General features: G+C 68.9%; 50 protein-coding genes (2 of these 50 running past the window's edge). 32 read left to right on the top strand and 18 right to left on the bottom strand.

The window, feature by feature from the left end; translation table 11 throughout:
• The 3 genes from aroB to QSK17_RS05200 all read left to right on the top strand — a co-directional run.
• Window positions 1-206: the 3' end of a 3-dehydroquinate synthase gene (aroB, locus tag QSK17_RS05210; RefSeq protein WP_285703263.1), read on the top strand. Its footprint begins 871 nt before the window's first position; 206 of the gene's 1,077 nt are visible here — the last part of the coding sequence; the start codon falls outside the window, past its left edge; its stop codon occupies window positions 204-206.
• A 109-nt stretch (window positions 207-315) separates the two neighbouring features.
• On the top strand, window positions 316-750 hold the full coding sequence (gene aroQ, locus QSK17_RS05205) for a type II 3-dehydroquinate dehydratase (protein ID WP_285703232.1): 435 nt from the start codon (window positions 316-318) through the stop codon (window positions 748-750).
• A 95-nt stretch (window positions 751-845) separates the two neighbouring features.
• A complete protein-coding gene (locus QSK17_RS05200) occupies window positions 846-1,676 on the top strand; it encodes an SGNH/GDSL hydrolase family protein (RefSeq protein ID WP_285703231.1) in 831 nt (276 codons plus the stop codon).
• A gap of 221 nt (window positions 1,677-1,897) precedes the next feature.
• Here QSK17_RS05200 and QSK17_RS05195 read toward each other — a convergent pair whose 3' ends face one another.
• Complete coding sequence (locus QSK17_RS05195; protein WP_285703230.1) at window positions 1,898-3,871, bottom strand: ATP-dependent DNA helicase; 1,974 nt, start codon at window positions 3,869-3,871, stop codon at window positions 1,898-1,900.
• Between the two features lie 395 nt (window positions 3,872-4,266).
• On the opposite strand from QSK17_RS05195, the gene QSK17_RS05190 reads away from it, so the two are divergent.
• A complete protein-coding gene (locus QSK17_RS05190; RefSeq protein ID WP_285703229.1) occupies window positions 4,267-5,550 on the top strand; it encodes a hypothetical protein in 1,284 nt (427 codons plus the stop codon).
• A gap of 53 nt (window positions 5,551-5,603) precedes the next feature.
• Window positions 5,604-7,193, top strand: a complete 1,590-nt coding sequence (locus tag QSK17_RS05185) for a Na+/H+ antiporter (protein ID WP_285703262.1) — start codon at window positions 5,604-5,606, stop codon at window positions 7,191-7,193.
• Between the two features lie 157 nt (window positions 7,194-7,350).
• Here the strand turns inward: QSK17_RS05185 and QSK17_RS05180 are convergent, their stop codons facing one another.
• Window positions 7,351-7,608 carry a UBP-type zinc finger domain-containing protein gene (locus QSK17_RS05180; RefSeq protein ID WP_285703228.1) on the bottom strand — a complete coding sequence of 86 codons (258 nt, stop codon included), beginning with the start codon at window positions 7,606-7,608 and terminating at the stop codon, window positions 7,351-7,353.
• Between the two features lie 229 nt (window positions 7,609-7,837).
• Here QSK17_RS05180 and QSK17_RS05175 point away from each other — a divergent pair, with 229 nt between their 5' ends.
• Both QSK17_RS05175 and QSK17_RS05170 read left to right on the top strand, forming a co-directional pair.
• Window positions 7,838-8,170, top strand: coding sequence for a YidH family protein (locus tag QSK17_RS05175; protein ID WP_285703227.1), 333 nt, complete (start codon window positions 7,838-7,840; stop codon window positions 8,168-8,170).
• A gap of 38 nt (window positions 8,171-8,208) precedes the next feature.
• Window positions 8,209-8,535 carry a DUF202 domain-containing protein gene (locus QSK17_RS05170; RefSeq protein WP_285703226.1) on the top strand — a complete coding sequence of 109 codons (327 nt, stop codon included), beginning with the start codon at window positions 8,209-8,211 and terminating at the stop codon, window positions 8,533-8,535.
• Between the two features lie 63 nt (window positions 8,536-8,598).
• Here the strand turns inward: QSK17_RS05170 and QSK17_RS05165 are convergent, their stop codons facing one another.
• Complete coding sequence (locus QSK17_RS05165; protein ID WP_285703225.1) at window positions 8,599-9,711, bottom strand: ferritin-like domain-containing protein; 1,113 nt, start codon at window positions 9,709-9,711, stop codon at window positions 8,599-8,601.
• Window positions 9,712-9,799: 88 nt separating this feature from the next.
• Here QSK17_RS05165 and QSK17_RS05160 point away from each other — a divergent pair, with 88 nt between their 5' ends.
• Entirely contained in the window at window positions 9,800-10,459 is a 660-nt protein-coding gene (locus QSK17_RS05160) for a TetR/AcrR family transcriptional regulator C-terminal domain-containing protein (RefSeq protein WP_285703224.1), read from the top strand.
• Between the two features lie 172 nt (window positions 10,460-10,631).
• Here QSK17_RS05160 and QSK17_RS05155 read toward each other — a convergent pair whose 3' ends face one another.
• Entirely contained in the window at window positions 10,632-11,252 is a 621-nt protein-coding gene (locus QSK17_RS05155; protein WP_285703223.1) for an aggregation-promoting factor C-terminal-like domain-containing protein, read from the bottom strand.
• 448 nt (window positions 11,253-11,700) lie between these two features.
• On the opposite strand from QSK17_RS05155, the gene QSK17_RS05150 reads away from it, so the two are divergent.
• Window positions 11,701-12,192 carry a glutathione peroxidase gene (locus tag QSK17_RS05150; protein ID WP_285703222.1) on the top strand — a complete coding sequence of 164 codons (492 nt, stop codon included), beginning with the start codon at window positions 11,701-11,703 and terminating at the stop codon, window positions 12,190-12,192.
• Window positions 12,193-12,245: 53 nt separating this feature from the next.
• Here QSK17_RS05150 and QSK17_RS05145 read toward each other — a convergent pair whose 3' ends face one another.
• Window positions 12,246-13,259 carry a LacI family DNA-binding transcriptional regulator gene (locus tag QSK17_RS05145; RefSeq protein WP_285703221.1) on the bottom strand — a complete coding sequence of 338 codons (1,014 nt, stop codon included), beginning with the start codon at window positions 13,257-13,259 and terminating at the stop codon, window positions 12,246-12,248.
• 222 nt (window positions 13,260-13,481) lie between these two features.
• Here QSK17_RS05145 and QSK17_RS05140 point away from each other — a divergent pair, with 222 nt between their 5' ends.
• Entirely contained in the window at window positions 13,482-14,705 is a 1,224-nt protein-coding gene (locus QSK17_RS05140) for an ABC transporter ATP-binding protein (RefSeq protein WP_285703220.1), read from the top strand.
• A 243-nt stretch (window positions 14,706-14,948) separates the two neighbouring features.
• On the opposite strand, the gene QSK17_RS05135 is transcribed toward QSK17_RS05140, so the two are convergent.
• The gene (locus tag QSK17_RS05135) at window positions 14,949-15,098 is read right to left on the bottom strand and encodes a hypothetical protein (RefSeq protein ID WP_285703219.1); all 150 of its coding nucleotides are present in this window, start codon (window positions 15,096-15,098) and stop codon (window positions 14,949-14,951) included.
• A 17-nt stretch (window positions 15,099-15,115) separates the two neighbouring features.
• On the bottom strand, window positions 15,116-15,751 hold the full coding sequence (locus QSK17_RS05130; protein WP_285703218.1) for a class E sortase: 636 nt from the start codon (window positions 15,749-15,751) through the stop codon (window positions 15,116-15,118).
• A 454-nt stretch (window positions 15,752-16,205) separates the two neighbouring features.
• Here QSK17_RS05130 and QSK17_RS05125 point away from each other — a divergent pair, with 454 nt between their 5' ends.
• The 5 genes from QSK17_RS05125 to QSK17_RS05105 all read left to right on the top strand — a co-directional run bounded on the left by QSK17_RS05125 (window position 16,206) and on the right by QSK17_RS05105 (window position 19,551).
• On the top strand, window positions 16,206-16,628 hold the full coding sequence (locus tag QSK17_RS05125; RefSeq protein WP_285703217.1) for an LPXTG cell wall anchor domain-containing protein: 423 nt from the start codon (window positions 16,206-16,208) through the stop codon (window positions 16,626-16,628).
• A 10-nt stretch (window positions 16,629-16,638) separates the two neighbouring features.
• Window positions 16,639-18,375, top strand: coding sequence for a DUF4012 domain-containing protein (locus tag QSK17_RS05120; protein ID WP_285703216.1), 1,737 nt, complete (start codon window positions 16,639-16,641; stop codon window positions 18,373-18,375).
• A 147-nt stretch (window positions 18,376-18,522) separates the two neighbouring features.
• Window positions 18,523-18,816, top strand: coding sequence for a hypothetical protein (locus tag QSK17_RS05115; RefSeq protein WP_285703215.1), 294 nt, complete (start codon window positions 18,523-18,525; stop codon window positions 18,814-18,816).
• Window positions 18,813-18,971, top strand: coding sequence for a hypothetical protein (locus QSK17_RS05110; protein WP_285703214.1), 159 nt, complete (start codon window positions 18,813-18,815; stop codon window positions 18,969-18,971). The genes QSK17_RS05115 and QSK17_RS05110 overlap by 4 nt, the downstream gene beginning before the upstream one ends.
• On the top strand, window positions 18,955-19,551 hold the full coding sequence (locus QSK17_RS05105; RefSeq protein WP_285703213.1) for an arsenate reductase/protein-tyrosine-phosphatase family protein: 597 nt from the start codon (window positions 18,955-18,957) through the stop codon (window positions 19,549-19,551). Before QSK17_RS05110 ends, QSK17_RS05105 begins: the two co-directional genes overlap by 17 nt.
• Here QSK17_RS05105 and QSK17_RS05100 read toward each other — a convergent pair.
• From QSK17_RS05100 to QSK17_RS05080, 5 genes are all read right to left on the bottom strand, one after another.
• Window positions 19,529-20,917 (bottom strand): tyrosine-protein kinase domain-containing protein, encoded by a 1,389-nt coding sequence (locus QSK17_RS05100; RefSeq protein ID WP_285703211.1) that lies wholly within the window; start codon window positions 20,915-20,917, stop codon window positions 19,529-19,531. The genes QSK17_RS05105 and QSK17_RS05100 overlap by 23 nt on opposite strands.
• On the bottom strand, window positions 20,901-21,938 hold the full coding sequence (locus QSK17_RS05095; protein ID WP_285703210.1) for an MraY family glycosyltransferase: 1,038 nt from the start codon (window positions 21,936-21,938) through the stop codon (window positions 20,901-20,903). The genes QSK17_RS05100 and QSK17_RS05095 overlap by 17 nt, the downstream gene beginning before the upstream one ends.
• Window positions 21,935-22,924: an NAD-dependent epimerase/dehydratase family protein gene (locus QSK17_RS05090; RefSeq protein WP_285703209.1), complete on the bottom strand. Its 990-nt coding sequence runs from the start codon at window positions 22,922-22,924 to the stop codon at window positions 21,935-21,937. The genes QSK17_RS05095 and QSK17_RS05090 overlap by 4 nt, the downstream gene beginning before the upstream one ends.
• 66 nt (window positions 22,925-22,990) lie before the next feature.
• Window positions 22,991-23,932 (bottom strand): NAD-dependent epimerase/dehydratase family protein, encoded by a 942-nt coding sequence (locus QSK17_RS05085; protein WP_285703208.1) that lies wholly within the window; start codon window positions 23,930-23,932, stop codon window positions 22,991-22,993.
• Entirely contained in the window at window positions 23,929-25,083 is a 1,155-nt protein-coding gene (locus tag QSK17_RS05080) for a glycosyltransferase (RefSeq protein WP_285703207.1), read from the bottom strand. The genes QSK17_RS05085 and QSK17_RS05080 overlap by 4 nt, the downstream gene beginning before the upstream one ends.
• A 467-nt stretch (window positions 25,084-25,550) precedes the next feature.
• Here QSK17_RS05080 and QSK17_RS05075 point away from each other — a divergent pair, with 467 nt between their 5' ends.
• Together QSK17_RS05075 and asnB are read left to right on the top strand one after the other, a co-directional pair.
• Window positions 25,551-26,663, top strand: a complete 1,113-nt coding sequence (locus QSK17_RS05075) for a glycosyltransferase (protein ID WP_285703206.1) — start codon at window positions 25,551-25,553, stop codon at window positions 26,661-26,663.
• Entirely contained in the window at window positions 26,615-28,552 is a 1,938-nt protein-coding gene (gene asnB, locus QSK17_RS05070) for an asparagine synthase (glutamine-hydrolyzing) (RefSeq protein WP_352231762.1), read from the top strand. The genes QSK17_RS05075 and asnB overlap by 49 nt, the downstream gene beginning before the upstream one ends.
• A gap of 11 nt (window positions 28,553-28,563) precedes the next feature.
• Here the strand turns inward: asnB and QSK17_RS05065 are convergent, their stop codons facing one another.
• Window positions 28,564-30,003, bottom strand: a complete 1,440-nt coding sequence (locus QSK17_RS05065) for a hypothetical protein (RefSeq protein WP_285703204.1) — start codon at window positions 30,001-30,003, stop codon at window positions 28,564-28,566.
• Between the two features lie 305 nt (window positions 30,004-30,308).
• On the opposite strand from QSK17_RS05065, the gene QSK17_RS05060 reads away from it, so the two are divergent.
• The 11 genes from QSK17_RS05060 to rfbB all read left to right on the top strand — a co-directional run bounded on the left by QSK17_RS05060 (window position 30,309) and on the right by rfbB (window position 44,485).
• On the top strand, window positions 30,309-31,478 hold the full coding sequence (locus QSK17_RS05060; RefSeq protein WP_285703203.1) for a hypothetical protein: 1,170 nt from the start codon (window positions 30,309-30,311) through the stop codon (window positions 31,476-31,478).
• 21 nt (window positions 31,479-31,499) lie between these two features.
• The gene (locus tag QSK17_RS05055; protein WP_285703202.1) at window positions 31,500-32,606 is read left to right on the top strand and encodes a glycosyltransferase family 4 protein; all 1,107 of its coding nucleotides are present in this window, start codon (window positions 31,500-31,502) and stop codon (window positions 32,604-32,606) included.
• Window positions 32,603-33,967 carry a lipopolysaccharide biosynthesis protein gene (locus QSK17_RS05050; protein ID WP_285703201.1) on the top strand — a complete coding sequence of 455 codons (1,365 nt, stop codon included), beginning with the start codon at window positions 32,603-32,605 and terminating at the stop codon, window positions 33,965-33,967. Before QSK17_RS05055 ends, QSK17_RS05050 begins: the two co-directional genes overlap by 4 nt.
• An 82-nt stretch (window positions 33,968-34,049) precedes the next feature.
• A complete protein-coding gene (locus tag QSK17_RS05045; RefSeq protein WP_285703200.1) occupies window positions 34,050-36,347 on the top strand; it encodes a hypothetical protein in 2,298 nt (765 codons plus the stop codon).
• Between the two features lie 87 nt (window positions 36,348-36,434).
• The gene (locus QSK17_RS05040; protein ID WP_285703199.1) at window positions 36,435-38,756 is read left to right on the top strand and encodes a hypothetical protein; all 2,322 of its coding nucleotides are present in this window, start codon (window positions 36,435-36,437) and stop codon (window positions 38,754-38,756) included.
• Between the two features lie 187 nt (window positions 38,757-38,943).
• Window positions 38,944-40,047, top strand: a complete 1,104-nt coding sequence (locus QSK17_RS05035) for a DegT/DnrJ/EryC1/StrS family aminotransferase (protein ID WP_285703198.1) — start codon at window positions 38,944-38,946, stop codon at window positions 40,045-40,047.
• Between the two features lie 4 nt (window positions 40,048-40,051).
• A complete protein-coding gene (locus QSK17_RS05030; protein ID WP_285703197.1) occupies window positions 40,052-41,038 on the top strand; it encodes a glycosyltransferase family 2 protein in 987 nt (328 codons plus the stop codon).
• On the top strand, window positions 41,035-41,973 hold the full coding sequence (locus QSK17_RS05025) for a WxcM-like domain-containing protein (RefSeq protein ID WP_285703196.1): 939 nt from the start codon (window positions 41,035-41,037) through the stop codon (window positions 41,971-41,973). Before QSK17_RS05030 ends, QSK17_RS05025 begins: the two co-directional genes overlap by 4 nt.
• Complete coding sequence (locus tag QSK17_RS05020; protein WP_285703195.1) at window positions 41,970-42,395, top strand: GtrA family protein; 426 nt, start codon at window positions 41,970-41,972, stop codon at window positions 42,393-42,395. The genes QSK17_RS05025 and QSK17_RS05020 overlap by 4 nt, the downstream gene beginning before the upstream one ends.
• A gap of 48 nt (window positions 42,396-42,443) precedes the next feature.
• Window positions 42,444-43,511: a glucose-1-phosphate thymidylyltransferase gene (locus QSK17_RS05015; protein WP_285703194.1), complete on the top strand. Its 1,068-nt coding sequence runs from the start codon at window positions 42,444-42,446 to the stop codon at window positions 43,509-43,511.
• Window positions 43,508-44,485 (top strand): dTDP-glucose 4,6-dehydratase, encoded by a 978-nt coding sequence (rfbB, locus tag QSK17_RS05010; RefSeq protein ID WP_285703193.1) that lies wholly within the window; start codon window positions 43,508-43,510, stop codon window positions 44,483-44,485. Before QSK17_RS05015 ends, rfbB begins: the two co-directional genes overlap by 4 nt.
• A gap of 354 nt (window positions 44,486-44,839) precedes the next feature.
• Here the strand turns inward: rfbB and QSK17_RS05005 are convergent, their stop codons facing one another.
• Window positions 44,840-46,333, bottom strand: coding sequence for an MBL fold metallo-hydrolase (locus QSK17_RS05005; RefSeq protein ID WP_285703192.1), 1,494 nt, complete (start codon window positions 46,331-46,333; stop codon window positions 44,840-44,842).
• 456 nt (window positions 46,334-46,789) lie between these two features.
• Between QSK17_RS05005 and QSK17_RS05000 the strand changes: the two genes are divergently transcribed.
• Together QSK17_RS05000 and QSK17_RS04995 are read left to right on the top strand one after the other, a co-directional pair.
• Window positions 46,790-48,049: a nucleotide sugar dehydrogenase gene (locus QSK17_RS05000; protein WP_285703191.1), complete on the top strand. Its 1,260-nt coding sequence runs from the start codon at window positions 46,790-46,792 to the stop codon at window positions 48,047-48,049.
• A gap of 121 nt (window positions 48,050-48,170) precedes the next feature.
• A complete protein-coding gene (locus tag QSK17_RS04995) occupies window positions 48,171-50,483 on the top strand; it encodes a hypothetical protein (RefSeq protein ID WP_285703190.1) in 2,313 nt (770 codons plus the stop codon).
• Window positions 50,484-50,559: 76 nt separating this feature from the next.
• Here the strand turns inward: QSK17_RS04995 and QSK17_RS04990 are convergent, their stop codons facing one another.
• Window positions 50,560-51,312, bottom strand: a complete 753-nt coding sequence (locus QSK17_RS04990; RefSeq protein WP_285703189.1) for an SDR family NAD(P)-dependent oxidoreductase — start codon at window positions 51,310-51,312, stop codon at window positions 50,560-50,562.
• 69 nt (window positions 51,313-51,381) lie between these two features.
• Complete coding sequence (locus QSK17_RS04985; RefSeq protein ID WP_285703188.1) at window positions 51,382-51,759, bottom strand: carboxymuconolactone decarboxylase family protein; 378 nt, start codon at window positions 51,757-51,759, stop codon at window positions 51,382-51,384.
• Window positions 51,760-52,088: 329 nt separating this feature from the next.
• Between QSK17_RS04985 and QSK17_RS04980 the strand changes: the two genes are divergently transcribed.
• Window positions 52,089-52,805: a hypothetical protein gene (locus QSK17_RS04980; protein ID WP_285703187.1), complete on the top strand. Its 717-nt coding sequence runs from the start codon at window positions 52,089-52,091 to the stop codon at window positions 52,803-52,805.
• A gap of 13 nt (window positions 52,806-52,818) precedes the next feature.
• Entirely contained in the window at window positions 52,819-55,770 is a 2,952-nt protein-coding gene (locus tag QSK17_RS04975) for an AAA family ATPase (RefSeq protein ID WP_285703186.1), read from the top strand.
• A gap of 31 nt (window positions 55,771-55,801) precedes the next feature.
• Here QSK17_RS04975 and QSK17_RS04970 read toward each other — a convergent pair whose 3' ends face one another.
• Both QSK17_RS04970 and QSK17_RS04965 read right to left on the bottom strand, forming a co-directional pair.
• Window positions 55,802-57,307 (bottom strand): aldehyde dehydrogenase family protein, encoded by a 1,506-nt coding sequence (locus QSK17_RS04970; protein ID WP_285703185.1) that lies wholly within the window; start codon window positions 57,305-57,307, stop codon window positions 55,802-55,804.
• Between the two features lie 146 nt (window positions 57,308-57,453).
• Window positions 57,454-57,671 carry the 3' end of a helix-turn-helix transcriptional regulator gene (locus QSK17_RS04965; RefSeq protein WP_285703184.1) on the bottom strand. 2,704 nt of this gene lie beyond the right edge of the window, so 218 of the gene's 2,922 nt are visible here — the last part of the coding sequence; the start codon falls outside the window, past its right edge; it ends in the stop codon at window positions 57,454-57,456.

Below are 57,671 nucleotides of genomic sequence, written 5' to 3'. Positions count from 1 at the left end.
CCCGGTCCATCCTCACCTCCGTCGGCCTTCCCACGGCGTACCGGCGGGAGGCGTGGCCCGCGCTCCGCGACCACATGCGGGTCGACAAGAAGAGCCGGGGGGCGAAGCTGCGCTTCGTGGTCCTGGACGGGCTCGCGCAGCCCGCCCGCCTGGAGGATCCGGGGGAGGAGCTGCTGGAGGCCGCGTACCACGAGGTCGCGCGGTGACCTCCGGATCTCCCGCCCGCCACGGGCTTCCTGAGTCCGGGCTCGCTGACCGCGGTCTCCCCGACTGCGGCTTCCCAGATCGCGGCTACTACGAGAAGGCGGTGCGCCGATGCGGCCCGTGCTGGTTCTGAACGGCCCCAACCTGGGGCGCCTGGGCAGCCGCGAGCCGGACGTGTACGGCGCGCAGACCCTGGAGGACCTGGCCGCGCTCTGCCGGGAGAGCGGCCGTGAGCTGGGACTGTCCGTCGAGGTCAGGCAGACCGACGACGAGGCCGAGCTCATCGGGTGGATCCACGAGGCGGCGGACGGCAAGATCCCGGTCGTGCTGAATCCCGCCGCGTTCACGCACTACTCGTACGCGCTGCGCGACGCGATCGCCCAGCGGACCGCGCCGCTCGTGGAGGTGCACATCTCCAACCCGAACGCCCGGGAGGAGTTCCGCCACACCTCGGTCGTCGCCGCCGTCGCCACCGGCACGATCGCCGGTTTCGGCATGCGGTCGTACGTTCTCGCGCTGCACGCGATCGCCGATCTGCCGGAGTGACACCCCCGCGTTTCCCTCTCTGGACCCGCATGCGGAAAGCTAGACGAAAGCTCGGTTGATTCGTGTCGTGACGCGAACGGCAGGAGCCGGTCGGCATGGGGTTGGCAAAGAGGGGGTTGGGCGTGGCCTACACGTCGTTCGTGGCCGTCGGGGACAGCTTCACCGAGGGGCTCAACGATCCCCCGATCGGCGCGCCGGGCGCGAGTCCGGGGCAGGGGGAGCGTTTCCGCGGCTGGGCGGACCGCGTCGCCGAGCGGCTCGGGCAGCTGGAGCCCGGCTTCCGCTACGCCAACCTCGCGGTCCGGGGAAAGCTCCTCGACCAGATCGTCGAGCACCAGGTTCCCCTGGCCGTGGAGAAGAAGCCTGATCTCATCAGCTTCTGCGCGGGAGGCAACGACCTGCTCCGGCCCGGCAGCGATCCGGACCGGATGGCCAAGAAGCTGGCGGGAGCGGTACGCGATCTGCGGAGCACCGGCGCCGACGTGCTGCTCTTCACCGGCGTGGACCCGCGCGACACGCCGATCATGCGGCGGGCGCGCGGCAAGTTCGCCACGTTCTACCTGCACATCCGCTCGATCTCCGACCTGTACGGCTGCCGCCTCGTGGACCAGTGGTCCATGCAGGGGCTGCGGGACTGGCGGGCCTGGAGCGACGACCGCCTGCACATGAACGAGCACGGCCATCGCATGGTCGCCGCGAAGGTCCTCGACGTGCTCGGCGTCCCGTCCGAGGACACGTGGCGTACGGCGTGGCCGCCGCGTGAGGACGTCGATCCGCGGCTGAAGCGCCGTGAAGACGCCCAGTGGGTGCGGGAGCACCTCGTCCCGTGGATCGGCCGACGTCTCCGTGGACGATCCTCAGGTGATGACCTTGACCCCAAGCGTCCCGATCTGACCCCGTTTACGACAGATCCTTCTTCTATGTAGAGAATTGTCGCCGCTTCGACGGCTCGACGAGTGGCTCGCCGCCGGAGCGGTCGAGCGTGGGGAGGATCCTCCCGGCCCGCTGGACATGGCACGGTTTCGGCCCAACGTGGTCGTCGAGGGAGCCGAGCCGTACGAGGAGGACCGGGGGAGATCGCGGTCGGCGACCCGATCACCGTGTCGTCACGGACGTCCTGAACGCCGGACGAGGAGCTCGGGCCGGCTCAGGAGGCGGTGAGGCGGCGCAACGCATCCCGCACCTTCGCCGGGTCACTGGTGCGCCAGAACGGGGGCAGCGAGCCCAGCAGGAAGCCGCCGTACCGAGCGGTGGCCAGTCGCGGATCGAGGACGGCGACGACGCCCCGGTCGCTGATCGACCGCAGCAACCGGCCCGCGCCCTGGGCGAGAAGCAGCGCGGCGTGCGTGGCGGCGACGGTCATGAAGCCGTTTCCGCCCTTGGCCGCGATGTGCCGCTGCCGGGCGGACGCGAGCGGGTCGTCCGGACGCGGGAACGGAATCCGGTCGATGATCACCAATGTGAGCGAGGGCCCAGGGACGTCCACGCCCTGCCACAGTGACAGCGTGCCGAACAGGCAGGTGGCCGGATCCGCGGCGAACTGCTTGACCAGCTGCGATGTGGAGTCGTCACCCTGGCAGAGCAGCGGCACGTCGAGCCGCTCGCGCAACGCCTCGGAGGCGGCCTTCGCGGCCCGCATCGAGGAGAACAGCCCCAGCGTGCGCCCGCCCGCCGCCTCGATCAGCTCGGAGATCTCGTCGAGGTACGCCTCGGGAAGGCCGTCGCGGCCCGGCTGCGGCAGGTGCTTGGCGACGTACAGGATGCCGCTGCGCGGGTGGTCGAACGGCGAGCCGACGTCGAGGCCGGTCCAGTCGTCGCCGAGGCCCCACTGGCGGGCCATGCCGTCGAAGGAGCCGCCGAGGGCGAGCGTGGCGCTGGTGAGGATCACCGTGCGGTCGCCGAACAGCTTGTCGCGAAGCATGCCGCCTACGGACAGCGGGGCCACCCGGAGTGTCGGCGGCACCCGGCCGTGCCCGGCGTCCAGCCAGACCACCTCAGCCCGATCCGCCTCGGACTCGGCGCCGAACGCGTCGAGCATGCGCTGCGCGGTGTCATGGACCTCGTCGAGCGCGGTGAACGCCGCCTTGCGCGCCCCCGCGTTCTCGGGATCGTCCTTGTCCTTGTTACGCGGGCCGAGGGCGGTGATACAGGCGAACGCGGCGTCCCTGACCAACGCGAGGGTGAGCCCGAGGGACTGGGGGAGATCGTCCACCCGCCCGGCGGGCGCCGCCGCCAGGAGGGCGCCGAGATCCTCTCCCGCCTCCTTCAGCCGGTCGGCCACGCCCTGCTCGAGCAGCCTGCCCACGCGGCGGACCGCCAGGGAGACACTGGCCTCCGACAGCTCGTCGGTGACCACCGAGGTCACCCGGTCGACCAGCTCGTGCGCCTCGTCGACCACGACGACGTCGTGCTCGGGCAGGACGGGGAAGTCCTCCATCGCGTCGATCGCCAGCAGCGCGTGGTTGGTGACCACGACGTCCGCCTCTCCCGCCCGCTGCCTGGCCAGCTCGGCGAAGCACTCGGCGCCGCTCGGGCAGCGCTGCGCGCCCAGGCACTCCTTGGCGTGCACCGAGAACTGCCGCCAGGCCAGGTCGCTGACGCCGGGGACCAGCTCGTCGCGGTCGCCGGTCTCGGTCTCGTTGGCCCACTCCTGGATCCGCTGGACCATCCGCCCGGTGGCGCTCACCTCGCGCGGGTCGAAGAGCTGGTCGTCCTCGTCGTCGGGCATGCCGGCGGCCGTCTTGTAACGGCAGAGGTAGTTGCGCCGGCCCTTGAGGATCGCGAACTCGGGCTTGTGCGGCAGATGCGGCTCCAGCGCCTCCGCCAGCCGGGGAAGGTCGCGATCGACGAGCTGGCGTTGCAGCGCGATCGTCGCGGTCGAGACGACGATCGCGTCGCCGCTCTCCATGGCGTGCCTGATCGCGGGAATGAGATAGGCCAGTGACTTTCCGGTGCCGGTGCCCGCCTGGACGGCGAGGTGCCGCTCGGTCTCCACGGCCTCCTGAACGGCCTGCGCCATCGTGACCTGACCAGGCCGCTCGGTGCCCCCGAGGCCGGTCACCGCCACGGTAAGCAGCTCGTCGACAGGGGGCAGCGCGATCTTGGAGTCACTGGATGGCACGGGAGAACGCTACCCGCTGTCGCCGACATTCGGTGCTCGACGTCCTCCCCGCCGCCCCATTACCGGGGACCCCAGCACGCCGCCTCAGCGCGCGCCCGACGGTACACGACAGCCCAGTCGCGGAGGGCCCGAACCGACGCCACGAAGGACGGGATTCCGGTCCTGGATGCGTCCCGGATGCGTCCCGGATGCTCTGTGACCGCGCCGGCACATCCCGACGTTCGTGGTTCGGCGGAGCGAGGCGCGTGGCACACTGGCGAGCACGCCCCACATGGTCAAAGGTGATCTACCCGGTGGGATCCGGGGCGTCCGGGATGGCACCGGAACAGGCGTTACTGTAGGGATTCCCGTGGTCGAGTGGACGGATAAGGGCAGGTAAAGGCACTATGTCTGCCATGTCGGAAGTTGTCCCACTGCCATCATTCGGTGAGGTGTTCTTTGACGCCCGGGGCCAGGACCGCGTGCTCCGGGTCACCTGGCATGAGGGAACGCTCGTCCTGAGCCTCTGGCGGGGCGAGATGTGCACCGCGAGTTTTCGCATGCCGATGGACGATGTCGGTCGCCTCATCGATACCCTCGACGACGGCTTCACGGAGGCGGGCGGCCAGTACGCCGACGAGCCGGGGACCGGCCCGCTGAACCAGGTCGAGGTGGGCGAATACCCGGGGACCGGTCAGTACACCCGCCCGCAGCTCAGCGAGCCACCCGCCCAGGGCTACCCGGCCCAGCCGGGCCAGGGAGGGTACGGGGCTCCCGGCCAGGGCGCCGTGCCGTACCAGCAGGAGCAGCAGGCGCCCGCCTACGCGCAGGCCGGACCGGACGCCGGCTACGGCCAGCCCGATGGGGACTACAGGACCCCGGACGGCGGCTACGGTCACCCGGACGCCGCTTACCCGGACACCGCTTACCCGGACGCGGGCTATCCGGACGCGGGCTACGGCCAGCAGGACGGCGGTTACCCGCAGGCCGGGCCGGACTACGGACGGACGGCTTCCGACTACGGCCAGCCGGACCCCGACTACGGCCAGCCGGTGCCGTACCAGCAGGAGCCGGCGCCGGCGGCGCTCGGCCCGAACGACGTGCTGGTGGCCAGGGGCACCCCAGGCAGGGAGCGGCGCGGCGCCTCCTCGGGCGACAGCGTCCCGAGGGAGAACCTGATCGTGGCCGACTCCCTGCCGTACGAGCCGGCCCCCGGTTCGTACGGCCAGTACGAGACCGGCCAGTACGAGACCGGCCCCTACGACAGGGACCGGTACGAGAGAGATCAGTACGACCGGGACCAGCAGTACGACCAGGGGGCACGTTCCTACGACGCGCCGTCCGGGCCGGGAGACTCCTCCGGAGGCTCGTACGACCCGGGGGAGCCCGTCTACCAGTTCCCCTCGCCGGTGCCGGGACGGCCCGCGTACCGGTTCGACCCCGAGCCCCAGCCCCAGCAGGGACAGCACCCGAGCCCGCAGCAGGGACAGCAAGGACAGCAGGGTCACCCGCATCCGCAGTCGCCGCAACAGTCCGCGCAGTCCCCGCACGCGGGGGTGGACCCGAACGACCCGCTCGGCCTCGGGACGGCGCAGTCGCGCCAGACCGACCCCTCGCTGACCCGGCCTTACATCCACGATCCGGTCTTCAGCACCGGCGAGCGGCTGCGTCCGGAACAGCGGGACGAGCGCGACTGGTGATCGGGGGACAGCCCAAGGCCGCATGACCGCCGCGCGGGTACGCTCGACGGTTGATGGACATCTCCGCGGGGGCCGGACTGGTCCTGCTGGCCGCCGGCGCGCTTGTGATCGCCGCGATCGCCAGGAGACGGGACCTTTCGGCCCCTCTGCTGCTGGTGATCGCCGGACTTGTGCTGTCCTACGTGCCGGGCGTGCCCGAGTACCGGCTCGACCCTGAGATCGTCCTGGTGGTCTTCCTGCCGCCGCTGCTCTACTCGGCGGCGCTGGACAGCTCGTACCTGCGCCTGCGCGACACCAAGCGGGCGGTGATCCTGCTCTCCGTGGGCCTGGTGCTGTTCAGCACCCTCGTGATCGGCATGGTCGCCCACGCGATGATCCCGGAACTGCCGCTCGCCGCGGCCTTCGCGCTCGGCGCGATCGTGGCGCCGCCGGACGCGGTCGCGGCGGTGGCCATCGGCCGCAGGCTCGGCCTCCCGCGCAGGCCGCTCACCATCCTGATCGGGGAGAGCCTGTTCAACGACGCGACCGCGCTCACCGCGTTCCGTGTCGCGGTCGGCGCGGTGGTCGGGACGGGCGTCGGGCTCGCCCAGGCGGGCGGGGAGTTCCTCTACGCCGCCGGGGTCGGCGTGGTCATCGGTCTCGCCATCGCGTACGCCGCCGGGCTGCTGCTGCGGAGGCTCACCGACGCGCTCGTCACGAACGGCATGTCCCTGCTGCTGCCGTACGGCGCGTTCCTGGCGGCGGAGTCCGCGCACGCCTCCGGCGTGATCGCCGTAGTGATCGTGGGGCTCTACCTCGGCCACCGGCTGAGCCACACGTCGTACGGCACGCGCCTGATCTCCGACGCGGTCTGGCAGGTGGCCGACTTCATCCTGGAGTCGATCGTCTTCATCCTCATCGGCCTCCAGCTCCGCCCGATCGTGCTCGGGTTGTCGGGCGAGCCCCCGGGCCGGGTCCTGATATACGCGCTGGTCCTGCTGCTGGTGACGGTGCTGGCACGGGTCGTCTGGATGGTCCCCTCGACGTATCTGCCCCGGATCCTTTCCAAGGAGATCAGGCGGCGTGAGCCCGTTCGGCCCCCGTGGCGGCATGTGGTCGTCCTGAGCTGGGCGGGGATGCGCGGCGTGGTCTCGCTCGCCGCCGCGTTCGCCCTGCCGCAGAACTTCCCCCAGCGCAACCTGCTGCTGTTCGTGACGTTCGTCATCGTGATCGGCACCCTGGTCGTGCAGGGATTGTCCTTCCCCTGGCTGATCAGGAAGCTGGGCGTGTCGAACGAACGTGAGCGCTACCAGGACGACCTCCAGGAGGCCGCCGCGCAGCAGGCCGCCGCCGACGCGGCGCTGGCCAGGCTGGACGAGATGGTCGCCGGCGGCGTGCTCGACGTCCACGAGGAGGTCATCGAGGTGCTGCGCGAACGTACCGAGCGCAATGCGCTGCACGCGTGGGAGCGGCTGGGCGGTGGCACCGGGCCGCAGGGGGAGGAGACACCCGCGTCGCTCTACCGCCGACTGCGCAGGGAGATGATCGACACAGAGCGGGGAGTGATCATCCGGCTCCGTGACGAGCGCCGCATCGACGACGAGGTGCTGCGCCGGATGATGCAGGAACTCGACTTCGAGGAGGCCACCCTGGTCCGCGACTGAGCGACCGCGTCCGGTCGGGCCCGCCAAGCCGGTCGATCGGATCCGGCCGGCGGATCAGGCGATCACATCACACGACCAGGCCACACGACCAGGCCACACGACCAGGCCACACGACCAGGTCAGCCGGTCACGTCAGGTGATCGACCGGTCCGGCGGATCAGGCCATCTCGTTGTCCAGGTAGCACCAGCGCCAGCTCTCGCCGGGCTGGAACGAGATGATGACCGGGTGCCCGGTCTCCCGGAAATGCGCGGTGGCGTGCCGCCCGGGGGAGGAGTCACAGCATCCGATGTGCCCGCACTCCAGGCACTTGCGCAGGTGGACCCAGTGGATCCCGAGAGCGAGGCACTCCGCGCACCCCTCCGGGGTCACCGCCGCCGGGTTGCCCGCGGCCTCCAGATGTTCACACATCATCATGGGATCGCCTGCCCTTCTCCCGATCTCTCCGGATCTCTCCGGGACGCCTCCGGGGCCGGAGGAGAACCCCGATCTCCGGGAATTCGCTGTCGACCCTGATGCCCGAGCCGCGCGAAAAACGCGCGTCCGCGCTCTTCAGCGTAGGCGCTGGGGTTCGCTGGAACAGGCTTGTCCGTTTCCGGCATTCCACCATAACTAAGGGGAAATATCGCAAAATATCCTGTGTTTCATGGATGGGCATGAACCGGACCCCCGTTTCACTCTGGCGAACGAACGGACGTTTCTCACCTGGCTCAGCACCTCCCTCGCGATGAGCGCGGGCGGGATCGCGATGGCGGCGGTGCCGGCGAACGTCTTCGTGGACTGGATCAAAACGCTGCTCGCCGTCGTGCTCGTGGTGCTGTCCGCGTTGACCGCGATCATGGCGTATCCCCGGTGGCGGCGCGTCCAGCAGGCGTTGCGCCGCCAGGACCCGCTTCCGCCGCCCGCGCTCGCCCCCTTGTTCGGGTACGGCGTGGCCGCGGTGGCGGTCATCGCCCTCGTGCTGATCCTGCTGGCGTGACACCTTCTGAGAGGGGCGTTCCTGAGATGGGTTCCGATATGCCCTTCGCGAGCTGGGACCCGGGGCTGCAGAGCGAGCGGACCCACCTGGCGTGGATCCGCACCGGCGCCGCCCTCTCCACACTCGCCCTCGTCGGAGCGGGCGTCACCGCACGGCACGGCATAGGCGGCGTCGCGCTGGCCGCCTTCGCCTTCGGCGCACTGTGCGGCGCGGTGCTCCTGGCCCGCGTCGGCCTCCGCTTCGAACGGCTCCAGCGAGCGCTGCACCTGGGGCTCCCGCTGAACGACATGACCGACGCGCTGCTCGCCTGGTGGGGCGTCATGGCCGTCGTGGCCGGTGCGGTGATCTTCGTCATCTCCGCTTGAACCGGCCCTGCGCCGCTCCGTGACGACGGCACACCGCCGGAATGAAGGGGGTCGTCGGAGGCGTCAGTCGGCTGCCATGGCGATGGTCGCGGCGACCTCCTCGTGGCGTTCGCCCGCCTCCTGGGCGAACCGCTCGGCGTCGATCTTGTCGGCGATCTCCTCGTCCTGTCTCATCAGTGCCTCAAGGCTCTGCCCCGCCATGTCGAGGACGCCCATGTCGGCGTAGGCCTGCTGCAGGCGCGGGCTCCACAGGCCGATGTCCTTGACGCAGGGCACGATCCGGCTGAACAGCAGCGAGCGGAACAGCTTCAGGTACTCCGACTGGTCGACGCACCGCATCGCCTCTTCGACGTCCTGCTTGGACAGGTCGAGGGCCTCCCACGTCTCGCGCCCGCGCAGGCGGTCGCGCATGAGGTAGCAGCCCTCGATGACGAAGTCCTCGCGCTCGCGCCGCTCGGCCTCCGACAGGTTCTTGTAGTAGTCGCGCAGCGCCATCCGGCCGAACGCCACGTGCCTGGCCTCGTCCTGCATCACGTACGCGAGGATCTGCTTGGGCAGCGGCTTGGTCGTGATGTCACGCATCACGCCGAACGCGGCCAGCGCCAGGCCCTCGATCAGCACCTGCATGCCGAGGTAGGGCATGTCCCAGCGGGAGTCGGTCAGCGTGCTGTCCAGCAGCGCCTTGAGGTGCTCGTTGATCGGGTACGCCAGCCCCACCTTCTCCTTGAGGAACCGGGCGTAGGTCTCGGCGTGCCGGGCCTCGTCCATCGTCTGGGTGGCGGCGTAGAACTTCGAGTCCAGGTCGGGCACCGACTCGACGATGCGGGCGGAGCAGATCATCGCTCCCTGCTCGCCGTGCAGGAACTGAGAGAACTGCCAGGCCGCACCGTGCAGGCGCACGTCCTGGCGCTGCTTTTCGTCCATCCGCTCCCACAAGGGCGTCCCGTAGATGGCGATCGTCTCGTCGGGAACGCCGAGAACGTTGTACGGGTCGACCTCGAGGTCCCAGTCGATGCGCTTGACCGAGTCCCACTGCTTGTCCTTGCCCTTCTGGTAAAGGGCGATCACCCGATCCCGGCCGTCGTCGTATTCCCAGGTAAAACGGGCGGAACCGGTCATCTCCACGTCCCATGTGGAGAGCTCGGCGGGGATGGTGTAAAGCTCGTGGGTCGACACGTTGACCTCCCGTCTACGTACACCGTACGTACGGTCACCGTGTCACGTACGCTGTACGTCGTCAATGGGGTGGAGGAGAATCGGTTCCATGTCGACCCTGAACCGGGCGAAGATCGTCGCCGCCGCAGTGGATCTCATCGAGCGCGAGGGCGCCGACGCGATCTCCATGCGCCGGATCGCCGCCGAGCTGGGTGTCGGGGTCATGTCGCTCTACAACCACGTGCCGAACAAGTCCGCCCTGCTGGACGGCGTGGCCGAGGCGGTGCTCTCGGGGATCGAGTTCACCGACGACCCGTCCGCCCACTGGACCGAGCGGGTCCGCATCCAGGCCCGGGCGTTCCGGCAGATCGCCCATGACTACCCGCGTTCCACGATGGTCGTGGTGAGCCGCCAGCTCCACTCCACCGCAGGGATGATCCCCGCCGAGCGCGCCCTGGCAACCCTGCGCGAGGCGGGCTTCAAGGGCGAGGAGGCGGTGCGGATGCTGCGCATGTTCATCGCCTACATCGTCGGCTCGCTGCTCCGCGAAGTCGGCGTGACGCCGACGTTCGCCCCTGTACGCCCCGACGTCCCGATGCCCGACGTCGATCCCGCACTGTTCCCCGAGCTCTGCGCGGGCGCTCCGGACCTCGCCGTCTGCGATCACGAGGCGGAGTTCGAGTTCGGGCTGGAGCTGCTCGTGCAGGCCATGGCCGTACGGCTCGGCGAGCGTGGGCTCACCGGCCACGAGCGGGGCCTGGAAACGTGACGGGAAACGTGACGGGAAACGTGACGGTGCAGGGGCCGGACGTAGGGGGAAGCGCCCGAGCCGCGGCCCCGGGCGCTTCCCAAGGAGTGGTCCCTTCCCCTGGTCACTCCTCGGTCTCAGAGGTTCCACCACGTTTCATGAGCTTCATGACGCGTCATGACGTTCGGAACGCTCAGTACCAGTTGTAGGACTGGAAATGGCCCCATGCCCCGCATGGCGAGCCGTACCGGGTCCTGATGTATCTCAGCCCCCATCTGATCTGGGTCAGCGGGTTGAACCGCCAGTCGAGGCCGGTCCCGCTCATCTTGTCGCCAGGCAACGCCTGCGGGATCCCGTAGGCTCCCGAACTCGGGTTCTCCGCCCGATGGTTCCAGCCGCTCTCCCTCGTCCACAGGCTGTCCAGGCACTGGAACTGGGTGCCCGGCCATGATCGCCGGGCCACGAGGCGGAAGGCGTACGCCTTGTTGAGAATCGCCGGTGCCGCCACGCTCACCTTGGGCTTGACGGCCTTGGCACGGGTCGTCCAGACGACGTCGTGCACTTTCGTTATCCCGCCGGCGGACGCCGCGTCCGCCTGCGTGGAGGCTGCTTCGGCGGTCTCCAACGCGGCCCTGTCGGCTGTCTGCCCGGTCTGCTCGGCGGTCTGCTCGGCGGTCTGCTCCGTGGCTCGCCCGGAGGTCTGCCCGGAGGTCTGTGCGGTGCTCGCGGCCGCGCCGCTTCCCGCGCTTCCGACCACCGAGACGGCGATGACCACGGCCGCGGCGTTGAGTATGAGAACTCTGTTGCTGTCCAATTCGGTCCTTGTCGTCGGGTCGCGTGCGGAGAGGGGGCGCACACGGGTGCGCCCGCCAGGCGGTCCAGCGCCCATGGCGTGGGCACGGCCGTCCGCTCGGCCTCACCGGATTCAACGTGCACTCCCGGGCAGGCGCCGCGACGGGTCCTTCAGCCGGATTGAAGTACGCCGCACCCGTCCGACCCGGTGAACTGCGACACGCTGAAGGGAGTTGTTTGCCGCTCGCCCGACGACTTCTGGAGCTCCCGAGAGGACCCGCTGGCCCGGCGCCGTCGCGGGCGGGGACGCCGGTTCCGAAGAGTTGGACGTGGCTTGGGGTTTGCCGCCCGTACCCCCTCTGACCAGCGCGTCCGCCACCCGTTCGACCTCGGCGTGACGTGTTGCGGACGGAATCATTACCGGCATCCGCCGCGTCTCGCCGAATGGTGTTCTGGGTAAAGTCGGCGCCATGAGCATTCTCGAGATTCCGGTGCGGACCCTGGACGGGACGGCGACTACCCTCGGAGACCTCCTCGGCGGCCGGGCGGCGCTGGTGGTCAACGTGGCGTCGAAGTGCGGGCTCACCCCGCAGTACGGCGGCCTCGTCCGCCTGCAGGACACCTACGGCGAGCGCGGCTTCACGGTCGTCGGCGTGCCGTGCAACCAGTTCATGGGCCAGGAGCCCGGCTCCGCGGAGGAGATCCAGGAGTTCTGCTCCACGACGTACGGCGTGGACTTCCCCCTCCTGGGGAAGACCGAGGTCAACGGCGACGGCAGGCACCCGCTCTATGCGTCGCTGACCGAGGCCCCCGACGCGGAGGGAGCCGCGGGCGACATCCAGTGGAACTTCGAGAAGTTCCTGGTGGACGGCGCGGGCGAGGTGGTCGCGCGGTTCCGCCCGCGCACCGAGCCCGAGGCGCCCGAGGTCGTCGCGGCGATCGAGAAGGTCGCCACCGGCTGAGCGGGATCCCCCGCCGGGCCGTCACCGGGGTTCTCAGGACTCCGGGCGGCCTGTCAGCGGGGCCTCCTGGGCCCGCAGCTGGCCCGGACGATGAGCTCGGACGGCAGCGTGACCGTGCGCGGCCTGCGCCCCTGTCGCAGGACCAGTTCCGCGGCGCGGTACCCGATGTCCTGCGCGGGCTGTGCGATCACCGTGAGCGGGGGAGAGCACAGCTCGGCCCAGGGCACGTCGTCGAACATGATCAGCGAGACGTCGCGGGGGACCCGTACGTCCAGCTCGCGGGCGGCCAGTACCGCCGCCTCGCCCAGGATGTTGCCGCCGGTGAGCACGGCGGTGACGTCCGGTCGGCGCTGCAGCAGGCCCGCCGCGGCGGCGTAGGCCGAGTCCCGGCTCGCCCGCGCGTGGGCGATGAGCTCGTCGTCCGCCGGCACGCCGAGCGCCTCGAGCGCGTCGATGAAGGCCGCCACGCGCTGTGACTGGCCGCGCCGGGCCAGGAAGGCGATCTTCCGGTGACCGAGGCCCGTCAGGTACTCCACCGCGGTGCGCACCCCGCCGCGGTCGTCGGCCAGCACGACGGGCACGTCCGCCACGTCCGCCACCTCCGGCTCGGCCCGCCGGCTCGCGAAGACGACGTTCACCCCGGAGCGCAGCACCGGCTCCCACGCGTCGCCGTCGCCGGACGGCACCGCGATGACCCGGTCCATGCTCTGCTCGATGAGCATGCCGATCAGCTCGCTCTCCCGCTCGGGGTCGTCGCCGGTCACGCCGATCGTGACCGGTTCGCCGTACGAGCGGGCGCAGGACAGCACGCCGTCGGCCAGCCGCGCGTAGAAGCTGTCGGTGATGTCGGGAACGAGCAGGCCGACGCCGCCGCTGCGCCGCCGGCGCAGGTTCCGGCCGAGCGCACTCGGGTGGTAGTCGAGCCGCGCGGCCGCCGCGAGCACCTTCTCCCTGGTCTCGGCGCTTGCCGAGCCGCCTGACAGCACGCGGGACACGGTTGCGACACCCACACCCGCCGCCTCCGCCACATCCTTGATCGTCGTACGACGCTGCCCCGCACCGTGCATGGAAACGATTCCAGCATTTTTCCACCGTAGCCGCCAGTCTCGGAACGATAACGAGCCCCGTGCGACAAGGGAAAAATGTTGACAGGTCCTGATCTGTCCGCTGTGATTCTTGAAAACGTATCCACTTCCGTGGTCATCCCCGGGAGAGGAAGCCCAGCCCGCATCGGGGGCACCCGGACTGCAGGACGGGGCGGAATCGTCAGGAAGCGATGAAGGACTGAGATGGCTTCTATCGTTCTGAACGGCGTCGACAAGATCTATGCGGGCGGCGTCAAGGCGGTGAACGGCCTGAACCTGGAGATCAGGGACGGCGAGTTCATGGTGCTGGTCGGCCCCTCCGGCTGTGGCAAGTCCACGGCCCTGCGCATGATCGCGGGCCTGGAGGACATCAGCGGCGGCGAGATCGTCATCGGCGACCAGGTGGTCAACCACCTGCCTCCGAAGGACCGCGACATCGCGATGGTGTTCCAGAACTACGCGCTCTACCCCCACATGACGGTCGAGGAGAACCTCGCCTTCGGCCTCAAGCTCCGCAAGATGCCCAAGGCCGAGATCGCCAAGCGGGTCAACGACGCCGCCAAGATGCTGGGCCTGGAGCAGTACCTCAAGCGCAAGCCGGCCGCGCTCTCCGGTGGTCAGCGCCAGCGTGTCGCCATGGGCCGCGCGATCGTCCGCGAGCCGCAGGCCTTCCTCATGGACGAGCCGCTGTCCAACCTGGACGCCAAGCTCCGCGTCTCGATGCGCGCCTCGCTGAACCAGCTTCACGAGCGTCTCGGCGTCACCACGGTCTACGTCACCCACGACCAGGTCGAGGCCATGACCCTCGGCGACCGCGTCTGCGTCCTGCGCGACGGCCTGCTCCAGCAGGTCGACACCCCGCAGAACCTGTTCGACAACCCGGTCAACCTGTTCGTCGCCGGCTTCATGGGCTCCCCGTCGATGAACTTCACCTACGCCGAGCTGGTCAAGGACGACAGCGGCGCGGCCGTCGCGTTCGCCGGATACCGGCTCCCCGTCCCGGACTCCACCTTCGCTGAGAAGCCGGGCCTCGACGGGTACATCGGCAAGAAGATCATCCTCGGGATCCGCCCGTCCGACTTCGAGGACGCGGTCTCCGCCAACGGCAACGCCTCCGGCTGGGCCCGCCTCGCGGTCCGCGTGAACGTGACCGAGGAGCTGGGCTCCGAGATCAACGTCCTGTTCACGATCGACGCCCCGCCGGTCGAGCACAAGGACACCGTGGCCGCGCAGAACGACGGTGACGAGGAGGAGGCGGCGGCCCTCCCGCTGGCCGGGGACAAGTCCCTGTGGACCGCCCGCGTCAACGCCCGCAGCCACGTCCGTCCCGGCCAGAACATCGACCTGGTCGTCGACACCCACAACCTGCACTTCTTCGACGTCGACTCCGGCCTGTCCATCGGACACGAGGCCAACGTCGGCCGCTGAGCCGTACGGCTCGCCTTCCCGGGGCCCTCGCCGCCTTCCCCCCTGCGGCGAGGGCCCTTCGACGTCCGCGTGGCCCTAGGTCGTGTCTGGCAAATCAAGCCCTGCTGCGCACGGCCCAGATGGCGCCTCGCTTCGTTGTCGACGTCGGCCGGAGGCTCCGCTCCGACCTCCTCCTCCGCCTCGCGATGCATCCATCTGGATCCGCGCTCGCGACGGGCAGCATTTGTCAGACACTCCCTCGGCTCACCAGGGCTGGTCGATCGGCACCCGGGTCGCCAGCCAGGGGAACACGACGTACCAGAGCAGGCCCGCCACGACGCCGATCAGCAGCAGGGAGACGGCCAGCCGGACCACGATGCCACCGGGCAGCCGTCGCCAGATGAATCCGTACATGTCAGCCCTCTCCTCGTTCAGGTGTGGCGCTTCTCACGGTCGGCGAGCACGCCGTGGACGATCAGGCGCTCACTGGCGGAATACTTCGGATTGCACGTGGTCATGGTGATCAGAGCCTGTTTCGGCCGCTCGCCCGGATGCCCCGGCACCGGTTCGATGACGTCCAGCCGGGTGGGGAGGACGACCTCCTTCTGGGTGACCCGGTAGGTGTACCGCGCCTCTCGGGTGTCCACCACGATGTCGTCACCTCGGCGCAATTCGCCAATACCGTTGAACGGCGCCAAATACGTTGTGCGGTGGCCAGAAACGACGAAATTTCCTATCTTGCCGGGCATTGCCGTGCCGGGATAGTGGCCGGGCCCCTCGCGCAACGCCTCGGCGTCCACGCCCTCGACTACGGCGAACTTGTAGTCGGCGCCCAGGCGGGGGATCCGCAGCAACGCGACGGCGCTGCCGAGTTTGATCGCCCCGAGACTCCTTTTCCCTTGCTTCTGGTGAATCTCCTGAATCTCCTGCTCGAACTGCTGCTGGAGGACACGTTGGTGTCGCTCGGTGTAGGAGCCGGTGCCCCAGAGCAGATACGCGCAGAGCATCAGCAAGACGATCCCGGCGGTGACGCCGAGCTCGCAGACGACGCGGAGCGCGGCCCTCACGGCGCGGTGGATTTCGGCTGGTCATGCACGCCTCGAGTATCGCCGGACCGATGCGGGGGAGGCGGTCCCGGTGACGGCGTTGGCCGATTCTTTAGTGACACGTCGCCGCGCGGACATTCGGGTGCGCATATCAGCGCAGACTCCTTCACGCGCGAGGAACGGCAGGCGGCAACCGACGTGAACCCGCTCGAAGACGGGCGAGACGATCCGCCAGTCTCCATGCGGCGATCGGACCCGCGGCACTGAAAGAGGGCGATCGTCAACAACGGGAGAACGGTCAGTGATCAGTCCGTAAGAACCACGCGCCCGATGGGGTACCTCTCGGCCGGGCGCATATAAAGCTTACGAGGCGAACATGTCGCTGACATTCCCGCCGAAATCGCCCATAGCGTGACCTATCATCATCGGGGAGTCCCAAATGGTACGAAGAAAAGCGATACCTATTTTGTTGTCGATGATGGCGGCAGGAGGGCTGGTTTTCGGGCCCGTGGCAGCGGCGACCGCCGAAGCCGCCCTGCCGGTGCCGGAAGGCGTCGTGATCGGGCAGCCGTATCCGCCGCTCCCTAACCTGCACGTCCAGCAGATCATCCGCCAGCACCAGTCGCAGAGTCACCGTCAGTCGCACCAGCAGCGACAGCACAGCAGGCAACGCAACACCAACAACAACACATCACACAGCTGGTCGAGCAGCGGCAGGGGCAACTGCAGCCCCAGCTGCGGGGGCTGCAGCGGCGGTTGCCAGGCCAAGGGCGAGCTGCCGATGACGGGCGCTCCCGTGGCGTTGATGGCCACCGCCGGCGGAGGACTGCTCGCCGTCGCCGCCGCCGGACTCGTCATCACCGCAAGGCGTCGTCGATCCTCCCATGTGGGGCGGTAGCCGTCGCAGGATGGCCCTCATCGGCCTGTCGATTCCAGCCGCCGGCCTCGTGCTGGCCGGTGGCTGGTCGGCACATCTCGGCCTGAGCGTGCGGGACCACCTCGAGGCCGCGAAGAACGCGTTGCTGCCGCTGAGCTCGGACGATCCCCGGCAGTTGGCGGGGCCGCTGGCGGAAGCGCGGCGGCACGCGGCCGAGGCCCGGCGGCTCACCAGCGGCCCCGACTGGTGGCTCCTCGCGCATGCCCCCTTCGTGGGAGACGCGGCGACCACCACGGCCGGGCTGGCCGAGGCCGCCGACGAACTCACCGATGTGCTCGGCGGGGTTTACCGTACGGCCACGCCGTTCATGACGGCGAACGCGGTCTCGATGAGCAACATCCGACAGTTGCTCGACGGTCTCGGCGCCGCGGCCCCGGTGCTGGACGACGGTGTCGCCCGCCTCGCCACGGTGCGGTCCCTCCTCGCCGCCACGCCCGCGGACACCGGCGTGGACCTGCTGGACCAGGCACGCGACACGGCGCTGCGCGAAATCGACCGGCTACACGGCCGGCTCGGCCAAGCGGCCGACGCCGCCGCGCTGCTGCCGCCGATGCTTGGGCACGACGGCCCCCGCCGCTATTTCCTCGCGTTCCAGACCAACGCCGAGGCGCGCGGAACGGGAGGCCTGGTCGGAGCGTTCGGCATCCTCAAAGCCGATCACGGCAAGCTCGGGATCGATCGGCTGTCGGCGGACAACGGTCTCGGTAGTCCCAGGCCCGTCGTCGATCACGGGGCGGCGTTCCAGGCTCGTTACGGGCCGAGCGCGACCTCGCTGCTTTCCGTTTCCAACCTCTCCCCGCATTTCCCGTACGCGGCCGCCACATGGGCCGGGCTCTGGGAACGGCGCTACGGCCGGCGGCTGGACGGCGCCATCGCCACCGACCCCGTCGGTCTCTCCTATCTGCTGGGGCTGATCGGTCCCGTCACCCTCCCCGACGGGGAGACAATCACCGCGGACAACGTCGTCGATCTCACCGAGCGTGCGGCCTACGCCCGATATCCGGACCCAATGGAACGCAAGAGGTTCCTCATCACGGTCGCCGGTGCCGTCAGCGACGCGGTCAGCCGATCCCTTCCCGAGCCCGCGCGGTTGTTGCCGGTCCTGTCCCGGCTCGTGGACGAGCGGAGGATCCAGATCTGGAGCCGCCACCTCGCCGAGGAGCAGCGGCTGGCGGCCACTCCGCTCGGTGGCGAGCTTCCGCGACGGCCAGGCCCCTTCGCCGGGCTGGTGGTCAACAATTCGGCGGGCGGCAAGCTCGACTACTACCTCCGGCGCTCCCTCTCCTACAGCCTGGACGCGTGCCGGGACGACGGGCTGCGCGCCACGACAGTGCGCGTCCGGCTCGGCAACGACGTGCCGCGCGGGGCGTTGCCCGACTATGTCACCGCCCGGCTCGACTCACCGGGGCGCCACCACGCCCCCGGCTCCAACCTGCTGTGGGTGTCGCTCTACGCCACGCAGGGTGCGAGGCTGAGCGGGGTGCGCCTCGACGGTCACAAGACCGCCGTCATCATCGAGGCGGAGCAATCCCATCCGGTCTACTCCACGTTGCTGGAGTTCGCCCCCAGGCAGTCGAGAACGCTGGAGTTCACGCTGCTGGAACCCGTCTCCGCCCAGCCGCCGGCGGCCCCGGTCCAGCCGCTCGTCCGTCCCCAGCACACCCGGATCACCGAAGACCACAGCGGTTGTCCGACATCGTCGTCGTGACGGGAGACAGTGCCGGAAAGAGTAAATCCCGGCGTGCCACGGAGGATGGCCCCGCGACGACGATCTACCGTCGCGTTCATGGAGGGTACGCGCGAGACCGGCGAAAGCACTGAGCCCGCGGGGAGTGCGCTGCTCAGGAGGCGCAGCATGCGCAGAGCGATCATCGGGTGCGGTGTCACCGGCCTGGTCCTCTCCGCAGGCACGCTCCTGGGCGGCAACGCGCTGATCAACTCGTACGAGCGGAGCGCCGAGCGCGTCCCCGGGGCCTTCCCCGTGGAACGCCAGCGCGATGATCCACCTGCCGCCTGGCAGGTGGGGGAGGCCCGCGGTGAGAAGGCCGCGAAGGCCGCCGACGAGGCGGAGAGGGACACGGCCACAGAGAGGGACACGGCCGCGAAGAATGGGACTCCCGGGTTCCCATGCCAAGACAGGTCGAGATGAAGATCGTCGAGCCGCGGAGCATCCCGGCGCGTACGGCGTTCGCGCGCGCCGCCCGGCGCGGACCGCGGCCGGTCCTCCTGCTCGACGTCCCGCGCGTCCGGGCGCTGTGGTTCCAGATGGAGGGAGGCAGTACCGCCGATGTCGTCTCAGGCTGACGTGGAAGCCGACAGGGGGTTCCACGTCCTCTTCGTGTGTACGGGCAACATCTGCCGCTCGCCGATGGCGGAGCGGCTGGCCCGAGCCGCTCTCGGAGCGGGCTCCCCGATCCGGGTGACCAGCGCGGGCACCCGCGCCGCGCCGGGACTGCGGATGTCGGACCGCGCGCGGGAGGTGCTGGTCCGGCTCGGCGGAGATCCCGGCGGGTTCGCGTCCCGCCCGCTCACCGCGGAACTGGTCGTCGGGGCGGACCTCGTGCTCGGGGCGACCGCCGAGCACCGGGCCGAGGCGGCGGCCCTGTGCCCTTCCGCCGTGACACGGGTCTTCACCATCACCGAGTTCGCCGCGCTGACCAGGGGAGTGCCGGTCGACGCGATCATCTGCCATCGGGATCCCGTACGGCGGGCCCGCGCGCTCGTGGCCGAGGCCGGAGCGCGCCGCGGGCTGGTCCGCGTGGACCAGCCTGATATCCCCGACCCCTACGGTCGTTCCCGGCGCGCCTATCGCGTGGCGGGACGGACGATCGCCGACGCTCTCTCCGTCTCGCTCACGCTCCTCACACGTTCACCGGCGTCTTGACGTCCGCGGCGTAGCCGTAGCTGTAGCCGTAGCCGTACTTCCCCTTCTTCTCCGGGACGAAGTTCAGCACGGTGCCCACCAGCCGGGCGTTGACCGACGCGAGCAGCTCCTGGGCGCGGGTCACGTGCTCGCGCCTCGTCTTGCCGTGCCGCACGACCAGGAGCGTCGCGTCGCAGACCGCGGCGAGCGTCGCGGCGTCGGTGACCGGCAGCAGGGGTGGCGCGTCGATGATGACCATGTCGTAGCTCTGCGAGAGCTGGGCGAGCACCGAGCGCATGCCCTGTGAGCCGAGCAACTCGCTGGGGTTCGGCGGGATTTTGCCGCACGGAAGGATGGACAGGCCCGGGCTGCCCCAGGTCTGGATGACGTCCTGCAGCTCCGCCTTGTCGATCAGCACGTCGGTGAGCCCCGCGGCGCCCTCGATCCCGAAGTAGCTCGGAATCCGCGGCCGGCGGAGGTCGCCGTCCACCAGGACGACCCGCCACCCCGCCTGCGCCAGAGTGATCGCGAGGTTGGCGGACGTCGACGACTTACCCTCGTTCGGCAGGGAACTGGTGATGACGAGAGACTGCGGCCGCCGGTCGACACCGATGAACTGCAGGTTCGTCCGCAGCGAGCGGAACGCCTCCGCTCTGGAGGACTGGCCACTCTCGCGGACGATAAGGGGATACCGGGGGGCGTCCTTCTCGAAGCTGATGATGCCGAGCACCGAGTTGCGCGACACGTCCTGCAACACTTCGATCGTCTTGACCGTGGTGTCCAGACGGTCGCGCAGGAAGAGCAGGCCGAACGCGAGGAGCAGCGCGAGCAGAATGGCGACCGCCTGGTTGACCAGCGGCTTGGGGCTGTCCGGAGCCCCGGGGACCGTTGCCCTGTCGACGACCGTCACCTTGACGGCGGGCCGGCTTCGGGGCGTCGGTCGTTCGATCTGGTCGATCACCTGCGTGAACGTGTCGCCGAGGGTGTTGGCGAGCCGGGCGGCGCGCACCGGGTCGGAGTTCTTCACGGTGGCACGCAGGAGCACGGTTCCGGGGATGACCTCCGCCGTGACAGCCGACTGAAGCTGGTCGGCGTCGGCCGGCGCGACGACCCTGCTGAGCACCCGGCGGCTCGTCAGAAGGCTCGCGTAGGACGTGACACGCTGAGCCGACAGCATGCCCGACTGGTACGCCGTGGACATGCCGGATTCCTTGTCCGTGCCAGACACGATCATCGAGATCGACGCCGAGTACGTGGGTGGCGTTCTCGCGGTCAATACCGCCGCCGAGGACATCGCGATGATCACGGACAGCACGATGAACGGCCAGCCTCTGCGTGCGAGCCGTACGTAATGGAGCAGTTCCACCGGTCTAAGGTCGCCTTTCATACGTGACTTCGAGGGGCTTCTGGGGCTGGGAGTAGACGGACACCCTTTGCGGCAAGGTGATGAGCACGAGGGCCGAGCCGACAGCGGACACCAACGCGATGATCGGCGAGATCCAGTGCAGCGCCATGGCCAGGCCCAGCGTCCCGCTCGCGGCCGCGACGGCGGCGAGCAGCAGCGCCGTCAGCCTGGCGCCGAACCCGAGCCGGCGTAGCCGGTGGGACACGTGGTCCGTCCCGCCCTGGAACATCGAACGGCCTGCCCTGTTGCGGGAAAGCATCACCACTCCGGTGTCGACGGTGGCGACGAAGGTCGGCAGCAGCAGCCCGGCGATCACCGTTCCCGTGCCCTCGCCGGTGATCAACAGGGCGGCGCAGCACGCGGTCGTGAATCCGATGAACAGCGATCCCGCGTCTCCCATGAACACCTTCGCCGGCGCCCAGTTGTGCGGCAGGAAGCCACAGCCGGAGGCCGCCAGGGTCACCAGGAGCAGCCCGGTCCCGTACTCGCCGCGGGCGAATGCCGCCCCGGCGAGCGGTGTGGCGCCCACCAGCGTGACGGCGCCCAGGGCGCCGTCCATGTTGTCGAGCAGATTGAAGGAGTTGGTGATGACGACGATCCAGATGATGGTGATCGGGCCGTCCAGCCAGGTGTTGGTGACCGACGCCTCGACCCCGCTGAGCACGACTCCTGTCGCCGTCACGGCCTCGACCACCAGCCGCGTCGCCTTGGGCAGTGGCGAGATGTCGTCGATGAGGCCGAGCAGGGCGATAGCGGTCGCGCCGATCATGATGGCGGTCGTTCGCTGATCGGCGAGGCCGCCGATCAGCCCGAGCGCGGGCACGATGGTGCCCAACATGATCGCGATGCCGCCCAGGTATGGGACGGGCCGGGCGTGGGTCTTGTAGCCGCTCGGCCGGTCGGTGATCCCCCACCGCAGTGCGAGGCGTCCCAGGGTGTAGGTGCCCCCGGCCGCGAGCAGGAAGGCCATGATCCCGGCGGCCGCGATGGTGGCGCCGTTCACCGCTGGGTGGTCGCCAGATCGGCGCGGGCCTCGGCGATGGTCTCCGCGAGGATGTCGTCGAGCGACCTGCTGGGCTTCCACCCGGTCAGCTCGCGCAGCTTGGTCGTGTCGGGCACGCGGCGCGTCATGTCCTCGAAGCCCTGCTCATACGCCTCGGCGTACGGGATGAGGTCGACGCCCGACACGCTCCCGGCCGTCTCGACGATGAGCTTGGCCAGTTCCAGCATGCTCACCTCGCGGCTCGCGCCGACATTGAACGTCTGCCCCACGGCGCCTCCGTGGTCCAGCAGGAGCAGGAGCGCGTCGACCACGTCCTTCACGTGCGCGAAGCACCTGGTCTGCGTGCCGTCGCCGTATACCGTGAGCGGCTGGCCGGCGACCGCTTGGCGGACCAGGCGGGGGATGACCATGCCGTACGCGGGGCTCTGCCGGGGGCCGACCGTGTTGAACAGCCGGACGACGATCGTCGGCAGGCCGCGTTCCTTGTGGTAGGCGTTGGCCAGGATCTCGTCGACGGCCTTGGCCGTGCTGTAGGCCCAGCGGACGACCGCCGGGCTGCCGAGGATGCGATCGGAGGACTCGCGGAGCGCCCCGCTGGAGTTCTTGCCGTAGATCTCGCTCGAACTGGTCACGAGGATCTTGCGCCGGTAGCGGTGGGCCGCCTCGATGACGATCTCCGAGCCGCGGATGTTCGTGGTGAGGGAGCGCAGCGGCTGCTCGACGATCAGCTTGACTCCGACGGCCGCCGCGAGGTGGACGACCACGTCGCACTGGTGGACGAGCTCGTCGACCACCAGCTCGTCCAGCACGGACCCCTGGACGAAACGCAGGTTCGGGTGCGGGGTGAGGTTGGCGAGCCGGCCCGTCGACAGGTTGTCGAGAACCACGACCGCGTCACCGCGAGCGAGCAGCGCGTCGGTCAGATGAGAGCCGACGAAACCGCTACCCCCAGTTATCAAGTACGTGCTATGTGGTGATTTGGTCACCGAATTCTCCTGGACATATGTGTTGAGAGGGCGATTGAGAACGGGGGGATCGGGAGCACGCGGGGATCAGGCGGGTCCGCCGGACGTCTTCTCGAACCACTCCACGGTCAGGCGGAGCCCCTCGTCCAGCGGCATGGGCCGGACGCCCGGGAACAGGTCGAGAAGCAGCCGGGGAGACGCCTGTGACGCCCGGATGTCGCTCGCACGCGCGGGCAGGAACGTCGCCTCGACCGGGCGACCGAGCACCGCGGAGAGCGTGTCCTTCAGGGACAGCAGCGAGACCCGCGTCCCGTACGCGAGGTTGACCGGGGTGCTGCTCCCCACCCGGCGCACCACCGCGTCAGTGAGCACCTCCGCCACCGATCCGACGTAGGTGAAGTCACGCGCCTGGGTGCCGTCGCCGTGGATCGGCACGGGCTCGCCGGCGAGCGCGGCGGACACGAACGCCGGGATGACCGCCGCGTACGCGTGGCCGGCCGGCTGCATGGGGCCGTACACGTTGAAGAAGCGGAAGGGCAGCACCCGCAGGCCGAAGCTCTCCGCGAACGCCAGGGCGTACGCCTCGGCGGCGAGCTTGCTCGCGGCGTACGGGCTGAGCGGGCGCGTGGGCAGGTCCTCATGCTTGTACGGCTCGGCACAGTTGCCGTAGACGGAGGACGAGGACGCCAGGACCACGTGCGGCCGGGTCGCCCGGCACGCCTCCAGGACGTGGAGTGTGCCTGTGGCGTTGACCGTGTGCGACGCGAGCGGGTCCGTCAGCGACCTCGGCACCGAGGGCCGCGCGGCGAGGTGCACGACCGTGGTCGCCCGAGGAACGAGGTCCGCGAGCAGCTCCCGGTCGAGGATGCTCCCGGTCACCAGTTCCACGCCGACGTCCTCGATGTTGCGCCTATCTCCGGTGCTGAGGTCGTCGAGCACTGTGACGCTCTCGATCTCGGGCCGGGTGATGAGCGCGCGGCAGAGGTTCGCGCCGATGAAACCGGCGCCGCCGGTCACAAGAATCCTCACGTGTTGCTTCTCTCAGGAGTAAGACGGTGCCGGGAGACGTCGCGAAGTGATCGGTACAGGGCTTCGGTGTCCGAGACGAGGCGCTCGACGCCGAACGCGCCCGTCGTCCAGTCCCGTGCCGCCTCGCCCATCCGGCGGGACAGGTCGGTGTCCGAGAGCAGCCGCACGACGTGCTGCGCGAGCTCGGCGGCGTCGGGAGCGGCGAGGAGGCCTGTGTGGCCGTCGCGCACGATCTCGGCGATGCTGCCGACGCGGGTGGAGACGACGGGGGTTCCGGCCATGCCCGCCTCCACGAGCGTCAGCGGTGTGCCCTCGTTGTCCGCGGTCATCAGCACCACGTCGGCGGCGGCGTAGACCGCTTCTACGTCCCTTCTCCACCCGAGCAGGTGGAAGGAGCCCCGGGCGGGCTCGATGCCGCGCTCCAGCTCCTCTCGTAGCTCGCCGTCACCGCAGACGACGAACCGGCAGGTGGGTATGTGGCGGAGCACCGCGTGCGCCACGTCGAGGAAGCGGTCGGGCCGCTTGATCTGGGTGAGCCGTCCCACGTAGGCGACGACCGGCGCGTCGCTGGGGAGTCCCAGCTCGGCGCGGGCCGCCTCCCGGCCGGGCACCGTACCCAGCCGCACGCCGGGCGGGATGACGACGTACTGCTCCGGCCGCCCGATACCTGCGGCGAGCAGTTCGTCGCGGACCTGGGCGCCGACGGTCACCAGCCGGTCCGACATCGAGGCGAGCGCCCGCTCCGTCCTTATGTAGATCTGCAGTCGGGCGGGGGAGAAGTATCCGGTCAGCAGGTGGCCGTGGAACACGTGGATCCGCGCCGCCCCGACCCCCGACAGGCGGGCCGCCGTCCGGCCGAGCGCTCCCGCCTTGGCCGTACGGGTGTGCACGATGTGCGGCCGGAATCTTCGCATGGCGCTGACCAGTTGGAAGAGGGCGCGGAAGTCGTTCGCCGGGCTGATCGACCTGCCGAGGCCGCGCACCCGATGTACCCGTACGGACGCGTCGCGCAGGCGCAGATGGTCGCCTTCATCGTCGTCGACGTAGCCGGTGTAGAGCCGGTGGTCGAACTCCTCGGAGTTCAGTCCCTCCGACAGTCCCAAAACCTGCGTGGCCGGGCCGCCGACGTTCATCCGGGCAATGATTTCCATGACACGAATCCGGCTGTCCGGCTTCATAGTGCTCCTCGCTGACAGGCCTGCCTCACGCCGGAGAAGCTAACTCGCACGCGGATCTCCGCAACGGTGCGCTCACCGTGACGGCGAAGAGTTTCCGAATTCGGTACCCGAACATGATCGAGCGTCCGCGGTCCGTGCGGATCGAACTGAGCTGCAGCTCACAGCGGTGTGAACGGCCATGCCCTGCGTGTGGATGGGTGGCCCGAGTTCGATGAAAAGGAGCGGTCAAGGGGGCCGTGTTTCACTTGTCGCCCGCCCGTCGCGATGTCTTTCCTTTACATATCCGGCGCACTCGTCGAGTCGACGCGATGTGATCCCAGGGCTCTCCGAACCCGCGATTCCGGATGGCGCAGACAAAGAATCGGTAGGTGGATTACATGGACTGTCGGTCCAGTTCCGGCTGTGATCAAGATGATGTGGTGGCACCGGGTGGGCGCGCCTTGAACGATCTCCGGGTATGCGAGGTCGTGAAGACCCTCGACATCGGAGGCGCGGAGGTGCTGCTCGTCGAGCGACTTGTGGTGGCCCGGAGGCGTACGGTGAACCGCGCCGTGGACTACACGGTGATCTGCCTGCGGGCATCGACCGGAGAGCTCATCGAGCGGTTGCGCTCAGCCGGAGTGACAGTCATCGATCTCAGTTCGTGCCCGCGGCCGCTGGCCTACGCCAGGCTTGTCGCCACGGTCCGCCGGATAGCGCCCGACGTCTTGAATGTGCATTCCCCGGCCCCCGCCATCGCGCTCCGCCCGTTCGTCCGGCTCACCAGGCGTCGGCCCGCCCTCGTTTCGACGGTTCATTGCGTGCAATGGCCGAAAACGATGTATCTCGACCGCCTCACCCGGGGGCTGGACGACCGCACCGTAGCCGTGTCACCGGCTGTGGCGCGGTCTCGCGCCGTCATCGGTTCCCGTCATGTCCTGACCCGAGTGCACGGTGTCGACGTGCGGGAGCAGCGGCGGTGGGCCGCACGGGCGACCGACGTGCGGCGCGAGTTCGACGTGCCTGAGAACGCCTTCCTGTGCACCCTCGTCGCCAACTTCCGGCCCGAGAAGAATCACCGCATGCTCGTCCGGGCCGCCTCCGAGGTGGTGCGGACCCGCCCGGACGCCGTCTTCATACTCGCGGGTGACGGACCGTTGCGGGACGACACCGTTCGCGAAGTCAAGGAGCGGCGCCTCGACGGGCACGTGCGCGTCCTCGGGTCGGTTCCCGAGGCCAGAAGGCTTGTCGCGGCGGCCGACCTGCTGGTTCTCAGCTCCGACCACGAGGGGCTGCCCGTCGTGGTCATGGAGGCGCTCGCGGCGGGGGTGCCCGTCGTCTCCACCCGGGTCGGGGGACTGCCCGATCTGGTCACCTCCGGCCGGAACGGGATCTTGAGCGAGCCGGGCTCGGCCGGCGCCCTCGCCGAGGCGATCATCCGGGCGATGGATCCGCGAACGCATCGCGAGCTGCGGGCCGGCGCCCTGTCCGGCACGGAGAGCGTGGACATGGCCGACACGGCCGAATGGTTCGAAGAGCTCTACGAGGAGCTGGCCAGGGGAGTGGGGGCCTGATGTGCGGGATAGCGGGGATCGCATCGACGGCGGCACCGGACCCCGAGATCGTGCGGCGGATGTGCGATGCGATCGTGCACCGGGGACCTGACGGCGAGGGCTTCTACAGCGACGAGAACGCGGCGCTGGGTATGCGGCGGCTCGCGATCATCGATGTGGCCACCGGCGACCAGCCGGTCCGCAGCGAGGACGGCATGGTCGTCGCGGTCTTCAACGGCGAGATCTACAACTTCGCCGAGTTGCGGCGGGACCTGGAACGGCGCGGGCACCGGCTGTCCTCCACAGGTGATTCCGAATGTCTCGTGCACCTCTACGAGGAGTACGGCGCCGACATGGTCCACCGGCTGCGAGGGATGTTCGCCTTCGCCATCTGGGATCGCGCCCGGCGGCGGCTCGTCCTCGCGCGCGACCGCGTCGGCAAGAAACCGCTGTACTGGCGGTCTGACGGCGACGAGATCTGCTTCGGGTCGGAGCTGAAGTCGCTCGCCCAGGACCCCGGCATGCGCAGGGAGGTAGATCCGGTCGCGCTCCATCACTACCTCACCTATCAGTACGTTCCGGCGCCGTGGTCGATTTATCGGGGAGTGCACAAGCTCCCGCCCGGGCATGTGCTGATCTGGGAGCGGGGCCGGAGCACGGTGCACCGTTACTGGTCGCCGGACTGGACCACGCGCCGGGTGTCCGACGTGCGCGAGGAGGAGGAGCGGCTGCGCGAGCTGATCCTGGAGGCCACGAGGATCCGCATGGTAAGTGAGCGCCCTGTCGGAGCGTTCCTCTCCGGGGGGATCGACTCGTCGGTGGTCGTCGCCGCCATGGCGCGGCACAGCCGCGAGCCGGTCAAGACCTTCTGCATCGGTTTCGAGGACAGCCGGTACGACGAGCGCCACAAGGCGCGGATGGTGGCGGAGCGGTACGGCACCGATCACCACGAGCTGGTCGTCACACCGGACATGCTCGACGTGCTGCCGCGTCTCGCCTGGCAGTTCGACGAACCGTTCGCCGACTCCTCGGCGATCCCGAGCTTCTACGTCGCGGAGCTGAGCCGACGGCATGTCACGGTCGCGCTCAACGGCGACGGCGGCGACGAGTCCTTCGGCGGTTACCAGCGCTACGCCCTCATGAACATGGCTCGCGGGATGCCTCGCCTACCGCGCCCGCTGGCGGAGGCGTGCGGGCGCCTCGGTGCCGCGATGGTCGAGCGGAGCGACTACGGGACCCTGCGCCGGCGGCTCGGTCGTCTCATCCGGTTTGCCGCCGATCCTCCCTCACGCCGCTACGCGGGGTTGATGCGCCGCTGTACCGAGGAGCAGAAGACGAGGATCTACAGCGACGAGCTGTGCGACCTGCTGGGTGGGGTGGACAGCGGCAGTCTGGTCGAGGATCTCTTTCTGGGTTCGCGCGCCGGGACAGATCTTGCCCGCGCTCAGGACGCCGACATCATGTCGTACCTTCCCGGCGACCTTCTGGTGAAGGTCGACACCACCACGATGGCGCACTCGCTGGAGGGCAGGTCACCGTTCCTGGACCACCACCTGATGGAGTGGGCCGCCGGACTCCCCGGCGCGCTGAAGGTCCACCGCGGCCAGACCAAGCTGCTGCTGAAGCGAGCCGTCGCCGACTGGCTGCCGGAGGAGCTGCTGCGCTGTCCCAAGAAGGGATTCGGCGTGCCGCTCGCCGCCTGGCTCCGCGGCGAACTGCGTGACCTGGCCTGGCAGGTCCTGACTGACGAAACGGCGCGCGGCCGCGGGCTGTTCAGGCCGGCGGCCGTACGCGATCTGCTGCTGCGGCACATGGGGGGCGCGGACCACAGTGACATTCTCTGGTCGTTGCTGCAGTTCGAGCTCTGGCAGCGGGCACAGGCAGGTCACCTGGCCGGCAGCGCATGCTGAGCGGAAAACGTTCAGTGCAGGGCCGCGCAGGCTTGCGGGTTTTCCGATCCGGTCTGCAGCGGGTGTCCGAGCCCCACCACGGCGAAGGTCACCACCAGCACGGTGCCGACCCCTGCCGCGAGCCACCAGCCGCGGCCCATCGCCCGCCCTCCTCGCGACAGGAGCAGAGCGCAGCCCAGGATGCCGAGCAGGATGACGGGAAGCGCGAACCGCGTCTCGGTCGTCGACGTGACGAGCGTGGCGCATGCCCCCAGCAGCGCCGCGACCACGGTCACGGAATAGCCGCGGAGCGGCCCGCGACGGCTGCGCACCGCCAAGGCGATCAGGGCCAGGGCTCCGCACACGGTTATCACCGAAAGCGGCAGGAGTGAGCTGTAGTTCTCCGTGGCAGCCGGGTCACTGTACGGCGTGGCCGGCGACCATGCCAATGCCGCCGAGAACTTCTCGGCGAGGAATCCGGCCGACCAGGGAAGATTGGTCAGCAAGGTCCGGATGAATCCGCCCTGGGCGGCGGCCGCCATGTGGGGGTCGCAGTAGTACTGCCGCGGCAAATCGGACAGGACAGTGTCATATCTGACCACGTAGGAGCCGAATTCGGCCTGGAAACGCGCCAGGGCCCATGTCGCGGGCGGCATCGGAACCCACCAGAACCCCCACATGAGATTCAGAAGGAACTGTGGAAGAAGGGCAACGGCCGCACCGGGAAGCAGCCAGAGGGCGCGGAACCGGTGGACGACCACCACCGCCGCCGTGACCGCCGCCACCGGGAGGAGGTAGGCCGGCCGGATATTGAAGGCGATCGCCGCGCACAGGCCCGTCAGCGCGATTCCCCAGCGCGATCGCCTCGACGCGAAGAGGACGGCGCAGAGGAATGCGGCGGCCGCGGGCAGGTCCGTCAGCGGATACGGTGCGAATCGCGCGGCCACGAGCCAGACCAGGGCCGCGCATCCGTATACGACGACGGGGCTTCGCGTTCCCAGCGCCCTCGCCATGGCCGGGAGCACCATGGCTCCGACCACCGCGATGATGAGCGAGTTCTCGATGAGGACCGCGGACTGGCCCACGCCGGGGAAGAAACGATCCACCAGCGCCGCCGGCGAATAGGCGAGGTACGACAGTATTCCGCGCAGGCGTAGGGGCACCTCGAGGAGCGAGTCAAGCCCTGTCGCCGATTCGGGGTTGACGGCCGAGCTGCCACCAGTAAATTGCCCTAAACCGGCATGGGATCTCAAACCGCTGAAAAGATTCGCCCACGCGGCCTTGGCCCCCGACCAGTACGCCTGGGCGTCGAAATGGAAGTTACGTGCGGGCCGCTGGACGACCGTGAAAACGAAAAGAATCCCCGCCACAACGAGTGTGGTGGCGCGGCGCGTCCCGGCCGTAGATTCTGTCGAAGCAGCCTGGCCGAAGCCCTGCGGAGTATCCGTCACGGCGCTCGTGTGGATTGTCATGACGACGGTTGTACCAGCAGGCGAAAGCCGCGCCGGAGAGCCACGCCATCGAGCCGTCTTCCGTAATGATTCGCAATGGTGCAGTCAAGAGATGTTGCCCGACGATACTCAATGCGACGGCGTTGCCGGATCGATTGTTTACGGGGACTTGACATATCGGGCGGCCACGCATCCGACATCCTGCGGGCTTCTCCCGGTTACATTGACTCGACCTCCCGGCTACCCCGGCATTCAGGTGATTCTTGGTGGAATACATAGTCGTCGCAGTGACCGCGGCAATACTCGTCTTCCTCGTTCAATCCTGCTTGGACGGGCAGGTGGTGCGGCGCGCCCTGTGGGTGCTGCTCCTGGCCTTCGCCGCACGATTGCTCATTCACGCCCTGGTCATACGCACTGGCCTGCTGCCGTACGGCGGCGACAATTACGCCTACGAGAAAAGGGCGCTGGAGATCGTCGCGTACTGGAAACGTGAGGGCGTCCAGTTCGTCACCTCGGACCAGATCAGCGGCCTCTATTCCGTCGCGGTGCCCTGCAACATCTTCGCGTTGGTCTTCTACCTGTGCGGCGGTCCGGCCACCTTGGCGTGCACATCCGTGGTGGCATTGATCGCCTGCGCGCTGTGCATCGTCATGTACCGATTCGCCAGGTTGATCGGGGCCGACGAGCGGGCCGCCTACCGGCTCCTCGTCCTCACGGCGTTCATGCCCGCGCTTCTGCTGCACACGTCGAGCACGTTCAAGGACGGTTTCAACGCGTTCCTCGTCGTGGCGTGCCTCGGTCTGGCCGCTTCGAACGTGCAGAAATTCGATATCCGGAAGCTGCTGCTGCTCGCGCCGCTGCTGTGGGCGCTGTGGAACGTACGCCCCTACATGGTTTTCATGTGCGGGCTGCCGCTTCTCCTCGGCTTCGTCGGCTCCAAGCGCGCTCTCCCCATGTGCACGCTCGCCCTCTTTACCGGATTTCTTTCGCTCTTCATACTCTTCCCCGACGCGACGCAGAATGTGGCAATAGAGACAATCCAGGGACAACTGGATCAGGGCCAGTCGGAAGTGGTGCGCAGCGAGAACGCGGAGGGAGGTTCCGGTGTCGTCTTCGATGACGGCGGAAATCCGTGGAGCGCGATCCTGCCGAAGCTCTTCTACACGCTGCTGTCACCGTTCCCCTGGACGGGCGGAAGCATGGTGCTGCAGCTCGGAAAAATCGAAACGCTGGTGTGGTACTACCTCCTCTTCTGGGCGCTGAGAGGAGTACGCGACCTGTGGCGTCATGACCGCCGCTTGCTCATGATCATCCTGCTCTTCGTCGTGCCCTGCACGATCGCGTACGCGACGAGCATGTCCAACATCGGTCTCATCTTCCGGCAACGGATGCCGATCGTCATGGTCGTGAGCCTGCTGTCCGCGTTCGCCTGGACGCGGGCCAGGCAGCGCCCCGCCCCGGAGCCTTCCCAGACGCCTGAACACTCAATTCTCTGAAACACCAGCCAGGAGCCCGACGTGAGGATTCTGCACATCGGATATCGACTGCCGCCGGAGCCCGGAGGCAAGGAACTTTATATCGAACGGCTCGTCCGCGAGCAGTTGCGTCGCGGACACGAGGTGGTCGTCGCGCACCGGCGAGGCGAGATCCTTCCCGGCACAGAGCCGTTGCCCCTGGCCCGCACCTGGCCTGGCCGGGCGGCCGCCCTGAAGTCCGATGAGATCGCCTTCGCGATGGACTGCGCCACGGCCCTGCCCCGCGTACGCGGGCTCGATGTCATCCACCTGCACGGTGATCATCGGGAGGCGCTCGCGCTCGGCCCCGCCGCGCGGCGCCTCGGCATGCCACTCGTCCTTCACGTTCATGGCGCCCTCGCGATGCACCAGCGCTGGATCATGCCCTGGGCGTTCCGCCACGTCGACGGATTCATCGTGGTGGGTGGGCGGCCGGAGGGGGAGCTGCTCTCCGTCGGCATTCCCGATCGGCTCATCCGCGTGGTGCCGAGCGGGGTGAACTTCGGCCATCTCGCCGGGTTCCGTGACCGTGGGCGACTCCAGCGCGGACTGATCGTCAGCGTGGGCTCGCTGGTGCAGGTGAAGAACCACGAGCTGACCATCGAGGCTTTCCACCGGGTGCGGGCGGCCCGGCCGGATGTCCGCCTCGTCATCGCCGGAGACGGGCCGGAACGAGACCGGCTGCGGCGGCTCGCGGCCATGGGTCCTGGGGTCGAGCTGGCCGGACATCTCTCCCCCGATCGGGTCTATTCACTGGTGAGCCGGGCGGAGGTCTTCGTGCAGTCGTCCCGGAGGCTGCGCGCCATCGGTGAGGGGATACCGACCGCGGCACTGGAAGCCATGGCGCTCGGCGCCGCCGTCCTCGTCTCGTCGGACGCCTCACTCGACCCGGTGGTCCCACGGGACTGCTATCGGATCTTCCGTTCGGAGTCGGCGACCGACCTGGTCGCCCAGCTCGGCGCTCTCCTCGATGACGACGAAGGGCGCCGGCGGATGATCGAAAAGGGGGTCCGCGCCGCCGAGGATGCCGACTGGCCGGTGGTGGCCGCGCGCATCGAGGATTGGTACGAGAAAGTCATCCACGGGGTTCCTGCCCTGGCGGCAGTGTGAATCTCAGGGAGCGGCTGCCGGGTGGGCGACACCTGCGGACCTTCACATCGCTGAGCTCGGCCGGGATCGGCGAGGCCATGCTGCCCACGCTCAGCCTGATCGCGCTCGTCCGGGTGACCGGAACCGAGACCTCCGGGCAGGTCATCTTCGCCCAGTCCGTCGCGAACATCTGGTTCCTCCTGTGCGATCCCTGCCTGGAGAACGCCGCGCAGCGGTTCGTCCCCCTGGAGCAGCGGCGCAGCGGCCGTGGCAGCGCGCTGTTCCTCCGTCTCCTGCGCCTGGACGCGGGGATCGGCCTGGCGGCGACCACGGCCGCCCTGGCAGCGGTTCTGGGCGCATGGTTCCTCGGCGTCGTCTCGGACGGCCTGGCACTCATGATCGCCCTCTCGGTGGTCTGGCGAGGCGCCACGGCACCGAACGGCACGGCGTTCGCGGGGTTCGCGCTGGCGGACCGGTTGAACGCGTCAGGACTCCTGCGTGTGCAGGGTGCGCTCCTTACGTTCGGATTGTCCCTTGCCGGGCTCTTCGTCGGCGGCCCGCTGCTCTATCTGGCCGGTCAGGCGGCGGCCGCCCTGCTGATGGCGGCGGGCTTCTGTCTGCTCGCGTCGCGCGCGGTGACCCGGACTCTGGGCGCGCGCGGTGGCAGCAGCCCACCGCTGCCCGCAGGGATTCTTCGGTTCACCCTGTCGACCTCGATCGGCACGAGCGTGGCGAGCATCTCCGACTTCGGCATCCTCGCCGTCGCGGGCCTTGTCGGCGGCCCGCCCCTCGTCACCATCCTCAAGATCGCGATGGCTCCCGGGCGCTTCTACGCCAACCTGGCCGTCCCGGTCGCGGCGATGCTGTACCCACGGCTCGCGCAGGCCGCCGCGCAGGGAGCCGGGGAGACTCTCATCAAACGTGACATCAAGCGCGCCACGCTGCTGCTCGCGGCGGGCGGGGCGGTGACGGCCGCCGCCGCGCTTCCGGTGATCGGCACCATCATCGCCATGGCCTATGGACCGGAATACGCGGCCACTGGCGCGGTGGCGATGTTGCTGCTCGGCGCCGCCTGCGTGAAGGGCGTGGCCTGCTGGTCCAATGTCCTTCCCCTCGCAATGGGAAGGCCGGGCTGGCGGCTCGCCTACCTCAGCACCGAGGCGGCCCTGCTCGTCGGAACGCTGCTCGCCGCCGGCTGGACGACGTCCGGAGCCTTGGCGACGGCACTTCCCTTCGCGTGGGGGACGCTGGCCCTCGCCGTCCTCGGCACCGGCTTCTGGATCATGTCGATGGGACGCCTCATCACGCGTCGCCCCGACCGTGTGACCTCCGTGACCACGGTGACCACGGTGACCACGCGCGTCCCCGCACAACGGCCTTGACAATCACAAAGGCCGGCAAGGAAACCACGGGCGGGGTGTGTTGGGGCCGGTGGCCGGCCTTCGCTTCGTCAGGATCGCCCTCATGGACACGAGCTCGCCCGTCCGGAGTCCCGCGTCGAACCCGCGCCTGCTCGGGCGGGTGCGCCGACCGGCGATAAGGAACCCTCTGAAGTCGCGGTGGCTCCCCGCCATCACGGTGACGGCGCTCACCGCCGCGGTGCTGCTCTACTACGGCGTCTCCCTGCGCGACCTGCTCGTCTTCACCGCCTACGTCCTCCTGTGCCTGACCGTTCCCGGCGTGCTGCTGATCCGGGCCCTGTACAGCGGGCGCCGTACGCTGGCAGAGGAGATCGCCCTCGGGCTCGCCCTGGGCTACGCCATGGAGGTCTTCGCCTACCTCGCCGCTCGCGCGATCGGCTTTCCCCTGCTGACGCTGGCCTGGCCCGCCACCACCTATGCCCTGTTCCTGCTGCTGCCGCGCCTGCGCAGGCACTGGAGACGCCCACGCCACCAGCCCGCCCCTCTGTGGTGGTCATGGGCGCTCGCCCTGACCATGACCTACCTGCTGGCGCTGGCCGTGGTGACCTTTCTCAGCAAGAACGCCCTGACCTGGCCCGGGCTCGCCACCTCGAACATCGACATGCCCTACCACCTGGCCCTGATCGGTGAGCTGAAATATCATCTGCCGCCGACGGTGCCCGTGGTCGCCGGGGAGCCCCTCTTCTACCACTGGTTCGTCTACGCCCACTTCGCCGCCGCCAGCTGGATCACCGGCATCGACCCACTGATCCTGCTGTTCCGCCTCGGCATGGCCCCCATGATGGCGGCCATCGTCATCCTGCTCGGCATGATCGGAAGGCGGGTCACCGGCTCGCTCGCGGGCGCTCTGGTGGCGCTGGCCGGCACCATGTTCATGACGGCTCCCAACCTCTACCTGGGTATGAACATCGGCGTCTTCACCTGGCGGGGTTTCCAGTCCTGGACCAGCCCGAGCCAGACCTTCGGGGCTCTCCTCTTCGCTCCTGTCGTGCTGCTGCTGGTCGACATGTTCGAGGGCCGGCGGCGCGACGTGCGCGCCTGGCTCCTGTTCGGCGTGTTCTCCCTTGCGGTGATGGGGGCCAAGGCGACCCATCTTCCTCCCCTCGCCGCGGGCCTCGCGGTGGTCGCGGGAGTCCAGGCGATCAGGCACCGCCGTCCGCCGTGGGCGGTGCTCGCCATGCTCGGCGTGACCGTCGCGTGTTCCGGTTACGCGCAGTTCGTGCTGTTCGGCGGTGCGCGGCAGGCGATGGTGATCGACCCCCTGTCACTGCTTCGACACACCTGGGGGCAGCTGACCGGCCATCCCGGCACGGTCGCGCCTTTCGCGTCCGTCCTCGGGATCACCACGCTCTACCTGCTGTGCCTCGCGGTCACCTGGTGCGGTGTCCTCGGGCTGCTCCGCAGGCCGCGGCTCTTCCTGCGGCCTGCCGTGACGCTCCTGCTCGGCATGGGCGCCGCGTGCGTCGGCGCGGTGCTGCTCCTCGGCCACCCGGCCGCGGGCCAGCTCTACTTCTTCGGCGCCGGCTACCCGTACATGATGATCGTCGCGGCCTACGGGCTCGTGACCGTGGTACGCCGGGCGGCGGTCTCTCCGCGCACGATCGCGTACGCGGTGAGCGCCGGGGTGTTCGGCGCGAACCTGGTGCGGATGCTCTGCGATGTCAGGGCGCCGCTGTCTCCCGGGCAGCCGGAGAGCATCCTCTACCGGCCTTACCTGCTCCTGACCGTCATCGCGGCGGTGCTGATCGTGGTTTTGCTCCTCACCAGGGCCGGCGTGCGTGCCTGGGCCTTCGCGCTCGTCATGTTCACCGCTGTGGGCTGGCCCGCGGCGTGGTCGGCCCGGGTCGTACCGACTGTGGGCGAAGTCCCGCCGGGCATTCCCCAAGGGGTACCGCCGGTAGCGCCGGAAGCCATCCCGCATGGCCTGACGGAGGCGGCGCTGTGGTTGCGCGCGCACAGCGCACCCGACGAGGTGGTGGCGACGAACGTGCACTGCCGCTGGGGCTACGAGAGTCCCTGCGACACTCGGCAGTTCTGGGTATCCGCGCTGACGGAGCGGCGGGTGCTGGCCGAGGGGTGGGCGTACTCGGACATGAGCCAGAGCCGCTGGCGGCCGGGGGAGTCGACTGAGTATCTCCCGTTCTGGGACGGGGAGCGGTTGCGGGTGAACGATCTGGCGTTCACCGCGCCGTCGCGTGAGGGGATCCGGCGACTGCGTGACCGGTACGGGGTGCGCTGGCTGTTCGCCGACGAGCGGTACGCGACCCGGGCCGGCGTGCTCGGCCACTTCGCCGAACTGCGGTTCCGCTCCGGCGATTACGCCCTCTACCACCTCGCGTGACGCGGATGCATAAAGAACCCGGCAAGAACATGTCCGGCGGCGAGTTCCCGAACTCTTCCGGTGTCTTCCGACGTCAGGCTTTGCCACATGGTCGAATCTCCGCCCCATTCGCGGGTCGCCGAGGCGACGCTGGAAAATGCCCAGACTGATCGGCGGCGACTCGCGACGGCAGGGAAGTCGGCGAGATTGCTGCCGGCGGCGTTCGCGGTGGCTTTCGCGGTGGCAACCGTGCTCTTCTTCGGGGTTTCCGTCGGAGATGTCGCCATCTTCGCCGCCTATGTCGGCTTCGGGATCGCCTTGCCGGGGGTGCTGTGGGTCCGGGCGCTGCACGCCGGCGACCGTACGGCGGCGGAGGAGATCGCCCTCGGCCTGACGTGCGGTTACGCGGTGGAGGTGTTCTGCTACATCGGTGCGCGTGCTGTCGGGATGCCGCTGCTCGTAGTGATCTGGCCGATCACCACCTATGTCCTCTTCCTGGGCATCCCCAAGCTGCGCGGACATTGGAGGGGTGGGTGCCGCCGCAGCACGCCCCCTGTCTGGTACTCCTGGTCGCTCGCCCTCGCCTTCGGCTATCTGGTGGCCTGGGGCGCGGCCACCTACTTCAGGCCGAATGCGTTGACCTGGCCGGGGCTGGGGACGTTCGTGAACGACGTCCCCTTCCATCTCGCCCTGATCGGCGAGCTGAAGCACCACATGCCGCCCACCCTTCCGATGGTCGCCGGCGAGCCGCTGCTCTATCACTGGTTCGTCTACGCGCACCTCGCCGCGGCGAGCTGGATCACCGGCCTGGAGCCGTTGGTGCTGCTGATCCGTCTGGCCATGCTGCCCATGCTCGCGGCCCTCGTCGTCCTGATCGGGATGACCGCGAGACGCGTCATCGGCTTGTGGGGAGGGGCATCGCTCGCCGTCGTGGGTTCGATCTTCGTCGCGATACCGAGCCTGTACCTCGGCAGTAACGGGTCGTTCACCTGGGGAGGCATCCCCGACCTCGCGTGGACGAGCCCCACCCAGACCTTCGGTGCCCTCCTGTTCGCCGGGGTCGTGCTTCTGCTGATCGACACCTATCGTCATCGTGCGCACGCCCTTCGCCAGTCGCTTCTGACGGGTGTCCTCCTCCTCGCGGTCATGGGCGCCAAGGCGATCTTTGTGCCGATGCTCGCGGTGGGCCTGCTGGCGGTGGCCGCGGTGGAGATCGTCAGGCGGCGCCGGCCGTCCAGGCCCACCGTCACGGCGCTGGCGATCACCACGGGGTGCTTCCTGTATGCCCAACTCGTCCTCTTCGGCGGTGTTCGGGAGGCTGTGATCGTCGCGCCCTTGTACTTCGTACAGACATCCTGGGGGGAACTCACCGGACTGGGAGAACTGGCGGTGCCGCCGCCGGGTTCGCTGCTCGCCCTGACCATGGTGTGCCTGCTGGGCTTGCTGATCACTTGGTCGGGGATATTGGGGCTGCTGAGCCGCCCCCGATCGCTCCTCAGGCCCCCGCTGGTCCTCATGCTGGGCATCGGCGCGGTGGGTTTCGGTACGGCGCTGCTGCTGGGGCATCCCGCCCGTAGCCAGCTCTTCTTCCTCTGGGGGGCCTACCCCTATCTGGTGATCGTGGCGGTCTGCGGAATCTTCGCCGTCGTACGGCGTGCGGGCCTCTCCCGCCGGGCGACGATCGCCGCCGTCTGCGCAGGCCTGGTCGCCGCCTACCTGATCCCCCTCCTGTGCGGAGTCCGGGTTCCGCTCCGCCCGGGCCAATCGGATGCCGCCCTGATCCGGCCCTACGTCGTGCTGCTGGTCATCGCCGTCGTGGTGGCGGTCGTTGCGATCGCGGCTTTGGGACGTCTTCGCGCGGCGGCCGTCCTCATCGTCATGTCCGCGAGCATCGGTCTGCTCGCCGACGCGCACGCGTTCGTCCTCAGCCACCTGCCTGGGCGCGGACCGGGTGCGGCGGAGCAGGCTCAGGTGGTCCCGCCCGGTGCCATGACGGCCGGACGGTGGTTGCGCGCACACTCGGATCCCGACGAACTCGTCGCCACGAACGCGCATTGCCTCTGGGGGCGGGAGGTTCCCTGCGACAGCCGCCACTTCTGGGTGGCCGCATTGTCCGAACGGCGGGTGCTGGTCGAGGGGTGGGCCTTCTCGTCGACGAGCCAGGACCGCTGGCGGCCGGGGGAGTCGGTAACCCATCTCCCGTTCTGGGATGAGCGGAGATTCGCGGCGAACGAGGCGGCCTTCTCGGCCCCTTCCGCGACGTCGATCGGGGCCTTGCGTGAACGCTACGGAGTGCGCTGGCTTTTCGTCGACGAACGGCTCACCGGGGCGGAACCGGGAATCGGAAAATTCGCGGATCTTCGATTCCGTACCGGCGATTATGTCGTTTATCGGGTGCGGGACGGTGCGAGTTCTCGGTCGGATCATTGATCGCCTCCTGGTCTAAATGGAGACATCGATCAGCACATTAATCGTGCTCCACAACATCGGCAAAATAATCATCAGCAGGTCGCGTCGGAATGCTCGTTCGCGTGGCGGTCAATAGGCTGGGGCGCGTTGAGCATTTCAGGGCAGGCGATCGCGTGGAGTTTTCCATATGCAGAACACGAGGGCAGATGTGGCTGACCCGATTCTGGTGAACGACCTCCGCCGGCATGCGGTCACGACGGAGACGGTCGTGCGCACTTCTGTCGAGCGCGTCCTGAGCAGCGGCTGGTACGTCCTGGGCGCGGAGGTCGAAGCCTTCGAGCAGGAGTTCGCCGAGTACTGCGGCGTCGGCCACTGCGTCGGCGTCGCCAACGGAACGGAGGCCATCGAGCTCGGGCTCCGCGCCCTCGGCGTGGGCCGGGGAAGCCGCGTGGCCACGGTCGCGAACGCGGGCTTCTACACGACGACGGCCCTGATGGCGCTCGGCGCGGAACCGGTCTTCGTCGACGTGGACCGTGACACGAAGCTGATGAACCTCGCCCACCTCAAGCAGATCCTCGCGGAGAGCACACTCGACGCGGTCGTGGTCACTCATCTCTTCGGGCTCCTGCACGACATGGAGGGGGTCCTGGATCTCACGGCCCCGGCCGGCGTTCCCGTGTTCGAGGACTGCGCGCAGGCCCACGGCGCTCGCCGGGGCGGCCGGCGTGCCGGCTCCTTCGGAGCCGCGGCGAGTTTCAGTTTCTATCCGACGAAGAACCTGGGTGCGCTCGGTGACGGCGGCGCCGTGGTGACCGGCAGTGCGGACGTCGCCCAGCAGGTCAGACGCCTGCGGCAGTACGGGTGGGAGTCGAGGTATCACGCCGGCGTCAGAGGAGGGCGGAACAGCCGCCTCGACGAGATGCAGGCCGCGGTTCTGCGGGCCAAGCTGCCCTTCCTCGACGCCTGGAACCGGCGTCGCCGCGACATCGCCACGCGGTACTCGCAGGAGATCCGCAACCCGCGGGTGGAGTGCCCTCCGGTCCACGAGGAGGAGTACGTCGCTCATCTGTACGTCGTCGTGAGTGCTGAGAGGGAGGCGCTCCGCGCTCATCTCACCGAGGCGGCGATTCAGACGGATGTGCACTATCCGGTCCCGGACCACCGCCAGCCCGCGCTGACCGATCCCAGCGGTCCGGCCGCCGCGCTCCCGGTGACCGATGACCTGTCGGTCTCGATCGTGACCTTGCCGTGTCATTCCGAGCTCTCCGACGAGGAGGTCACGCGAGTGATCTCCCGCGTCAACACCTGGTGACGCCGTGTTCTCTGTGATCGTGCCCGTCTATCGGAACGCGGAGTTCGTGCCACAGCTGATCGCGGAGTTCAGCGCCATCAACGCGATCGTCGCTGAACGCTACGGCATGCCGATGGAGTTCGTCTTCGTGGTCGACGGGAGTCCGGACGACAGCTTCGAGTTGCTCAAGACGGCCCTGCCGCAGGCGCCGTTCCGGTCGCAACTGCTCCTGCACGCGCGCAACTTCGGCGCGTTCGCGGCCGTCCGCACCGGTCTTCGCGCGGCCCAGGGCGACTACTTCGCCACGATCGCCGCAGACCTCCAGGAGCCGCCTGACCTGCTGCTCAGATTTCTCGACCAGCTCGTGTACGGCGATGCCGACATCGCGGTCGGAGTGCGGGAGGGGCGTGACGATCCAGGGATGTCGCGGCTGGCGGCGAACCTCTTCTGGGGCTTCTACCGGCGTTTCATCGTGCGCGAGATCCCGGCCGGCGGGGTCGACGTCTTCGGGTGCAACCGGCGGATCAGGGACGAGCTCCTGCGGATGGAGGAGGCGAACACCTCCCTCGTCGGCCTCGTCTACTGGCTCGGTTTCCGGCGGAGCGAGGTGCCGTACCAGCGGCGCGCGCGAGCGCACGGCAGGAGCGCCTGGACGGTCGGCAAGAAGATCAACTATCTGCTGGACAGCGTATTCGCGTTCACGGACCTGCCGATCCGCGTCCTCACGATCCTGGGAGCACTCGGATGCGTCGTCGCCGCACTTCTGGCCGTCTTCGTCGTCGTCATGAGACTTACCGGCCAGATCGCGGCGGCGGGCTACACGACCACGATCGTGGTCATCACCTTCTTCGGGGCGCTGAACACCCTGGGGCTCGGTTTCATCGGGTCGTACGCGTGGCGGAGCTACGAGAACACGAAGAAGCGGCCCCTGGCCCTGGTGCGTACCGTCCGCTCCTTCGACGGAGCTCCGGAAGCCGTCTCCGAACTTCTCTATACCGGCAGGAGTGCATGAAACAGACCTTCGTCCACCCACAGGCCCTCTGTGAGAGCACGGACATCGGAGCGGGCACCCGCGTCTGGGCCTTCGCGCACGTGCTCCCAGGCGCGCGGATCGGGGCCGAGTGCAACATCTGCGACGGCGTCTTCGTCGAGAACGATGTGGTGCTGGGCGATCGCGTGACCGTCAAGTGCGGCGTCCAGATCTGGGACGGGATCACGATCGAGGATGACGTTTTCATCGGCCCCAACGCGACGTTCACGAACGACCCATTCCCGCGCAGCAAGGTCAATCCGGAAAGGTTCGTCCGCACGGTGGTCCGCTCCGGCGCCTCCATCGGTGCGAACAGCACGATTCTGCCGGGCGTGGAGATCGGCAGCGGTGCGATGGTGGGGGCGGGCGCGGTCGTGACGCGTTCGGTTCCCCCGAACGCGGTCGTGGTGGGCAATCCCGCACGAGTCAAGGGCTACGTCGCCGACAGGGACCATCTCCTCCAGAGCGGCGACTCCATCGCGCCGGGAAAGGTGGGACTTGGAGTCGGTGGCGCGAGTCTGCACGAGTTGCGCGTCATGAAGGACCCGCGCGGCGAGCTCTCCGTCGGAGAGTTCGAGCGTGAGCTCCCGTTCGTGCCCAAGCGCTATTTCCTCGTCTCCAACGTGCCCGGCGGGGAAGTCCGGGGAGAGCACGCCCATCGGCACTGCGAGCAGTTTCTGATCTGCGTGCGCGGCTCCTGCGGCGTCCTCCTGGACGACGGCCGCAACCGACGTGAGATCACCTTGGACCGTTCCAGCCAAGGCGTCCACATGCCGGCCATGATCTGGGGCACGCAGTACCGGTACTCGCCCGACGCGGTGCTCCTCGTGTTCGCCTCCCACTATTACGACCCGGACGACTACATCCGCACATATGACGAGTTCCAGAAAATCGTCTCCGAGGTGGTGCGCACGTGAGGGGTTCGCCGTTCGCCCGCTTTCTCATAGGCGGCGCCGTCAACACCGGGGTCACGTACGGGCTCTTCGTGGTCGTCGCGTTGTGGCTGCCGGTGTCGGTGGCCTATACATTGGTCTTCCTTTCCGGCATCGCCCTCTCATACGTCATCAACACGGCCTTCGTGTTCCGTACCAGGGCGTCGATCGGTTCCGCTGTGCGGTTCCCCGGTGTCTATCTGGTCCAGTACTTCGTAGGTCTGGCTCTTCTGACGCTGCTGGTCCGGCTGGGAGTCGCCAGTTGGGTGGCGATGCCGATGACGATGTGCGTGACCGTCCCGCTCACGTTCGTGATGAGCCGGTACGTCCTGGCCTCATCCGGCAGAAGCCGCGGAGGTCGCGAAGCCGCACGTTCAAGCGGGCGAGCGATGTCCAAGGTCGGATAATCCCTTTTCCGAAGAAGGATGCACAAGCATGGAAGGATTCGACAAGCGGTGAAGGCACTCGTTCTGGCGGGCGGCAAGGGGACGAGGCTGCGCCCGCTGACCCACACGTCGGCGAAACAACTGGTCCCCGTCGCGAACAAGCCGGTGCTCTTTTACGGGCTCGAGGCCATCAGGGACGCCGGCATCACCAGCGTGGGGATCATCCTCGGCGAAACCGGACGGGAGGTCCGGGAGGCCGTCGGGGACGGCTCCGCGTTCGGGCTCGACGTCACCTACATCGAGCAGGAGGCGCCGCTCGGGCTGGCACACTGCGTCCTCATCGCCAAGGAGTTTCTGGCCGACGATCCGTTCGTGATGTACCTGGGCGACAACTTCCTCGTCGACGGCATCGCCGGCATGGTCGACGCCTTCCGCGCGGCCGACTGCGACGCGCGCATCCTGCTCACCCGCGTGGCCGAGCCCCAGTTCTACGGCGTCGCCGAGCTCGGTCCGGACGGCGAGATCGTCGCGCTGGAGGAGAAGCCGGAGCACCCGCGCAGCGATATGGCGATCGTCGGGGTCTATACGTTCTCGCCCGCGATCCATGAGGCCGTGCGCGCGATCAGGCCGTCCGCCCGGGGCGAGCTGGAGATCACCGATGCGATCGAGTGGCTCATCGACACCGGCCACCGCGTCCAGTCTCACTTCGTCACGGGCTACTGGAAGGACACCGGACGGCTGCAGGACATGTTGGAGTGCAACCGCATCGTGCTGGAGGCGATCGAGCCCGACGTCGGGGGGACCGTGGACGGCTTCTCGGAGATAACCGGGCGCGTCGTCATCGCCCCCGGTGCCGTCGTGGAGGGCTCGGTCATCCGGGGACCGGCCGTGATCGGCGCCGATGCCAAGATCAGTCGCTCGTACATCGGACCGTACACCTCGATCGGAGAGGGCTGCGTGCTCGAGGACGCCGAGGTGGACTACAGCATCGTGCTCGGTGATTCGGCCATCAGGGGCGTCTCCGGTCTCACGCACTCCCTGATCGGGCGCAACGCCGAGGTCACCCGGGCGACCGGGGTGCCCAACACTTATCAGCTCATGGTCGGAGACCACAGCAGGGTTCAGGTGCGCGCATGAAGATTCTGGTTCCCGGTGGCGCCGGGTTCATCGGCTCCCACTACGTCCGGTCGCTGCTGTCCGGGGCGTACCCCGGCTATGAGAACGCCCGCGTGACCGTGCTGGACAAGCTCACATACGCGGGGAACTCCGCCAACCTGGCCCCGGTCGCGGCGACACGCGGGTTCAGCTTCGTACGCGGCGACATCACCGACATGGCGCTGCTTCGCGAGCTGGTCCCCGGGCACGACCTGATCGTGAACTTCGCGGCGGAGACGCATGTCGACCGTTCGATCACGGGTGCCGGCGACTTCGTGTCGACCAACGTCCAGGGCACCCAGCGGCTCCTGCAGGCCGCACTGGAGGCCGGCGTCCGCGCGTTCGTCCAGGTCTCCACCGACGAGGTCTACGGGTCGATCGAGGCGGGATCGTGGACCGAGGCGGAGCCGCTGCTGCCCAACTCGCCCTACTCGGCCGCCAAGGCCGGCGCCGACCTGCTCTGCCGTGCCTACCACCGGACGTACGGGCTGGACGTGCGGGTGACCCGGTGCTCCAACAACTACGGCCCCTACCAGTACCCGGAAAAGGTCATCCCGCTGTTCGTCACCAACCTGATCGATGGGATGCCCGTCCCGCTGTACGGCGACGGCCGCAACGTGCGGGAGTGGCTGCACGTGGACGACCACTGCCGGGGCATCCAGCTCGTTGTGGACAAGGGCTCGGCCGGTGAGGTCTACAACATCGGGGGCGGGGTCGAGCTGACCAACCTCGAACTCACCGAGCGGCTGCTCGCGGCCTTCGGCGTCGGGTGGGAGATGGTCGCGCACGTGCCGGACCGGCTCGGGCACGATCTGCGCTACTCGGTCGACTCCACCAAGATCCGCTCGATCGGTTACGAGCCCATGGTCGACTTCGATGAGGGACTCGCCGACGTTGTTCGGTGGTATCGCGACAACCAGGACTGGTGGCGCGGGCTCAGAGCCACATCTTCCTGATCATGAGAGCGGCCACGGCCGGCGACCCCGAGTGGACACGTGCCGCTGGGTTTCGCCACCGAGATGGTCCGCGGTGCTCCGGCGTTCACGCCGGGGGTGAAGCGGACTCTCCCGCATACTCTCCCGCATAGTGAGGAAAAGCCGATCCGCCTTGGTGGCGAAATTCGCCGCCAAGGCGGATCGGCGTCTGCAGGTAAGGCAACCGCGTCAGGCACCCGCCGGACGGGCGACAACGGAGTCGAGAGGCTCAAAAGCTTGTGGAGACCTGGTAAGACCACTTCGGTGGCACGAGGTCGGTGAAGCAGGAAGCCGCGTAAACCCGTGGAGGGCTTACGCGGCGGCGTCCCCGGCGATTCAGTCGAGCGGCTGCACCCGTAGTGGCAGGGTGCCACCGGCGACGCATTTGCCGGTCGCGGCCTCCCACTTCCAGTGGTGCCGTGGGCATTCGATGACGCCCTCGCAGATGGTGGCGTACGCGAGGTCCTCGCCGGCATGCGGGCAGAACCGCTGCATTCGCAGGCCGTCCCGCTCGATGGTCTCGGTGTTCTGCCGTTCCCTGAGCATCTGCATGGTCTGCGCCGGCTGGTTGCCGTACCGCAACAGGCTCATGAAAGTGAGGTCGAAGACGTCCGGCTCCCGGTGCAGCCCCACGCGCATCGACAGCAGAGCCTCTTCCCAGCCGACTCGTTCCTCGATGATCGCCCTCATGGTCCTGGGGCAGAGCAGCAGGGTGTACTCGGGGTCATAGGGCTCCTCGCCCTCGATGACGAACCGCTCGGCCAGGCGGCCCAGCCGTACGTCCCACATGCGGCCGTCGGCGATGAGACGGATGTCCTTGGAAAAGTCGCCGAGGAAGCGCTTGTTCCAGCTCTGCAGCTTGGCGAAGTACGCCTCGATCTCCTCGGCGGTCACCGGATCGGCGGGCTCGTCGTAGAACGCGCTCCACTCGTCGCGGCGCCGCTCCCGGTAGGCGGCGAGGTCCTCGGAGGTCCGTGCGCCGGGATGACGCTCCACGACCCGGGTGTCCCCGAGCCGTACGGTGTCGCCGGGGAAGAGCCGCAGCACCTCGACGTCGGGGCAGGCCTCGGCGAACTCCTCGGCGACGTCCTCCCAGTGCGGGAAGATCGTCGCGTCGCGGTCGTTGTACGGCTCCAGCACGGGGTCCAGGAAGCAAGCAGGGCCTGCGGAAGGCAGGTAGGCCGCGGCTCCGGTGATCCGCAGTTTGCGGTAAAGCGTGTCGAGGTGGTCTCCGCGTACGATGTCGACCTTCTTGCTCATCACGTCAGGCGGAAAGTCATAGCAGTTGGGGTACCACATGGCCCCTGAGTACTGCGCGGAAAGCAGGTCCACGTCGCCGGGCAGCTCCGACATCGGAGTGTTGCAGTCGTTGAGGTCGAGGAATCGGAAGCCGTCGAGGTCGAGCAGCAGCCCGCTGTCCTCCTTGTGGCTCGTGTCCAGGTACATCGTCACGGCGAAGCCCGGGGCGACCTCGAACGTTTCCTTGTGGTCGAGCGCCACGATGTTCTCGTACCCCAGCGCGGAGAAGCGCTTCACCATGACCTTCGAGCGGTACTTGGGGACGATCACGGTGATCGCTCTGTCCAGTGTGCGGAGGACACGCTCGTCGTAATGGTCCTCATGGGCGTGCGAGATGTAGAGGAAGTCGAAATCCTGGCCGCGCACGGTGTCCAGCAGATCCCGATTGTCGGGATGAGGGAACCATGAGTGCAGGAATGCCGGATAGAACCAGGGGTCGATGAGCAGCCGTACACCCTGATGTTCGGCGATGAAACCCGCGTGCCCGAGATAGCGCAAAGCGGTCTGACGTCCGTCGCGGTGCAGGTTCAAGAAGAGTCCTCTCGTGACAGAGATTTGTCCGAGTCGGCGGCCCGTCGTGCTGCAGAATTGCAGTTTGCCGCCGACATCTGTTGAAAACAGAAAGCGTCGGTACTCGTAGATCAAGATTTTTTGGCGATTATGGAATCTGTTTTCCTTGGTGGCGGCCGGCGGGCTTGATGTCGACGAAAGTCGCCCCGGCGTGGACCGGAGCGCGGGGTTGACCAGTGCTTCGACGAACAGGGCCGAGACGGTGCGCGAGAAGGATATTTTCCGCTTTTGCGGATCGGTCCTTTTGCCCGAATGCGAAGTCGATCCAATGTGTCAGCGGGGAGATATTACGTCGATTGGCCGTACCGTTGCCGGAGCTGGAAGGCGACACGCCGAATCCTCCTTCGAATCGGGGGTTCGGGATCTCGTGACTTCTAGAGTCGGGACATCTCATCTGGAAATGATGGAGGTCAAGAAATGGGAGAGAAGCTGGTCGTGATCGGCCAGGGATACGTCGGCCTGCCGCTCGCGATGCGGGCGGTCGAGGCCGGGTTCGACGTGGTGGGGATCGACGTGGACGAATGGCGGGTGAAGCGCCTCAACGCCGCCGAGAGTTATGTCGAGGACATCCCCGACGACGCGCTGGCCACGGCGCTGCGGTCCGGCCGGTACCGCGCGGCCACGGACTACGCGGGAGCCGAGGGGTTCGACGTCTGCGTGATCACGGTGCCGACACCCTTGCGTGAGGGCGCGCCCGACCTCAGCCACATCGCCTCGGCCGGCCGTTCCATCGCCCCGTTCGTACGGCACGGCGCCACGGTGGTCCTGGAGTCGACCACCTACCCGGGGACCACGGAGGAGTACCTGCGTCCGATCCTGGAGGAGGGGTCGGGGCTGCGGGCACCGGAGGATTTCTTCCTCGGTTACAGCCCGGAGCGGATCGACCCGGGCAACGCGCGGTGGCGCCTGGAGAACACCCCGAAGGTCGTGTCCGGCCTCGACGACGCGTCCCTCGCCCGGATCCGGGCCTTCTACGGAGCCATCGTGGAGCAGGTCGTCCCGGTGTCGTCGCTCCAGGTGGCCGAGCTGTGCAAGCTTCTGGAGAACACGTTCCGGCACGTCAACATCGCTCTGGTGAACGAGTTGTCGATCTTCGCGCAGCAGCTCGGGATCGACGTCTGGGAGGCGGTCGACGCCGCCTCGACCAAGCCCTTCGGCTACATGCGCTTCACACCGGGGCCGGGTGTCGGCGGGCACTGCCTGCCGATCGACCCCTCGTACCTGTCCTGGAAGGTCAAGCGCAGCCTCGGGCGCAACTTCCGGTTCGTCGAACTGGCCAACGACATCAACGACCACATGCCGGAGCACGTGGTCCACCGGCTGACCCTCGCGCTGAACCAGCGGTTCAAGTCGGTCAAGGGAAGCCGTGTGCTGCTGCTCGGCCTCGCGTACAAGAAGAACGCGGGCGACTGCAGGGAGTCTCCCGCGATCGAGGTGGCCCGGGCTCTGATCAAGCTGGGCGCGGAGGTGCGGGCCGCCGACCCGCACGTCGATCTCGTCCAGTTCCCGGCCGGGATCGAGATCGCCGACGTGTCCTACCACGAGCTGGCCCGGGCGGACGCGGTCGTGCTCCTGACCGACCACGATTGCTTCGACTACGACCTCGTCCAGCGCGCCAGCGCGTTCGTCTTCGACACCCGCGACCGCTGCCGGGGCTGCAACGTCGAGCGCCTCTGACCCGACCCACGCCCGCCGCCCGGACACCGCGCCCCGGACACCGCGCCCCGGGCTCCGGGCTCCGGGTGAAGTACTGGCAAAGACGGCAGTACGAGGACGCGCCCGCCACCAAACTCTCCGCATGGTCAGGACCATGGCGGCGGGCGTGTTCATCGGCGGGGGAAGGCACGCCGGACGGCATCGGAGATCCCGCCTTGCCCGGTGGGCGCCCGGGGCGCTCGCCCTCCTGTTCGCGGCCGTCGTGCTACGGCTCCATGGCGTGTCCGTCCGCGATCTGGCCGCCTTCGGGCTCTATCTCGCGCTCGGCCTCGCGCTCCCCGGCGTCCTGTTGATCCGGGTCCTGTACGGGGCGGTGCAGGGTGCGGGGCGCACGCCGGGGGAGGAGCTCGCCCTCGGCGTGACGCTCGGATACGCGATCGAGGTGCCCGCCTACATCGCCGCCCGCGCGGCCGGCGCCCCGCTGCTCGTCCTCGCGTGGCCGGCCGCCGTCTACCTCGCCTTCCTGGCCGTGCCCCGGCTGCGCCGGCACTGGACGCGCGTGCCGCGGGGGGCCGCCGCGCCACGCTGGTGGTCCTGGTTCCTCGCGCTGGTCGTCGTGTACCTGACCGCCTGGAGCGCCACGAGCTTCTTCGACGCCAACGCGCTGACCTGGCCCCAGGCCGGGGCCTCCCTCTTCGACATGCCGTACCACCTGGCCCTCATCGGCGAGCTGAGGCACCACATGCCGCCGGAGGTGCCCATGGTCGCCGGCGAGCCCCTGCTCTACCACTGGTTCGTCTACGCCCACCTCGCGTCGGCGAGCTGGGTCACGGGCGTCGAGCCGATGGTGCTGCTCTACCGCCTCGCGGTCCTGCCGATGCTGGCCGGGTTCGCCGTGCTCACCGGGATGATCGGGCACCGCGTCACCGGATCGCGGGTCGCGGCGGCGCTGGCCGTCGCCGGGACGCTCCTCGTGTCCATGCCGAGCCTGTACGCCAACACCGACGGACTGCTCCAGTGGAGCGGCCTCCAGCCGAACGGATGGGGCAGCCCGTCGCAGATGTTCGGGGCTCTGCTGGTCGCCGCCGTCGTCCTCGTGCTCGCCGACCTTCTGGAGGGGCGCTCCGGCCGCGGCGCGTGGGTGCTGCTGGCCGTCCTGCTGGTCGCCGTCATGGGGGCTGAGGCCCCCCACCTGCCGCTGCTCATGGCCGGGCTGGTCGCGGCCGGAGCGGTACGGGCGATCCGGGACCGCCGCCCGCCCTGGGCCGTGCTGGCCGCGCTCGGCATGACCGCCGTGTGCCTGGCCTTCGCCCAGTTCGTCCTGTACGGCGGCACCCGGCAGGGGTTGATCGTGTCTCCTCAGTCCTTCGTCCGCACGACGTGGGTGCTGCTGGCCGGGCTGGGCGACGCCGCGAAGCCGTCACCGGCCTCGCTCGCCGGGATGACCGCCGTCTACCTGGTGTGCTGGGCCGTCACGTGGTGCGGGACCGCCGGGCTGCTGAGCCGGCCCCGGCTGCTCGCCCGGCAACCCGTCGTCCTCCTGCTCGGCATGTCCGCGGCGGGTGTCGGCGCCGTCCTCATGCTGGGTAACACCTCCGTGGACGAGGGGTACTTCCTCCAGTCGGTCTATCCGTACCTGGCGATCCTCTCGGCGTACGGGTTCGTGGTCGTGACGAAGGGGGAGCGGCCGTCACGCCGGGCGCTCGTGGGCGCCGTCGCCCTCGGGCTGGCGGCCGCGCACCTGATCCGCGTGCTGTGCGGTGTCGTCGTCCCGCTGGGTCCGGACCGGGATCAGGCCGCGCTCTACCTGCCGTTCGCCGTCCTGCTCGCCGTCGCCGTCCTCGCGGCCGTGGCCGCGATCGCGCTGAGGCGGCGCAAGGTGCGCGCCTGGTCCCTCGCGCTGTCCATGGTCGTGGCCATGGGCGCTCCGGCGTCGTGGCAGGCGCGCGCTCTCGCGCTGGGGGACACCGGGCGGGCCGACCCGGCCGCGAGCCGCGTCGTCCACCCCGACCTGGAGAAGGTGCCGCGCGGCGCGCTCGCCGCCGGGCGGTGGCTGCGCGCCCACTCGCGGCCGGACGACCTCGTCGCCACCAACGCGCACTGCGTCTGGGGCCGCGAGGACCCCTGCGACAGCCGCCACTTCTGGGTGACCGCGCTGTCCGAGCGCCGCGCCCTCGTCGAGGGATGGGCGTACACGCCGACGAACATGGACCGCTGGCGCCCGGGAGAGTCGGTGCTGCGCCTTCCGTTCTGGGACCCCGAGCGGATCCGGCTGAACGACGCGGCCTTCCGCCGGCCGTCGGCGGCGGCCTTCCAGTACCTGCGCGACCGCTTCGGGGTGCGCTGGCTCGTCGTCGAGGAGCGCCGGTCGCCGCCGATCGGGGACGCCGCGAACCTGCGGTTCCGCTCCGGCGACTATGCCGTCTACCGGATACCGGCGCGGCTGCGCGGCTGATACCGCACGCATGTGACCCCGACGCGTTGACACCGGGCGGCGTGATCACCCGGCGGCTGATGGGCGCGGTCCGGGGTCAGCGCCGTCCGATGCGGGCGGACACCTGCCCCACCAGGTTCCGGGGGACGAGCTTGCCTATCGAGACGATCGCCTTGTAGCGCGCCGAGGGAACGCTGACCCGCCGGCCCCGGGCGAGGTCACGCATGGCCTCGGCCACCACCCGGTCGGCCGACAGCCACAGGAAGCCCGGGATGCCGGAGACATCCATCGAGGCCCGCCGGTGGAACTCCGTACGGACGAAACCGGGGCAGAGGGCCATGACGCGCACGCCGCGGTCGCCGATCTCCGCGGCGACGGACTCGCTGAAGTTGACCACCCACGCCTTGGACGCGCTGTAGGTGCCCCGGGTGAAGAACGCCGCCACCGACGCCACGTTGATCACGGCACCGCGGCCACGTGCCCGCATCCCGGGCAGCGCGGCCAGCGTGAGCCGCAGCACCGCCTCGCAGTGGACCCGGAGCATGGTCACCTCGTCGTCCACCGGGACTTCGAGGAAGGCTCCGGGATGCCCGAACCCCGCGTTGTTGACCAGCAGGTCGACGCCCCGCCTGAGGCGGTCCTCGACCTTGCCCACGCCCTCGTCGAGGGAGAGGTCGGCCGGCAGCACCTCGACCGCCACGCCGTACCGCTTGCGCAGCTCTGCCGCCGACGCGGACAGCCGGGCGTCGTCACGGGCGACCAGCACGAGGGAGAAGCCGTCTGCGGCGAGGCGGCGGGCGAAGGCCGCGCCGATTCCGGCGGTCGCGCCGGTGATGAGAGCGGTGGGCATGACGGCAGACTAGCCTCACTTCGGACCGCCACTTGGCGGCGGCCCGGCCGACCAGAGCATCCGGCTCCGCTAATCCCCCAGCAGCCGCGCGATCAGCTCCTCGACCTGGGTGTTGAGCCGGGCGCCGCGCGGCCAGCCGGCGTAGTGCGTCAGGAAGACGACGACCTCGCGCAGCTCCGCCGGAGTCAGCTCCCCGGTGCGCAGCGCGGTGTCGAGCTGGACGCGCAGCGCGTCGTCGAGGCCGTCGCCGACGAGCAGGCCGAGCAGCAGCAGGCGCCGCTCCCTGACCGAGAGCACGTCACGCGCCCAGATCTCGGCGAACAGATGCTCCACCGTCATGCCGAAGAACTCACCGGGCGCGTCGTCGGGGTCGTCCCATCCGTTCACGCGCTTCATGATCTCCAGTCCGCGAGCCCAACGGTCAAGGTCGTCCACGTTGTCGCTCATCGAAGTGCTCCAAGTGCGTCGGCTGTGCGTCTGCGGCGAGCCCGGCGGGCGGCACCCCCGCCCCCTCTATCCTTGGCCACTTCGCGCGCTCGCGATAGGTCATTTTTCACCGTGCTCCCGACGTGTAGCACTATCTCACGCGATCAGTCATCAGTCGTTACTTGATTCAGTTGATGAGATTCGAGGGTCGGGGTCGATAACAGGCGAAGCCTAGATACAGCCAATATTTGGGCAGGATTACCCGGATGGGCGCCGTCGATCACGAGATGGATATTTCGGAAAACGGGCACTACCACCTCGTACAGCCGTAAAGCGGAGGTTGGGCCCAGGTGGACAGATTGCGGGGAAAATCCGGCACGCGGGCGGTCGCGGCGGCCGCCGTGTCGCTCGCCGTATTACTCGCCGGGCTGTCCGGATGCGCGGACTCCCAGTACACCTATGTGCGCGACGACGACGGAGGGACCTACTTCAAGGTGCCCTCGGCCTGGCGCAAGGTCGATCAGGGCGCGCTCGACACCAAGGTCTTCGGCGACCTGGGGTCGGAGGCGGCGCGGCTGCAGAAACGGCTCACCTGGACGGTCGGGTTCGACGCCCACGCCAAGCCGTCCGCCGACCACCTCCTGGCCCCCGGCTCCCTGGTCGAGGACCAGCCGTTCGTCATGGCGAAGGTCCAGACCCTCACCCCGTCACAGCAGAACGAGACGTCGCTCAACACCCTGCGCAACTCCTCCGGGCTCCCGGTCGCGATCAGCGGCGAGGTGCGGCAACAGCTCGAGTCGTCGGCCGCGTGGCCGTTCAGGGGCTTCGAGCTGGTGGCCGACCAGGTGTTGCCGGTGCGCGACGGCGTGCGCGGGATACGGACGATCTTCAACTACCGCCTGCTCGGCGGGCCGGTCCAGACGTTCGACGAGACGGCCTACCTGTCCGCCGACGGCACGCACGTGTCCACGCTGCTGATCCGCTGTACGGCCGCCTGCTACCAGAAGCAGGCCAAGGAGATCGACCTGGTCGCGCAGTCCTTCAAGGTCAAGCGCATCACCTCGTGAAGGAGCCCCTCAGATGAACCCGGCACATCAGCCCGAGGGGCTGCGCGAACCCGGCTCGGGACCCGTGGACCGCGACCGGCTGACCAGGAAACGGCTCCCTTTCTGGGACCGGGTGAAGTTCCTGCTGTTGCTGGCGATCCTGTTCGGCGTCCTCGTCCTGAACACCTTCGGGGCCTTCCGTGGGATCATCACGGTCCCGGACGCGATCGCCGTCACCGCCCGTGACTCGACCTGGATCCTTTGGCTGGCCGGCCTCGAACTGGTCAGGCAGCTCCACTTCCTGGTCAGCGAGCGGTCCGCGGCGTACCACCGGTTCTGGACCAAGAGGATCTTCGGCGGGTGGAACCGCTGGACCCGCCGCCGGTTCAGCGACTGGAGCCGCTACCGGCTGGCCCGGGCGCTGAAATGGGCGGTCTGGATCGCCGTCGTCGCCGTCGTGCTGGGCAAGCTGGGGAACACCTCGCCGATCGAGGCGCTGATCCAGGCCCCGGCCCAGGCGATCGGATACCTCCCGACGGTCCTGCAAGTCCTCCTCTACATGCTGCTGGCCGTCGGCCAGTTCGCCGCGATCTTCTGGTTCCTCTCGCGCGGCGGCGTGGACGTCTACTTCCCCGACGACATCAAGACGCGGTTCTCCGACGTGTGGGGCCAGGACCACGTGGTCGAGCGGGTCAAGGAGAACATCGTCTTCCTCGAACGGCCGGACGAGATCGAGGCCAAGGGCGGCTACGTGCCGAGCGGCATCCTGCTGTGGGGCCCTCCCGGCACCGGCAAGACCCTCATGGCCGAGGCGGTCGCCGGCTCGACCGGCAAGCCGTACGTGTTCGTGGATCCCGGCGCGTTCATCAACATGTTCTTCGGCGTCGGCGTGCTGAAGGTCAAGTCGCTGTTCCGGAAGCTCCGCAAGCTGGCGCTCCGCTACGGCGGGGTCATCGTCTTCTTCGACGAGGCCGACTCCCTCGGCAACCGCGGCGCGCTGGCCTCGGGCGGGCCGGGCGGATTGGGCCGGGCCGCCCCGCACCGGTCGCCCGCGCCCTTCCAGCACGCCGGTTGTAACGGCTTCTCCTACCTCGACCAGGAGACCCGGTGGCTGCTCGGCCGGAGCGCGCTCGGGCACGGGCGGGCCGAGCCCGCGGCCGCGCCCGTCTCCAGGACCGCCGCGTTCGTCAACCGCCTGGTCTACGGCGCGGGCATGGGCGGCGGGGGCGGCATGGGGACCCTGCAGGCGCTGCTCACCGAGATGTCCGGGCTGAAGAAGCCGCGTGGATTCGTCAACCGCTATGTGCGGCGGCTGCTCGGTATGCGGCCCAAGCCGCCGCCGAAGTACCGCATCCTGATCATGATGGCGACCAACCTGCCGGAGGCGCTGGACGAGGCGCTGCTGCGTCCAGGGCGGATCGACCGCATCTACAAGGTCGGCTACCCGTCCAAGGACGGCCGGATCCGCACCTACCAGGGATATTTCGGCAAGGTGCGGCACGAGCTGACCGACGAGCAGGTCGACAAGCTGGCCACGATCACTCCGTACGCCACCGGCGCGACCATCAAGGACCTCGTCAACGAGTCGCTGATCACCGCGATCAGGGACGGCCGGGACGTGATCACCTGGTCCGACGTGATGCGGGCCAAGCGGCTGAAGCAGCTCGGCCCTCCGGAGGACGTCGAGTACATCGAACGGGAGCGGCACGCGGTGGCCGTGCACGAGGCGTGCCACGCCGTCGTCGCCTACCGCACCCGGCACCACCTCGAGATCGACCTCGCGACCATCGAGAAGGGCGCCGACTACCTCGGCATGGTCTCCAGCATCAAGCCGGAGGACCAGTTCACCCGGTGGAAGTCGGAGTACGAGGCGGACATCATGGTCTCCCTCGCCTCGCTGGCGGGTGAGCGGATGTTCTTCGGCGAGGACAACTCCTCGGGCGTCTCCGGCGACCTCCAGTCGGCCACGCTGCTGACCGGGCTGATGGAGGCGCACTGGGGCATGGGCATCGGCGTCGCGTCGCTAGCCGCCCTGCAGGACCTCGGCGTCCGCGAGGGACGGGCCCAGAAACCGCCGGGCCAGGGCGGCGGCATCGGATTCACCGGCACCCCCCGGCCGGCGGGTGACGATCTGGCGCCCGACATGCTCCCGGAGCGGATCGAGTTCAACCTGAACCAGCTGCTGGAGAAGACCGCCGAGCTGCTCAGGAACAACCGGCGGGAGGTGTTGAGCGTCGCGCACGCTCTGGAGCACCACAAGACGCTGAACGGCGACGACGTCGTCGCGGTCATCGAGCGGACCCGCGGGCCGCTCGTCGGCGGCACCATCTACGGCTCCGACGAGTTCTTCGAGGAGATCGAGGCCTACCACGCGGCCGCGGCGGACGCCCACCGCGGCCACAGCGCCGTCCCCGTCGACCTGCCGGTGCCCGCGCGGGTGCTGGAGCTTCAACCGTCGGCCGTCGTCGCCGCCGCGCGACCGGGTTCTCCGGAGCAGGCGCCGCCCACGTCGTACGGGACGTCCGGCGGGCACGACATCGGCGTCATCCGGCCGGACGTTGTGCCGTGGAACGGTTCCGGGCCCGCCGTCCACCCGGACCAGGCCGCTCCGCCGGCGAGCGTCCCGCGCGGCCGGTCGCACGGGATGCTGTGGGCGCTCATCGGCGGGATCATCGCGCTCGTCGTCATCGCCCTGCTCGGGATGGCCTTCCTGCAGGGCGACGCGTCCGGGGCGATGGAGGAGGGATCCACGAACGTCGCGCCGGGAACCGCGCTGATCCTGTTCCTCGTGCTTCTCGGCGTGATCGGCCTGATCGTGGCCGCCGTCGCGGTGGTGCGCGCCCAGCAGGCGGGCCGCAGGCAGGCGGAGGAGGCCAGGGACCGGGCGGCCGAACGGGCCCAGCTGCTCGCGGCGGCCATGGATCCCGAGGTCGCCATGCGGCTGCTCGGCTACGACGGCCGCCGCGGCCCCGACGGCACCGTGTGACGCGGTGGCGCCGCCGGACTGCTGAAGAAGGTCAGAGGCGGAAGGCCAGATCGGGTGTGATGTCGGCGACGTCCATCTGGGCCTTCTGCAGCCGGCCGGAGTAGTCCCAGTTCATCGCCTGCCACCGGGTGAACTGGTCGAGCACCCAGACGCCGCTCTGCCGGCTGCCGTTGCCCGACTTGCCGTTCCCGCCGAACGGCAGGTGTGCCTCGGCCCCCGACGTCGAGTTGTTGACGCTGACCATGCCGGCCGAGACGCCCGCGCGGAACCGGAACGCCGCCTGCGGATCGGTGGTGTAGATCGACGACGACAGCCCGTAGCCCGGCCGGTTCGCCAGCTCGATCGCCTCGTCGAGCGTGTCGAACGTGGTCACGCCGACGATCGGGCCGAAGGTCTCCTCGAGGAAGAGCCGGTCGTCCGGCCGCACGCCGTCGACGATCACCGGGTGGTAGTAGAGGCCCTCGCCGTCCATGGGACCGGTCGGCCCGGGCAGCACGGTGTGGTGCGGCCGGATCCAGGTGAGGTACTCCTCGTACCGCTCGGCGAACTTGTGGTCGAGCAGCGGTCCGTAGAGCACGTCGCCGTTCGGGTCGCCGATCTTCGCCGCCTGTACGGCCTGGACGAACCCGCGCACGAACGCGTCGTGGACGTCCCGGTGGACGATGACCGTGCCGAGGGACGTGCAGCGCTGGCCCGCCGTCCCGAACCCGGAGAACAGCGCGCCCTCGACCGCGAGGTCCAGTTCGGCGTCGGGCATGACGACCATCGGGTTCTTGCCGCCGAGCTCCAGGCAGGGCGACTGCAGGTGCCGCCCGCACAGCTCGCCGACGCTGCGCCCGACCGCGCTCGAACCGGTGAAGCCGACCTTGTGCACGGTGCTCTCGGACAGCGCCAGGTCCAGCCCCTCGTATGTTTGCGCGCCGTCCGCGAACACGACGTTGAGCACGCCGTCGGGCAGCCCGGCGGCGGCGAACAGGCGGTACAGCGCGTGCGCGGACGCGGCGGCGTACTCGGCCGGCTTCCACACCACGGCGTTGCCGCACAGCAGCGCGGGGACGAGGTACCACGAGGGGACGGCCACCGGGAAGTTGCCCGCCGTGATCACGGCCGCGACGCCCACCGGTACCCGGAAGGTGAACAGGTTCTTGTCCGGCATCTCCGACGGCACGGTCTGGCCGTAGAGGCGGCGCCCCTCGCCCAGGAAGAAATCGCAGGTGTCCACGATCTCGCGGACCTCGCCCAGCGCCTCGGCGTACGGCTTGCCGATCTCCTCGGTGACCAGCCGGGCCAGGGCCTCGGTGTTCGCCTCGACCAGCCGGCCGATGGACGCGATCACCCGGCCGCGCACCGGCGCGGGCACTCGGGCCCATTCCTTCTGCGCGGCGGCAGCCGTACGGCATGCCCGGGCGAACGTCGCCGCGTCCGCGAGCGGGACCGTGGCGACGACCTCCGAGGGCCGCGCCGGGTTCGTCGACGTGTAGGGAGAGCCTGTGTGGTCGTTCTCTCCACCGATGACGGAAGTGATCTGACGGGTCACCGTTGACCTCCTCGTTCGGGTTACTGTCGCATTCTTACAAGCGGGTGCGACAGGGTGAAGCGCCAATGTGTACGGATGACAGATCGCTCGCGGATCTCTCGCGGATCGCTCGTCGCTCGCGGGTCGCGCGCCGGATCATTCGCGTGTCACCCGGCGGGTCGTTCGCCGGCGGCCGCCTTCCGCCGGTGCGCGATCGCCGCGGCCTGGGTACGGCTGGCCACGCCGAGCTTGGCCAGGATGTTGGAGACGTGCACGCTGACGGTCTTCTGTGAGATGTACAGCAGCTTGCCGATCTCCCGATTGGGCAGGCCTGCCGCCACGTGTTCGAGCACCTCGCGCTCGCGGGCCGTCAGCGTGTCGAGCC

Origin of the sequence: Microtetraspora sp. NBRC 16547 (assembly GCF_030268965.1) — a bacterium.
Taxonomy (GTDB): Bacteria; Actinomycetota; Actinomycetes; order Streptosporangiales; family Streptosporangiaceae; genus Microtetraspora.
This window is presented reverse-complemented; position numbering and strand designations above follow the sequence as displayed.

What these genes read in the sequence shown, in the direction of transcription:
- QSK17_RS05080 (WP_285703207.1), bottom strand. Translation starts at nt 25,083, where the DNA reads ATGGAAATCATTGCCCGGATGAACGTCGGCGGCCCGGCCACGCAGGTT.
- asnB (WP_352231762.1), top strand. Translation starts at nt 26,615, where the DNA reads ATGGTTCGAAGAGCTCTACGAGGAGCTGGCCAGGGGAGTGGGGGCCTG.
- QSK17_RS05150 (WP_285703222.1), top strand. Translation starts at nt 11,701, where the DNA reads ATGAGCATTCTCGAGATTCCGGTGCGGACCCTGGACGGGACGGCGACT.
- QSK17_RS05025 (WP_285703196.1), top strand. Translation starts at nt 41,035, where the DNA reads ATGAAACAGACCTTCGTCCACCCACAGGCCCTCTGTGAGAGCACGGAC.
- QSK17_RS05135 (WP_285703219.1), bottom strand. Translation starts at nt 15,098, where the DNA reads ATGTACGGATTCATCTGGCGACGGCTGCCCGGTGGCATCGTGGTCCGG.
- QSK17_RS05180 (WP_285703228.1), bottom strand. Translation starts at nt 7,608, where the DNA reads ATGATGATGTGTGAACATCTGGAGGCCGCGGGCAACCCGGCGGCGGTG.
- QSK17_RS05190 (WP_285703229.1), top strand. Translation starts at nt 4,267, where the DNA reads ATGTCGGAAGTTGTCCCACTGCCATCATTCGGTGAGGTGTTCTTTGAC.
- QSK17_RS05040 (WP_285703199.1), top strand. Translation starts at nt 36,435, where the DNA reads ATGGTCGAATCTCCGCCCCATTCGCGGGTCGCCGAGGCGACGCTGGAA.
- QSK17_RS05120 (WP_285703216.1), top strand. Translation starts at nt 16,639, where the DNA reads ATGGCCCTCATCGGCCTGTCGATTCCAGCCGCCGGCCTCGTGCTGGCC.
- QSK17_RS05100 (WP_285703211.1), bottom strand. Translation starts at nt 20,917, where the DNA reads ATGAAAGGCGACCTTAGACCGGTGGAACTGCTCCATTACGTACGGCTC.
- rfbB (WP_285703193.1), top strand. Translation starts at nt 43,508, where the DNA reads ATGAAGATTCTGGTTCCCGGTGGCGCCGGGTTCATCGGCTCCCACTAC.
- QSK17_RS05170 (WP_285703226.1), top strand. Translation starts at nt 8,209, where the DNA reads ATGCCCTTCGCGAGCTGGGACCCGGGGCTGCAGAGCGAGCGGACCCAC.
- aroQ (WP_285703232.1), top strand. Translation starts at nt 316, where the DNA reads ATGCGGCCCGTGCTGGTTCTGAACGGCCCCAACCTGGGGCGCCTGGGC.
- QSK17_RS05000 (WP_285703191.1), top strand. Translation starts at nt 46,790, where the DNA reads ATGGGAGAGAAGCTGGTCGTGATCGGCCAGGGATACGTCGGCCTGCCG.
- QSK17_RS05105 (WP_285703213.1), top strand. Translation starts at nt 18,955, where the DNA reads ATGTCGTCTCAGGCTGACGTGGAAGCCGACAGGGGGTTCCACGTCCTC.
- QSK17_RS05115 (WP_285703215.1), top strand. Translation starts at nt 18,523, where the DNA reads ATGCGCAGAGCGATCATCGGGTGCGGTGTCACCGGCCTGGTCCTCTCC.
- QSK17_RS04985 (WP_285703188.1), bottom strand. Translation starts at nt 51,759, where the DNA reads ATGAGCGACAACGTGGACGACCTTGACCGTTGGGCTCGCGGACTGGAG.
- QSK17_RS04990 (WP_285703189.1), bottom strand. Translation starts at nt 51,312, where the DNA reads ATGCCCACCGCTCTCATCACCGGCGCGACCGCCGGAATCGGCGCGGCC.
- QSK17_RS04975 (WP_285703186.1), top strand. Translation starts at nt 52,819, where the DNA reads ATGAACCCGGCACATCAGCCCGAGGGGCTGCGCGAACCCGGCTCGGGA.
- QSK17_RS05175 (WP_285703227.1), top strand. Translation starts at nt 7,838, where the DNA reads ATGGATGGGCATGAACCGGACCCCCGTTTCACTCTGGCGAACGAACGG.
- QSK17_RS05110 (WP_285703214.1), top strand. Translation starts at nt 18,813, where the DNA reads ATGAAGATCGTCGAGCCGCGGAGCATCCCGGCGCGTACGGCGTTCGCG.
- QSK17_RS04995 (WP_285703190.1), top strand. Translation starts at nt 48,171, where the DNA reads ATGGTCAGGACCATGGCGGCGGGCGTGTTCATCGGCGGGGGAAGGCAC.
- QSK17_RS05045 (WP_285703200.1), top strand. Translation starts at nt 34,050, where the DNA reads ATGGACACGAGCTCGCCCGTCCGGAGTCCCGCGTCGAACCCGCGCCTG.
- QSK17_RS05125 (WP_285703217.1), top strand. Translation starts at nt 16,206, where the DNA reads ATGATGGCGGCAGGAGGGCTGGTTTTCGGGCCCGTGGCAGCGGCGACC.
- QSK17_RS05160 (WP_285703224.1), top strand. Translation starts at nt 9,800, where the DNA reads ATGTCGACCCTGAACCGGGCGAAGATCGTCGCCGCCGCAGTGGATCTC.
- QSK17_RS05140 (WP_285703220.1), top strand. Translation starts at nt 13,482, where the DNA reads ATGGCTTCTATCGTTCTGAACGGCGTCGACAAGATCTATGCGGGCGGC.
- QSK17_RS05145 (WP_285703221.1), bottom strand. Translation starts at nt 13,259, where the DNA reads ATGCACGGTGCGGGGCAGCGTCGTACGACGATCAAGGATGTGGCGGAG.
- QSK17_RS05200 (WP_285703231.1), top strand. Translation starts at nt 846, where the DNA reads ATGGGGTTGGCAAAGAGGGGGTTGGGCGTGGCCTACACGTCGTTCGTG.
- QSK17_RS05185 (WP_285703262.1), top strand. Translation starts at nt 5,604, where the DNA reads ATGGACATCTCCGCGGGGGCCGGACTGGTCCTGCTGGCCGCCGGCGCG.
- QSK17_RS05065 (WP_285703204.1), bottom strand. Translation starts at nt 30,003, where the DNA reads ATGACAATCCACACGAGCGCCGTGACGGATACTCCGCAGGGCTTCGGC.